This window comes from Calothrix sp. UHCC 0171 (assembly GCF_034931845.1).
In the GTDB taxonomy this organism is placed as follows: Bacteria; Cyanobacteriota; Cyanobacteriia; order Cyanobacteriales; family Nostocaceae; genus Brunnivagina.
The window spans coordinates 59,850-103,115 of the sequence record NZ_JAYGHN010000023.1 but is presented as its reverse complement, the minus strand read 5'-3'; the positions used below and the strand labels follow the sequence as shown (position 1 = coordinate 103,115).

At 40.9% G+C, this 43,266-nt stretch carries 33 protein-coding genes and 1 pseudogene; 10 read left to right on the top strand and 24 right to left on the bottom strand.

From position 1 onward, the window contains the following. A partial coding sequence (locus tag VB733_RS17640) for a gluconokinase, GntK/IdnK-type (RefSeq protein ID WP_323341364.1) occupies nt 1–378 on the top strand: 378 nt, incomplete at its 5' end. Nucleotides 379–496: 118 nt separating this feature from the next. Here VB733_RS17640 and VB733_RS17635 read toward each other — a convergent pair. Then, nucleotides 497–1,474, bottom strand: coding sequence for a carbohydrate kinase (locus VB733_RS17635; protein ID WP_323341363.1), 978 nt, complete (start codon nt 1,472–1,474; stop codon nt 497–499). A 406-nt stretch (nt 1,475–1,880) separates the two neighbouring features. Here VB733_RS17635 and VB733_RS17630 point away from each other — a divergent pair, with 406 nt between their 5' ends. Then, on the top strand, nt 1,881–2,147 hold the full coding sequence (locus VB733_RS17630; RefSeq protein ID WP_323341362.1) for a helix-turn-helix transcriptional regulator: 267 nt from the start codon (nt 1,881–1,883) through the stop codon (nt 2,145–2,147). Beyond that, nucleotides 2,144–2,311 carry a hypothetical protein gene (locus VB733_RS17625; RefSeq protein ID WP_323341361.1) on the top strand — a complete coding sequence of 56 codons (168 nt, stop codon included), beginning with the start codon at nt 2,144–2,146 and terminating at the stop codon, nt 2,309–2,311. The genes VB733_RS17630 and VB733_RS17625 overlap by 4 nt, the downstream gene beginning before the upstream one ends. 223 nt (nt 2,312–2,534) lie before the next feature. Here the strand turns inward: VB733_RS17625 and VB733_RS17620 are convergent, their stop codons facing one another. Next, nucleotides 2,535–3,020, bottom strand: a complete 486-nt coding sequence (locus VB733_RS17620; RefSeq protein ID WP_323341360.1) for a hypothetical protein — start codon at nt 3,018–3,020, stop codon at nt 2,535–2,537. A gap of 172 nt (nt 3,021–3,192) precedes the next feature. On the opposite strand from VB733_RS17620, the gene VB733_RS17615 reads away from it, so the two are divergent. Continuing rightward, the gene (locus VB733_RS17615) at nt 3,193–5,235 is read left to right on the top strand and encodes a serine/threonine protein kinase (protein WP_323341359.1); all 2,043 of its coding nucleotides are present in this window, start codon (nt 3,193–3,195) and stop codon (nt 5,233–5,235) included. Nucleotides 5,236–5,343: 108 nt separating this feature from the next. Here the strand turns inward: VB733_RS17615 and VB733_RS17610 are convergent, their stop codons facing one another. The 10 genes from VB733_RS17610 to ndhL all read right to left on the bottom strand — a co-directional run bounded on the left by VB733_RS17610 (nt 5,344) and on the right by ndhL (nt 21,112). After that, complete coding sequence (locus tag VB733_RS17610; protein ID WP_323341358.1) at nt 5,344–5,937, bottom strand: hypothetical protein; 594 nt, start codon at nt 5,935–5,937, stop codon at nt 5,344–5,346. A gap of 161 nt (nt 5,938–6,098) precedes the next feature. Then, nucleotides 6,099–7,733, bottom strand: a complete 1,635-nt coding sequence (locus tag VB733_RS17605; RefSeq protein WP_323341357.1) for an SdrD B-like domain-containing protein — start codon at nt 7,731–7,733, stop codon at nt 6,099–6,101. Nucleotides 7,734–7,940: 207 nt separating this feature from the next. Further along, nucleotides 7,941–9,590, bottom strand: coding sequence for an SdrD B-like domain-containing protein (locus tag VB733_RS17600; RefSeq protein WP_323341356.1), 1,650 nt, complete (start codon nt 9,588–9,590; stop codon nt 7,941–7,943). 105 nt (nt 9,591–9,695) lie between these two features. Continuing rightward, entirely contained in the window at nt 9,696–12,086 is a 2,391-nt protein-coding gene (locus VB733_RS17595; protein WP_323341355.1) for an OmpA family protein, read from the bottom strand. Then, entirely contained in the window at nt 12,086–16,339 is a 4,254-nt protein-coding gene (locus VB733_RS17590; RefSeq protein WP_323341354.1) for an Ig-like domain-containing protein, read from the bottom strand. The genes VB733_RS17595 and VB733_RS17590 overlap by 1 nt, the downstream gene beginning before the upstream one ends. Next, nucleotides 16,336–17,271: a hypothetical protein gene (locus VB733_RS17585; RefSeq protein ID WP_323341353.1), complete on the bottom strand. Its 936-nt coding sequence runs from the start codon at nt 17,269–17,271 to the stop codon at nt 16,336–16,338. The genes VB733_RS17590 and VB733_RS17585 overlap by 4 nt, the downstream gene beginning before the upstream one ends. A 1,381-nt stretch (nt 17,272–18,652) precedes the next feature. Then, nucleotides 18,653–19,315 (bottom strand): heterocyst differentiation related protein, encoded by a 663-nt coding sequence (locus VB733_RS17580; RefSeq protein ID WP_323341352.1) that lies wholly within the window; start codon nt 19,313–19,315, stop codon nt 18,653–18,655. Nucleotides 19,316–19,636: 321 nt separating this feature from the next. Then, nucleotides 19,637–20,431 carry a tryptophan synthase subunit alpha gene (trpA, locus tag VB733_RS17575; protein ID WP_323341351.1) on the bottom strand — a complete coding sequence of 265 codons (795 nt, stop codon included), beginning with the start codon at nt 20,429–20,431 and terminating at the stop codon, nt 19,637–19,639. A 109-nt stretch (nt 20,432–20,540) separates the two neighbouring features. Then, nucleotides 20,541–20,855 carry a DUF3007 family protein gene (locus VB733_RS17570; RefSeq protein ID WP_323341350.1) on the bottom strand — a complete coding sequence of 105 codons (315 nt, stop codon included), beginning with the start codon at nt 20,853–20,855 and terminating at the stop codon, nt 20,541–20,543. 32 nt (nt 20,856–20,887) lie between these two features. Beyond that, nucleotides 20,888–21,112, bottom strand: a complete 225-nt coding sequence (ndhL, locus tag VB733_RS17565; RefSeq protein ID WP_323341349.1) for an NAD(P)H-quinone oxidoreductase subunit L — start codon at nt 21,110–21,112, stop codon at nt 20,888–20,890. Between the two features lie 925 nt (nt 21,113–22,037). On the opposite strand from ndhL, the gene VB733_RS17560 reads away from it, so the two are divergent. Then, nucleotides 22,038–23,378, top strand: coding sequence for a hypothetical protein (locus tag VB733_RS17560; RefSeq protein ID WP_323341348.1), 1,341 nt, complete (start codon nt 22,038–22,040; stop codon nt 23,376–23,378). A 44-nt stretch (nt 23,379–23,422) separates the two neighbouring features. Here the strand turns inward: VB733_RS17560 and VB733_RS17555 are convergent, their stop codons facing one another. Further along, nucleotides 23,423–24,370, bottom strand: coding sequence for a YbhN family protein (locus tag VB733_RS17555; RefSeq protein WP_323341347.1), 948 nt, complete (start codon nt 24,368–24,370; stop codon nt 23,423–23,425). A 287-nt stretch (nt 24,371–24,657) separates the two neighbouring features. Next, nucleotides 24,658–25,296: a tRNA (guanosine(46)-N7)-methyltransferase TrmB gene (trmB, locus tag VB733_RS17550; protein ID WP_323341346.1), complete on the bottom strand. Its 639-nt coding sequence runs from the start codon at nt 25,294–25,296 to the stop codon at nt 24,658–24,660. Between the two features lie 201 nt (nt 25,297–25,497). Between trmB and VB733_RS17545 the strand changes: the two genes are divergently transcribed. Beyond that, nucleotides 25,498–26,601: a metallophosphoesterase gene (locus VB733_RS17545; RefSeq protein WP_323341345.1), complete on the top strand. Its 1,104-nt coding sequence runs from the start codon at nt 25,498–25,500 to the stop codon at nt 26,599–26,601. Between the two features lie 93 nt (nt 26,602–26,694). Here the strand turns inward: VB733_RS17545 and VB733_RS17540 are convergent, their stop codons facing one another. Further along, complete coding sequence (locus VB733_RS17540; RefSeq protein WP_323341344.1) at nt 26,695–27,402, bottom strand: ROK family protein; 708 nt, start codon at nt 27,400–27,402, stop codon at nt 26,695–26,697. A gap of 70 nt (nt 27,403–27,472) precedes the next feature. Here VB733_RS17540 and VB733_RS17535 point away from each other — a divergent pair, with 70 nt between their 5' ends. Further along, a complete protein-coding gene (locus tag VB733_RS17535; RefSeq protein ID WP_323341343.1) occupies nt 27,473–28,294 on the top strand; it encodes a creatininase family protein in 822 nt (273 codons plus the stop codon). Nucleotides 28,295–28,684: 390 nt separating this feature from the next. On the opposite strand, the gene petJ is transcribed toward VB733_RS17535, so the two are convergent. The 3 genes from petJ to VB733_RS17520 form a co-directional block, all read right to left on the bottom strand. Next, a complete protein-coding gene (petJ, locus tag VB733_RS17530) occupies nt 28,685–29,023 on the bottom strand; it encodes a cytochrome c6 PetJ (protein WP_323341342.1) in 339 nt (112 codons plus the stop codon). A gap of 330 nt (nt 29,024–29,353) precedes the next feature. Then, nucleotides 29,354–29,857 (bottom strand): GNAT family N-acetyltransferase, encoded by a 504-nt coding sequence (locus tag VB733_RS17525; RefSeq protein ID WP_323341341.1) that lies wholly within the window; start codon nt 29,855–29,857, stop codon nt 29,354–29,356. 151 nt (nt 29,858–30,008) lie between these two features. Next, nucleotides 30,009–31,136: an RpoD/SigA family RNA polymerase sigma factor gene (locus VB733_RS17520; RefSeq protein ID WP_096612473.1), complete on the bottom strand. Its 1,128-nt coding sequence runs from the start codon at nt 31,134–31,136 to the stop codon at nt 30,009–30,011. A 1,293-nt stretch (nt 31,137–32,429) separates the two neighbouring features. On the opposite strand from VB733_RS17520, the gene priA reads away from it, so the two are divergent. Next, the gene (gene priA / locus VB733_RS17515; protein WP_323341340.1) at nt 32,430–35,009 is read left to right on the top strand and encodes a primosomal protein N'; all 2,580 of its coding nucleotides are present in this window, start codon (nt 32,430–32,432) and stop codon (nt 35,007–35,009) included. Nucleotides 35,010–35,046: 37 nt separating this feature from the next. Here the strand turns inward: priA and VB733_RS17510 are convergent, their stop codons facing one another. The 3 genes from VB733_RS17510 to VB733_RS17500 form a co-directional block, all read right to left on the bottom strand. Further along, nucleotides 35,047–35,292 carry an HNH endonuclease gene (locus VB733_RS17510; RefSeq protein ID WP_323341339.1) on the bottom strand — a complete coding sequence of 82 codons (246 nt, stop codon included), beginning with the start codon at nt 35,290–35,292 and terminating at the stop codon, nt 35,047–35,049. Then, nucleotides 35,270–35,743 carry a KGK domain-containing protein gene (locus VB733_RS17505; RefSeq protein WP_323341338.1) on the bottom strand — a complete coding sequence of 158 codons (474 nt, stop codon included), beginning with the start codon at nt 35,741–35,743 and terminating at the stop codon, nt 35,270–35,272. Before VB733_RS17505 ends, VB733_RS17510 begins: the two co-directional genes overlap by 23 nt. 229 nt (nt 35,744–35,972) lie before the next feature. Further along, nucleotides 35,973–36,476 (bottom strand): DM13 domain-containing protein, encoded by a 504-nt coding sequence (locus tag VB733_RS17500; RefSeq protein WP_323341337.1) that lies wholly within the window; start codon nt 36,474–36,476, stop codon nt 35,973–35,975. A gap of 319 nt (nt 36,477–36,795) precedes the next feature. On the opposite strand from VB733_RS17500, the gene VB733_RS17495 reads away from it, so the two are divergent. After that, nucleotides 36,796–38,094: an ATP-binding protein gene (locus VB733_RS17495; RefSeq protein WP_323341336.1), complete on the top strand. Its 1,299-nt coding sequence runs from the start codon at nt 36,796–36,798 to the stop codon at nt 38,092–38,094. Here VB733_RS17495 and VB733_RS17490 read toward each other — a convergent pair. After that, nucleotides 38,068–38,520, bottom strand: a complete 453-nt coding sequence (locus tag VB733_RS17490; protein WP_323341335.1) for an MgtC/SapB family protein — start codon at nt 38,518–38,520, stop codon at nt 38,068–38,070. The genes VB733_RS17495 and VB733_RS17490 overlap by 27 nt on opposite strands. A 246-nt stretch (nt 38,521–38,766) precedes the next feature. Between VB733_RS17490 and VB733_RS17485 the strand changes: the two genes are divergently transcribed. Beyond that, the gene (locus tag VB733_RS17485; protein WP_323341334.1) at nt 38,767–41,292 is read left to right on the top strand and encodes a putative PEP-binding protein; all 2,526 of its coding nucleotides are present in this window, start codon (nt 38,767–38,769) and stop codon (nt 41,290–41,292) included. 190 nt (nt 41,293–41,482) lie between these two features. Here VB733_RS17485 and VB733_RS17480 read toward each other — a convergent pair whose 3' ends face one another. Together VB733_RS17480 and VB733_RS17475 are read right to left on the bottom strand one after the other, a co-directional pair. Continuing rightward, on the bottom strand, nt 41,483–42,322 hold the full coding sequence (locus VB733_RS17480; RefSeq protein ID WP_323341333.1) for a DUF1361 domain-containing protein: 840 nt from the start codon (nt 42,320–42,322) through the stop codon (nt 41,483–41,485). 580 nt (nt 42,323–42,902) lie between these two features. After that, nucleotides 42,903–43,266: pseudogene (locus VB733_RS17475) on the bottom strand (hypothetical protein); the annotation flags it as partial.

Genomic DNA, 43,266 nt, shown 5'->3' with positions numbered 1-43,266 from the left:
GAGAATATCAATAAAATGCGTCAAGGCATTCCCTTAACTGATGTGGAGAGAATTCCTTGGTTAGAAACTTTGCAATTAGCAATTAAAAAATGGTTGCAGGAAAACAAAAATGTTGTTCTTGCATGTTCGGCACTTAAAGCAAAATATCGAGAATTTTTAGTAGTAGATCAGCAATTAGTTAAACTCGTGTATTTGCAAGGGAGCTTTGCTATCATTTGCGAACGTCTCCATCAAAGGCAAAACCACTTTATGTCGGCGCAACTTTTGCAAAGTCAATTTGACATAGTTGAGGAACCAATTGATGCCATTAAAGTTGATATTGCAGGTTCACAAGCAGAGATTTTAGCGAAAATTTTGCAGCAATTAACAGTTTTATAAACGCTACATATGGAAGTGTAAACAACAGTAAAGACCCCGATTCTTCAAAATAAAGTAAGAAACCGGGTTTCTCCCTGCACGACTATCCTGAATATTTACTTTATGAATGGTCGTTCATTTACTGTTGATGTTGTTGGAGAAATATCTCGACTTCTTCTGGGGTTGGTTGAGATGCGATCGCACCTGCTTTTAATGTAGTTAAAGCCCCAACTGCACTAGCATAAGTGATAATTTTTTTTGCTGTTGCCGCATCACTAAGACTCTGAGTTCCATGAGTCACAATTTGAGCAATAAACCCAGCTAAAAAACTATCTCCCGCACCCGTCGTATCCAATACAGGAACAGCAAAGGCTGGTAGTTTACCCTCATTTTCATCCAAACAATAGGCACAACCATGTTCCCCATCAGTAACTAACACACCATCAACCGAGTCTAGACGGTACTTAATTGCCCCAGCATCGCTAGTATCAAACAACCACTCCGCTTCTTCTTTGGCAAGCTTGACAAAATCAACTTGCTTCAAAATTTCCTTAATTATCCCTGGTGCAATATCGGGATTCTGCCAAAAAACAGGTCGCCAGTTAACATCCAAGATAATCTTCATGTCAAACTTTTCTGCCAGATTTAAAGCATGACGAACCGCCTGAGCGCTTTCTGGGTAGGCTAATTCCAGCGTTCCCAAAACCAGAAAATCTGCGCTTTCAAATAGCGATTGTGGTAATTTTTTCGCCTCCAGATGTGTATCGGCAAACTCGCTAGTATCATATTTACCAAAACCAGCAAAATTGCGATCGCCATCCAAATTTCTGACAACATACACTTGTCGGGTTGGGGCAGTCGCGTGACGCTGGACTCCCTGAGTATCAACCCCAATCTCATTTAAAAGCTGCAAAAGTGAATTTCCGGCTGCATCTTCACCCACACAACCCACAAAACCCGCAGGTATACCCAACTTCACCAAAGCACAGGCAACATTTGCAGGTGCGCCACCAGGATAAGGAGTCCAGGACTCAACCTCTTCCAGCTTTCGCCCCAATTGGTCAGCTAAACAGTCAAACAAAACTTCGCCTAAACACAAAACACGGGGATTATTCATCTCAATTTTTAATTTTCAATTAATTGTGCGATTAATTTTCGATTTTGGAGAAGACTGTTACAGCTTAAAATCTACAATAAATTGTCCCGACATGTCGGCAATTGTTTGCACAAATCAATAGCATTACTTTTTCACCAAACTAAAAAGGCAAAAGTAAATAAAAGTTATTTAAAATTAACATTCAACGCCTGATTTTACATATATAATCCCTTAGTTTCACATTTTGACTAAAAACTACGTATTTTTCAAAAATCAATAGTAAAAACAATTACCATTCAAAAATTAGTTATAAAGAATTAGCCAGAATCGTATTACCACTAACACTTGAAACACCGACCAGCTAAAGAATCTTCTAAAATGAGAAAGAGCAGATAAGTACATATACCAAGGGAGGGATAAATAACTCATGGCTGGTGGCGAGTCACAGACCCCTGTTAATCTGTCAGACAGAGAACTGCAAATCATCGACTTAGTAGCCGCTGGCTTAACTAACCAAGAGATTGCAGGTAAACTGGAAATCAGCAAACGTACAGTTGATAACCATATCAGCAACATTCTCACCAAAACGGGAACCGATAATCGAGTTGCCCTTGTTCGTTGGGCGCTGCATTGGGGCAAAGTTTGCTTAAACGATGTCAATTGCTGTTCTTTACCAACGAAACCAGAAGATTGAAGGCAACAGATGCGATTGTTTACCTGTGCGACTGGTTGATATTTCTTCTCCTCACGCCGCAGTTTGAATATCAACCCGAAGCGCGTCAGGCGACACAGACAAATCTCATATTGCCAACTCAGGAAGCTAGCCCAGGAAAGCGACTTCTTGCTACTATCTGGTAGATGCCTTGAGCATCAAGCCGCCCCAGAAAGAAAGCACAACAAACCAAAATCCTGACGGTTAGGAGAACCGCCCATCCACAACTTTGTGGAAATCGTTTCACCATATACCAGCTTTTGCTCCTCAGTAACCTATCCCGTTGGTTAGAATTTCGCCAAATATTACCTCACAGACCGAAGTTGTAAAGCTTCGGTCTCATTTTTTCGGCATTAACAATTTCAGTTCCTATGCCGGTAACTTCGCAAACATCCTCTCAACTAAGTCCCTGACTTTATTCTCTAAACAATTCCAATCCACATCACCACATTCATCGATTAAACTAGTATCAACAGCAACTGCCTCATACCCAGATACATAGTCCCGAAAACAAACTTCATAACATAACTCCCACAAATCAACGTTTATCTGCTGGTCTTGACGCTGCAAACACAGATGATATCCTGGATGGGGCATTGGTAGTTTCGCGAGCGATCGCCGAATTTCATCTGCTTGTTCTGGTGTCGCAGTTTCGAGTTCCTCTACTAACCTTGTCACTGTTGCCTTGGTTTCGTCAGTAGTACCAGGAGACCAAATCAACACGTCTTGGTAAGTTCCTTTCCAGGGTGATACGTCAAGCTGTTTGCGGATATTATCAATGACGCGGATAAATGCTGGTTGCATCAGCATTTCAGCTTGATGCCATAGGTTCGAGTCCGTGATTTTCGGTGGCATGGGTGATTTTATGTGAATTTTGAAATAAATTTACAAAAAATTACAAAGTATCTTGATAAAAGACTGGGTTTTTGCCTAAATCTTTTATCAAAATAGCGGATTTTGCTGTGGAAAATTTGGAGATATTTATTACCACCTGCTCGAATTGGGTGTTAACACGCTTGGAGGATATATGATTGGCAAGCTACTAGACTATCGTTATCAAGTTATCAGAGTTCTTGCCACGGGCGGTTTTGGTGAAACCTACATCGCGGAGGACACCAAACGTCCTGGCAACCCCATTTGTGTAGTTAAGCATCTCAAGCCTGCTAGTAGCGATTCTAAAATATTTGATACTGCCAAGCGATTGTTCCAAAGCGAGGCAGAAACGCTAGAACGTTTGGGTAATCATGACCAAATACCTCGACTTTTAGCTTATTTTGACGATAGTCTCGAATTTTATTTAGTCCAAGAATTTATTGAAGGGCATACATTAAGCGAAGAATTGGTTGCTGGTGAAACTTGGACGGAAGCGCAAGTAATTCAACTTTTAGATGAAATTCTGAATATTCTCGATTTTGTTCATCAGCAAGGGGTGATTCACCGAGATATTAAGCCGGATAATATTATTCGTCGCCGCAGCGATCATAAACTTGTATTAGTAGACTTTGGCGCGGTGAAGCAACTGCGTGCAGGGGCATATCCTAGCCGTAATATCGCAATTCAGCATTCGGCAACTGTGGCAATTGGCACTCCCGGTTATATGCCTACTGAACAAGGTCAAGGGAAACCGCGTCCAAATAGTGACATATATGCGTTAGGAATCATTGCTATTCAGGCTTTGACTGGTGTTGCCCCAATGGATTTGCAAGAAGACCAAAATACTGGTGAAATTCTTTGGCAACATTTAGCACCAGTAAATCAACAGTTAGCGACTGTATTAAACAAAATGATTCGGTATCATTTTAAAGATAGATACCAAAATGCCACAGAGGCACTACAGGCATTGCGGACTTTTATGCCAGCGCGGGTGTCGGCAGTACAGGAATATCCGAAAGTTTCCAGTCATGCGATCGCCCGAATCCCATCTCCCCAATCACGACAAAAAACAATTGCAGTTGCACCGAGAAACAGTGAGCCGCAAGCAGTTGCCGCCACAGCGAGTGCCAAAATTGTTCGTCGTGATGCTAATGGTCCTGATTTGCTACAAATATTGATTTTGATTTTACTTGCAGGTGGCGCAGCTTATTTTGCACCTGTGGTTGTGAAGAATGTACAGGGTTTGGCAACAAATTGGACGAAGGGTAATAGTTTGGCTACGCAAACCTGTATGGCTGTGACTAAGGAAACAGCGAATATTCGTTCGGAACCGAGTGCGATTTCCACCGAGACAATTTTGCAAACCGCCAGCGAGAAAACTGGGTTTGAGGTGACGGGAACGCGGACAAAGAAAGGTTGGATACAAGTAAGATTAGATACTGGTAAAGTGGCGTGGGTGCATTCGGATGTGGTGGGTAATAACGAAGAATGGGTTACTTGCCTGCGCGATCGAGGGATAGCGATGCGAACGATTAATGATACTAGTATGATTGCTAACCGTCCTGCACTTAAGCCCAAGCCCAAAAATGTGATTGACTTATTTCCTTTTTCGGGTGACAACAGTGAAAATACTGGGTTGGACAAGGCAAGCAAAGTGGAACCGAAACCAATTGTTTCTGCGAAGCCGAATCTGGGTAATTCTCAAGTAGAGGATAGTAAGGTAATTGCCAAAGCAAAAGAGAAGTACGAGTCAGGTGACTTGCAAGGAGCCATAAATTTATTAAAATCTGTACCTACAAGAATTGAGGAAACTAGTAAGATGGTTTCTCAATGGCAGCAAGATTGGGCAAAGGCTGAGGCTTTATTTAAGGATATTGATGAAGCTGTGGCACAGGGAAATTGGGATAAGGTAAAGTCCTATCAAAATCGTCCTGACAAGCTACCGAATATTAAATATTGGCAAGATAAGATGAATCCTCTGGTTCAACAAGCTGCGGATAATATCTCTAAGCAGGCTGAAAATTTAACCAAACAGCAGCAAGTTTGGCAAATTGATAAATCTCCAGTTGATAAGTCTGAAAACATTGAGAAAAAAGAAAACCCCAAGCCAGATAATTTCTTCAATCCTGAAAGTTTACTGAATTTTGGTAATCCAGAACCAACTGAAAGTAATCAGGGAGAAAGAAATGGGGAATAGGAGAATTTCTTTGTCCCCCAAAGTTGGCTGGAAGAATTAATCTCCCAGCTACTCCCCTTTGCGTCTTGACATTCCCATGCTCAGAAGTTATTTCAATTGCTGTTATGATTATTTTGACTGAGGAGTGGGGCGAACTAAACCAGCATCAAAGAAGTAAACGCGATCGCAATATTGTCTACCACTGGAACAAACTGCTTCAATTGATACATTGCTAACACTGCTGACATCTAACGATAGAGTTGTTGGTTGCGAGGGGGAAATTTTACGTGTTTCTGCTGGATTCCCATCTAAATAGACTCTCACTTCGACAGCAGGACTGCGGTTATCATTGTCACGGATTCCGAATCCCAAATTCAAGGTTTGAAAAATTGGCTGTTGGCTATTATCAGGTTTAATTTTACAAGTCATGGCTGCCGAACGATAGCCGGGACCAAGATAAAACTTGCTCGAATAGACAGCCCTACCAATGGCAACATCCATATTTTCTTCGCGAACGTTACCTAGTCCACTATTAACGCATTTAGCTTTTAATAAACTTGTGCTGCGGGGAGGACGTTGGGCTTGGGTAATATTTTCACCCGTAACTGTTCCCAAAATACCCACAGTAGAAAAGGCGACACCACCAGCAATTAGAGAAGTAATCAAGCGAATATTCCGCATAGGACTCAAAGTAATATTTAAGACAATAAGTGAAAACAACATAATAATACGCGATCGCCACTATATTTTCTGAATCAGAGTGCGGATTAGGGTTTATTTGTATTCTTAGTCCATAAATTATCACGGTTATTACGACAGGCTGGGGTTTCTCGTGAGGAATGGTTGGGAGATTAGTTTCATCTCCCCATTGCCATCCCCAAACCCTAATTTATTGAGACACGGAAACGCACAAAGCCAAATTGTCCGGCGGGAATAGTGCCCAAATTGACAACTACCGCACCATTATTGTTACTGCCATTGCAAATATTGCTGTACTCCTGTAGAGGTGCTAGTGGACTCAAGAACCTACCATTATCGGCTCCACTACCTGCATTATTGACGGCAATGCTGTTATTCACATAAGTAGTATCGTTGGGTATCAAGTCGCACAAGCGGATGTTACGGATATTTTCATTACCTTCCGTCAGAAAATAAACTGTATACTCCACAGTATCACCCGATTGTAGGGGTGTTTCCAGGTTGGGAACACCGAGAAAGCGCTCCGGTTGCAGAAGTGTATCGTCGTTGTTATTGTTGGGATCGGGAACAAAGGTATTAAAGTTAACAGGAATTGCTTGACCGTTTCTAGTTGCCCCTGTAATTCGTTTAATTAAGCGAATATTGGGAGTATCGGCAGCACCTAAACGGGTAGAACGGAAACCAAAGTCAATATTGAGTAATTCTTGGTTTGCTTGTGTCAAATTTGCGGTGAGTGTCGTGTTTGTCGTTGGGTTAAACTCATCACCAGGTCGCAGGGCTTCAACAGTGTAAGTACCTAGCGGTAAATTGGGAAAACCATAAATACCATCGCCGTTAGTAGTTGTTCTCCTAATCTCTTGACCGTTAGCATCTCGCAGAATTAGGGTGGCATTGGGGATGCCAGATTCCCCTTCATCTTGAACACCGTTGGCATTGCGATCATTAAATACGGTGTCACCAATTGTTCCAAAAGCTGGGGCACAAAGACGAATTTGAGCGATACCAATGGTTTCATCTTGCCGAGGTTGTCCAAATTCCGTGCCTGGTTCGTAAAGAATTTGAATGCGAGTGACTGCACCAGCAGGTGTGATGGCAACGTTGCCATCGGGGCGACTTGGTAAAGAGTTCTCATTTATACCCACAACTACGTTCCCGGTGACGCGAGTTGTATTTCCAAGTGAATTCAGTGTCACACCGACGGCTGTATCACCATTGAATGCATTAACTGTCACCCGATCTTGGAATGTGAATCCGAAATCACGCTCACCATCACGATCAACATCAAGAAGAGTTAAAGGAGATGCAAGAGTGATGGGGCGATCGAAAGTAATAGTCAGGGTAGCGCTTCCAGGCGCAGGATTTTTACCAATCCCAATGTGAAACCGAAGATTGGGTCCAGGTAGACCACCATAGACATCATTATCAATTCTGGTTCCGTATACTTCATTCCCAAATTGAACCAAATTGGATTCAATAACTTGTCCGGGAATACTCTCGGCAAAACTGAATCTGACTCCCACCCCTCCAGCGTTTATATTTTGAGCCGTAATTGCTTCTACACCCGTTGCTGGTTGCCAATTGACATTTGTGGGTATAGTTCCCACCGGACAGGTGCTTTGAGTCTGGGCAACTGCTTTTTGATGAGAAATACTTGTAAATAAGGCTAGATGCGTTACCGCTAAAGTTGATGTAAGAAAGCAAGATTGTAGAGGTTTAAATTTTTTTCCCCAGATGCGATGATTTACTGGGAAACTTTGTCGCCGTAAGTAATGTAGATTTCGATGCAATATTTTTTGTATTGGTATAAATAAAGAGTTCATTTTTTCATCCCAACAGATAGATCAACTAGTTGTGAAGGTTGTTAATTGTTAATGCTTAATGGTTAACTGAATAATAGGGAAAACTAGAATTTTGACTCTTGTAATCAAGAGAATTTTAAATACTTAACTCGAAAATCAGAGATGACAATTCCCAAGTGTGGCAGTCAAATCCACACTCGGTACTTAATACTTTCGGCTCAGGACTATTTAGTTGACTGTGACGCGGAAGCGGACAAATCCGAAGTTCCCACTAGGAACATTACCTAGATTTGCAACTACAGCACCGTTACTATTAGTACCTGGACAAATGTTGGTGAATGAATCTAAAGGCGCAAGGGGTGTTAAATATCTACCACCACTAGCCCCATTACCAGCACCACTAATCCCAATACTGTTATTAGTAAAAGTTGTTCCACTGGGTACTAAGTCACAGAACTGAAGATTATTAATGTTTTCATTCCCTTCTGTCAGAAAATAAACTGTGTATTCGATTTCATCGCGCGATCGCACGGGCTGTTCGAGGTCAACAATTCCCGAAAAACGTTCCGCTTGAGGTAGATTATCATCGTTACTATTGTTGGGGTCAGGAACAAAGGCACTAAAGTTAGTACCACTAATGGTTTGACCATCACGTCTAGCATTGGTAATCCGTTTAATCAGGCGGATATTTGGCGCTCCCGAATCACCTAAAGCAGTTGTCCGGAAACCAAAGTCCACATTCAGTAGTTCTTGGTTTGGTTCGGTGAGATTCGCGGCTAAAGTGGTGTTTGTGGTTGGGTTAAAGTCGTCGTTTGGTCGAAGTACCTCAACTGTATAGTTACCTAATGGCAAAGTCGAGAAGCGGTAAGTCCCATTACTACTTGTGGTAGTTCTAGCAACCTCCTGACCAGTCGAGTTACGTAAAATTAAGGTGGCATTGGGAATACCTGGTTCACCCTGTTCTTGAGTTCCATTCCCATTGCGGTCATTAAATACGGTGTCCCCGATTGATGCACCTGGTGGTGGTGGTGTGCAGATACTTAATCTAGCTAAACCAACGGTTTCATCTTGTAGGGGTGTACCATATTCTTGACCTGGCTCATACAGAATTTGAATCCGATTGAGTTGAGCCGCAGGTGTGACGGAAACGTTACCATCGGGTCTGTCGGGAAAAGAATTTTCGTTGATCCCCACAGCAACATTACCTTCCACACGAGTTGTAGTGCCGAGCGATCGCAGGGTGACACCCACGGGAACATCCCCATTGAAGGCATTAACGGTGACTCTATCCTGGTAAATAAATCCGAAGTCACGTTCTCCATTGCGATCAATATCTAGGATAGTTAGGGGAGATGCAAGAATTACAGGTCTCGAAAAGTTGATGTTTAAAGTGGCGTTTCCAGGTGCAGGAGTTTTTTCCAAACCGATATTAAAGCGGAGGTTTGGTCCAGGTAAGCCACCATAGACATCATTATCAATTCTTGTTTCTAGGTTATCGATCACTTGTCCGGGAAGACTTTCACTAAAATTGAAATTGACCCCGACTCCACCGACATTGAGGTTTTGGTTTTGAGTTGTAATTGCCGCCGCACCTACTGCTGGTCTCCAATCGATAGTTGTTGGGGTAGTACCGACTGGACAAAGTCCTTGGGTCTGAGCAACTACTTTCTGTTTTGGCATGACTGTTAATAACCCGATTTGAGTTCCTGCCAGTATTATTGCCAGAACATAATATCGCAGAGATTTGCAGATTTTTCGCCATCGGCGATGGTGCTGGTTACTTCCAGCAGGAGTATCTCTTGCTGTGGGAGGTTGGCGCGATAAACTACGCAAGCCTCTATTCAGCATGACTTGTATTTGTTTAAATAAAGTTTTCATTTCAACCTCCCAAGATACCTCCACTGACAACTTCCGGTAGTGGTGGATTATTTACCGATGGACATTTGCGAGAACACACTGGTTAGTTTTCAGCTATGTAGCTTTTTACCTTCTCCGAGGACGCACAGGACTTGGTTGAGCCTGGTTGCGTCTTTGTTCGATTTGTAAATCGTCTTCTTGCTCTTCGATTTGAATATCGACACCGCGAATATCCTTAAAGATGATTTCCGCCCGGCGATCGCGTGCATAATCGACAATATCTGTACTACCTGGAACTTTACGCTGCGACTCCCCTAAGGAACGAATTGTCATCCGCTCCGGTGCAACGCCTTTACGTAACAAGTAATTTCTCGTTGATAATGCTCGTCTTCTACCTAATGCTAAGTTATATTCGTCACTTGCCCTTGGGTCAGTATGCCCGACAATCTCAATCACAATTACGGGATATTGCTGTAACACCTCCGCTATACGGTCTAATACCTGGGCGCTAGCTGGACTAATAAACGATTTATCCAAGGCAAAGTGAATATTGCGGGGGACGCTAATCTGCAACGGTGGTGGCGGTGGTGGTGGTTCTGGTGGTGGCGGTGGTTCTGGTGGTTTGGGTCGGGAAGTACACTGCGGTGGGACTATGGGTTGCGGGCGCGAGTTGGGTGTGAGGTTGGGGAAAGTTCCCGGTTCGCCAATAACCGCAGCTACCGCCGGCTCTGAGGTGCCGTATTTGGGGTCGGTTGCGATCGCGCTAATTGCATCCCCTTGTTGCAGATTACTCAGATTGGCATTAAAGTTACCATCTTTGTCAGTGGATACCGTGGTCAGTGGCTGATTCAACGCCCCATAACCTAAGTCATAGACGGAATCTTTGCCACGCTGGTAGTCACTCAATTTATAAATTGTTACCTGGGAGTTGGGGTCAGCTTTCCCTTGGACGGTGACTCCCGTAGCTGATGGTGGAAATGCCCTGGTTGTAAATTCAGGTGCATTAATGGCGGCATTCCCTGTTTCCAGACGACGGTTGCGGGAATCCCGTTGCGGGTTAGCACCATCTCCTTTTTGAAAGTCGCTCACATCAAGGTTACGCTGGTTAATGAGGTCGATGCTCAACCCTTCTAACACCGCAAATTTGTTGTCGCGAATTATATTTTTGACTGCGGGGCTATTGCTACCGATATCGTTGCGGGGAAAGGCAGTAACGCTGACACCTGGACCAGTTTGGTTATCGATTTCATTACCAATTACTTGATGGTTACTACCCATCAAATACACTGCTGCTCGCCGCAGCCTTCTACCGTTGTAGGTAATTTTGTTGTTTTGCAGGGTGACATTACCATCGGGTTTAAATAGATACACTCCTGCCCCGTCGTTAGCACAAATTAAATTACCTGTAATTTGCGAGTTAGTAACAATACCCTCAAACCGTAAGGCATCTGGCATTCCCGCCAACCCATTACCAACGATAATATTTTCCGTGACTAGCGTATTTTCACCACGGACGGAAGTAATAATTGCACTACCATCGTGATAATAAATGCGGTTGCGGCGAATTGTTGTCCCTTGGGAGTTGAATACATATACCCCAAAAGCCGAAGTTTCTGTAGGTATTTTTTCATCAACCGTTAACCCTAACCAATTGTCCTCAATAGTGACATTCTTGGGGGGAATATCCCGTTTGGAAAATGGAAAGTTACTACTGGGTGGTTTTTGGCGGCTAATATCGGGTGGCGGCAATTTATGAGCAACGACTATATCCCCAGGTGGGGTAGTTAAAGTTACGGGTTTAGGAACACCATCATAAATTAAGAGGTTGCCCAATTGTTGTTTGACGGGACTGGCATTAAAACCATAAATGCTCAACCCGCGTACCGCAATTCCATCGGCAACAATTGTCAAACCGCGAAATATTTCCGTATTCGCTGCTGGAGTGATTGCCACCACGGGAATGGGAATGGCAATTTCAGCCGTTGCCGACTTTGTCGCATCATATCCCGGTTGGGTTGTCCCATCAATCGTTAAATTGGGACTTACTAAGTCGGGCAATATTTTTTGTAGTTGAATTGTGGTTGCACTTGCGGGCAAATTAAATTCAATTCGTGAGCCTCCCGTCACTGGTTGCACTTGGGCTTGTTCGACAGGGCTAAGTTGTTCGAGTTTGAGGGTACCATTTACCAGTTCCACTGCTTCCCGCAGAGTTAGCTGGTTATCTGCCTGCACATCACCATCTTGGTTGCTGTTTACCACTACCCGCAAAGCTGGGGTGGGAACTGGTGCAGCAGTTGGTTGCTGTGCGACTTTGCCAATATTGGTTTTGTGAATATTGGCTTGATTAATATTGACTTTTACCTCCGATACCTGACTAACTGCAACACTAGCAGGCAACAGGTAAAACCCACAGGCTAACAAACTCAGGGTAATAGGGGAAGCAAAAATTGGCATTAGCAGCAACTTTTCCCCTGCTATTTTTCTCCTCGTACACCATAAATTAATCAATCTGGACATCAATCCTCACTCCTCTCCACTACACCTTGAACGTTTGCCTGGGGTTTGGCATGTTGCTGTTTTAAAAGATTGATGAGTTGCTGCCGTTGCGACTGTTGTGGCTGGATTTCCAACTGTTTATTTCCCAGTTGGTTATTTTCGGGGGAAATATTGGGTGCAACAGTATTACTTAAATTCAGTTCAGGTTTAATTCCCCGCAACCTATTGAGAAGATTTTGCCGTGGCTGTGCCGGAACTGCCAAAGGTAGAGTTGGGTTTTGTGGCACAGTCTCTTGAGCCTCCTGATTACCTAGTTGTCTTGATTGAATATCAGTTGGCGGTGATTGCTGCAACTGCATCCCTTGACTGCTGGATTCAATAGCTTGATTTTGCTCAGGTTGAGTTTGCGTTTGCGGTGATTGTTGCTGTAACTGTTGTGGGAACTCAATACTAGGAGTTTCAGTTTGCCCCGGTTGAGTTGGTTGTGACTCGCTACTGGGATTCGTGGGCAAAGGATTTTCTGGTGGTGTCTGGGGTACTAATCCAGAAACTGGTTGAACTTCTGACTCCTGCTGTTGTTTGGGAACCGGTTTCTGTAATCCGAAACCACCGAAAAGTTCGTTCAGCTTCAAACTGATGTTCAAATAGAAACCACCATCGGAGCGATACCCAGAGAAATCGCGATCGCCATTCACATCCACGCTACCAAAGCTGTAACCTGCTGCTACACGTAAATCTGGAGTCAAATAATAACCGCTTTCGACTGCCAGTCCATACTCCGTATAGCCATTACCAATGTTGGAATTTTGACCAATCCACCGACCTTCTACGGCGAGGTCATTTCGATATCCTAAGCGATAGGTTGCCCGCACTTGAGCGAGTTTTGCCGTGCCATCAAATCTGTCACCGTCAGAAAAGGTGACACCATTACGGAGGGCAAATTTACCAAAGAATTCCCACCGCCAATTGGGAGCATAAATACCCTCAGCCGAGAATGTATGACCTGTTACTGTCGAACCAATTAATTGTGATTCCGGGATGGAGTCAAAATTCTGCCGCCATTCATATTTGAGTAACCCGTTAAATTTATCGTTTGTCGGGTCGCGATATGCCAAACCAATTTTCAGATTTGAGGTATCACCCAGTTCTTGGAAGCGAATACCAGAGACATTACCAATACTCGATGCAGTCGGTAAAAATACGTTAGCTTCACCGGCTTGTTGATAGCGAACCAATGCTGTCAAAGCCGGACTAATTTTTCCTGCTGCTGATGCCGAGATGACTAAGTTGTTATTTTCACTACCATCACGGTATTCAAAGCGAGTGCTAGCTTGGAAATTGGGGTTATCAGTGTATTCAAGCCCCATGCTGTAAACGGAGCCGGAGAATAATCCCAGGGAAGAAGCAGTTTGTCCGACAGCGTAATATTGCTCGAATTGGGGTCCGGCGGCGGTGGCGTTGAACATGTTTTTAAAGACATATTCGTAACCAAGACTAAGACGTAATCCCGGTGCGATCGCCCAGCGATTATTCAGTCCGACTGCACCTTGTCCTTGGAGTCCGTTGTATGCCGAAAGTACCGAATATCGCCCGGTAATTGCAGTATTTTCCGAGAATTTATGGTCTAGGAGTGTATCAAATGTGGTAATGGAGTTACCCCTAATTAATTCACTGCTATCAAAGAATTGATGTGCAAGTCGGAAAGTCACCCCTGGATATGCTTTCCAATCCAATCCTAATGTCGTTCTATTGGGATACAGGGGGTCACTGTCGCCGAGATTCAATTCATTTTGGGCTTGGAATAACAAAGACTCACCCAAGGGCACCTTCAGCCGCGAAACGAACTGTTGAGCATCACCATCAAAGCGATCGCTCACCCGGTCTTCACGGGAACGGTTCACATATTCGGCGCTGACTTCTGGACTCAAGCGACTCCTTCCTAAACGCTGCAACAGTCCCACACGAAAAGTCTGTAATTCATTACTGACTCGTTCTCCCGGACGTGCTAAAGGTTGGGGATTGAACAAGTCAAAGAAGTCAACAACTCTTCCTGGTGCTGTGCCGTAATTCTCTTCAAAGTCATAAGCTGCCCGGAAGGTAGTGGTTTCCGTTAATCTGGCGAGTAGGGATGCTCCATAACGGGTTTGTCCAGGTGAAAAACTGGAAGTGGCATTATTGACAAAATTCGGCTCTACCCCTCTGTAGTAAGCCTCAGCCCCAATGCGATCGCCAAAATTCCCACTCGCTTCAATTCGGTAAGCATTGCCATCAACACTAGTTCCCGTGAGTAAGTCGCTGTTGGAACGGGCAAATTCCCCGACAATTTTGCCAGAACTACCCAAGGAAACCAAAAAATCAGCCCCATATAGCTGAAAATCGTTATCTCCTTGGTCTTCCCGCAAGTAACTTCCCCCAAAAAATGATTTTTGATCGATGTCATTGGAGAAGTTGTACTGCAATCGTCCAGCATATAGACTGGAATCCCTACCGCCCTCATTTTGATAGGAGACAACAACACGCCGCACCAAGGTTGCCCCAAATGGATTCAAATCAGTTGCTAAAATTGGACGACGGAATAATAACGTGCCTCTGTCGTAATCAATCTCATAATCCTGTCCCCGGTACAAGGGTTGACGCTCCACTACTGTACCCGGACGGTTAATTTCCTCCGCTTCCACGTAAACAGTTTCACTTCCCGGAACTAGTAAACGCTGTGACAAAAAGTAATTTCCACTCGTCCCATTCGGTACAAATGTATCGCGCTGAAAACCTTCGATGTTGTTTGCATACATCCCCGTAATTTGCAACTGCCCAAAGTTATAATTCAACTTCAAACCATGCAACTGCCGCGTAGTTGCTGTATACAACTGGGAACTTCGAGAAAATTCTTCGGTATTGTAATCCCCCCACATCAAATAATCGGGTTCTGCACCAGGTATCGATGGAGTTCGCTCAAACCGGGCATAAACACTATCAATGGAGGGTGTAGTCGGTGTCATTGTCGAACTATCACCGTAGACAGGATACTGCTGTTCGCAAAACTGAATGCTGCCAAACAAACGGTTTCTGCCTTCACAATCCTGGTTAATCGGTCGGTAGCTATTAAAAGCCCCCGTAAATAACCACTCCCCGACTTTTCCTGTCGCAAATACCGAAGCCTTGAAATCTACACCCGTACCATCATTAATACTGCGCGGATTGAGAAAATCGCCAAAACTGCCCCAATAATCGGTTCCTTTTTGACCAATTCGCAAGTTAATAATCCCCGTCGCCAGCGAAGGGCGTAAAAACGTGACAAATTCAACTTGGGTATAGGCTTCCAACGGCGTATCCGTCAACCTCTCCAGAATCGAATTATCTGTTTGCTGAGGAAATGGCTCATCTGCACGGGGACCAACTATTCTAGAGTCGAGTTGAGTTACATTTGGTGAAAAAGAATTAGACCTTCTTGCCCGAATTTTGTCAACTGCTGCCCGCACGCGCACCTGTTGAGGCTTAATATCAGCTTGTAAAGTGGCAATAAATTCCCCATCACGGGCGATGACTTGAAACCCTTGCTGGTCGCGACTTTGGTCTGTACCGACAAACTTACCCGCACTGGTTGTCAAGGTGACGATGACATCCCCAAGAATTGGTTGACCCTTTTCGTCAGTTAATGTCCCCCGTAACTTAACCGTCGATCGCCCATCTGCTTGTGCCCTGGGGTCTCCGGCTGGGACAATATCTAATTTGATTTTTTTGCCTTCATTTTCAGAAGGCAGGTTTGAAGGCGAAGATGGCGCTGGTACTGTCCCCTGCTCAACTTGGGGTGTGGGAGAAATTGGAGAATTAGTTGGAGAATTACTCGGAAAATTCAGAAAATTTTCCGGGTTCTTGATAGGTGGTGAAGAAGAAGGAATTATTGGCAATGTACCACTATTACCACCTACACCACTCGGCGATGCTGGCGTTATTCCTTCTCCTGCTTCGGCAACTAAAAATGGAGACCAAGACAAATTGGACTTGTCTTGGGGAAAACTGGCTTCATGGGCGACTGATAGCGTTACCGCCCGTGCCGCAGAGGGAAACAATATTTTTGCACCAAACATTGACGGAAGTGCAACCGCAAGAAATGTCGAAAACACTCTGGCATTACTCTTCACTAACATCTTCATGCACAAAATTGCAGATAATTCTTTTTCCCCTATGACAGTGTGTGGGGTGTCCCCCCTTTGACATTTGTCGATGTCTGACCGCAATTTATAAATACTGACTCCTAGCTTTTTTGTTTTCATCGCTTACCCTCTGAAAACGCAGGCGTGACCGCAAAATTTACCCTTGCCATGCTCCCAGGTGCTAACCGCACCATCCGAGATTGGCTGTTTCGTTCGATGAAATATTTATTTGGCGCTAATGCATAACCCGGCAAACTGGTCAAATCTAGTGCTGCCGAACGATAACCGGAAACAACATTCGCTAGGGAAAAAAGTCCATTAGCATCAGTGACAATGCGGTTGCCATCGTCCATATAAATGACTGCATTCGGTACTCCCGGCTCATTTGGCTGCTGTTCGCCATCAAAGTTCTTGTCTATGAATACACGCCCAATTAAAGTCCCGCAATCTGACACAATCCCAGGACGAATCCTTAGGGAGTGGCTAGCCTGGTTACTTGTGAGATTTCCGGCTCTTGCTTGTGCTAAGTTTCTACCCGTACCTCGAACGGCATCGGGCGTTACTTCTACAGCGTAGGAAACATTTAAAGTCTGGTTGGGTTGTAATTCTTCGGGCGTAGTGATGGTCACTATACGGTTATCACTACTGCTGAGGGAGAGTTGGATTGTGCGATCGCCAATATTACCGCGAATTGAGCGCCGGGCAAACAACAATCCCAGAGGTAGCCTATCGGTTACAGTCACATTCCTAGCAGCCACTCTCCCGGTATTTCTAATCGCCAATCGATAGATTACCGTATCGCCCGGTTCTGCGGCTCCTCTGTCACCAGTTTTGATGATTTCCAGTGCCGCCTGCCCAGCTCTCAAGGTGACAGGATTGGAATCAACAACCCTTCCTCCCGATGTTTCTGGAATATTCTCCGCACCCACACGCGCGGTATTGCGGATTTCAGTTTGAGCAGTACCTGGCAATACTTTATAAGTAAAAATACCTAAGGCGAAAATAGCAAAAAAGAGGCTTCCGCGCCTCAGCCATGATTGTATAGATGTCATTGGTAGGCATCAATGTAATAGCAAAGGTTTCCTTAATAATCAGGTTTTAAATTTTAAGAACCTAATTCCGAATTTGATTTTTGCTGACTCCTAAATCAGCGAAAGGCGGGTCATCATGAAAAACATGCAGTTTCGAGTGATAAATTTGCATCCTTCTCACGTTGGTTTATAAATTTTTTTTGTGATTAGAGCATGTTATCAAAAGAATATCAATCCTCACAATACGGGTTAGTTTGCCGTGACAAATTTTTGCCCTATTTGAATATCTTTGCAATCTCTCTTTAGAGAGATGACTTTGCGATTAATGCTATGGATAGCAGAATCAAAAATTATTAATTTTTGCTCAACTAAGCTGGAGAATTTTAAGTCGATTAACTAAATTAATTGATCGCTTCGCAAGAGATGGTTTATTAACCTCAATGTGGGAACTTAACGCCAAGGCTTAGCTATGGTATTCGCGTGAGGACTATAGAACTCTAACTGAGTGATTGCCTGGAAAGCAGACTGATTTTTAGGTTTTTATGTTCCCAGAAGAAAATCAAAAACTTACCGATGCTGCGATCGCAAATGTTTACTATTCCTGACAATCTCAGTAATCTTTCTGCGAATAATCTGAATCAACAATCTCGAAGATGTTTTTGCCGAATCTTGGGCTGTTTAGAGAGCACTTCAGTAATATTACCCAGAAATTACTGATAAGTAATCAGGGATTCAAAAAAATCTTCAGTATTTTTTCTTGTCTTAAAATGTAGGGGTTTATCAGTATCCGATTTTTTCCGCACGTACAAAAACAAATGTTGTATTTTTTACTTAATTTTGTTTTCGTTTATCTGATTAATTACTAATTAGAATATAGATAGTGAGATATTTAAGATTATCAAATTATACTCTTTTTACAATCTCTAGGGGCTTATATACAAATAATTGGATTGATGATTTAGTAATTAATTTTGACTAATCACTGATGATATAAAATTATTTTATTAGTACATTAAAAGTAACTTTAGTTACATTTTTTGTAATTGATTTGCAAAAAAAATAGGTTTTATGGGAATAGTAGGAGTAAAACAATTAATACAAAGTTTTCTGATAGTGGTATTTTCAGAGCTTTGATAATGATCAGAATATTTGATGAAAACTGAGCTTGTGATTATCAAATCCAACACTACAGAGATCAACTATGTAGAAAGGTTACATTGAACCTCTCTACAAAAGTTTGGAGGTAGTAATTTCTTTAACCTGGCGACTATTACTGGTTGTTCAGTTATTGATTGAGACTCACATCAGATTCCAAATTATAAAGCCATGACAAAAAGGCGATCGCATTTAACTAAGGCAATCGCTATGAGTAGTGATACTGTTGAGTAACTACTGCATCTAGTTAATACGCATCGTCATATTCGTGGGATTCAACTCGTCTAGAATCCGTGCTGCGAGGAGGTAAAAACTCCGCACGACGAGTGGTATTAGCCAGTGGAGGAGTGGGACCAGTGTAAGGATGAATCACTTGAACTGTACGTACTGGACGTTGTTTTTGGGTGAACAAAGCCGATATGCCAGCAAAGACAATACCACCACCAACAGTTAAAGCAATGCCCCCAACTGCCCAAACAATACCCGATGACCACCAAGGGGTTTGAGACTGTTGTAACTGGCTACGTTGATTGTTTTGGTTTTGTAATGCTTGAGCTTGAAACTGATTGTTAAGATTTACCAACTGGTTTTGAAACTCTTGATTTTGTTTTCGCAATCCTTCGTTTTCCCGTTGGAGATTCTCTAATTGCATTTTCCCACGTTCGAGGTCTAAACGTAGCTGATCATTAGGAGCATTTGGCACAGGATTTGGTAGCACTGGCTGTCCGGGGTAGCCGCCATATATTTGACCTGGTTGTGGCATCATTTGTGGTGCAACAACAGGTGCTTGGATTTGCGGAGCAACCGTTGTGAAGCCGGGTTGGGTTGGGTTAACTGTTCCTTTTAGTAAAACAAGAGCTGCGAGTCCGGCGACTGCAACTCCGCCAATAAATGCCATACTTTCACTCATCGCTTTCGCCCCTACCTTGCGATGTAACTATATTCATTAACAGTTGAAACACTCTCACACTCATATACTTATACCTTAATTGACTTCACATAACACCCAAATCCTAATACACGGTGTCGGTAATTGACGAGCCGCCTCATACACGCTTTATATATTCAAGACGATATCTGTTAAATTGTCTACCAAAGAGGATAAGAAATTGTCACTCTTAACACTTTCTCTGAATTCCTTTCCGGCAATATTTGCGGTGAGTTATTTAAATTTTTTATCAAAGCATGGGATTCTCGTTCAGTCTAGGTGACTTGATTTGAGATTTCCGCTCTAAGATAGCGCTAAATTCAGGCTTTGGCAAAATTCTTCAATGGCATTCAAACCTTGTTGGGGGGTTCCTGTCGCTAACCGTTTGACGATCGCACTACCGACAATAATGGCATCTGCGCCCCAATCTTTGATTTGTTTGGCTTGTTCGGCTTGGGAAATTCCGAAGCCAACACCGATAGGTTTATCAGTAACTGCACGTATTTGTTTGAGTAAATCAGACACTCGTGTTTCTATTTGCGATCGCACTCCTGTGACACCCGTGACACTCACCAAATAAATAAAGCCTTGGGAAGCACGAGCAATAGCTTCGATGCGTTCGGGAGAGCTTGTCGGTGCAACCAACAAAATTAAATCAATACCGATTGCTGCTGCTGGTTCCAGTAAATTAGCAGATTCTTCAAGCGGTAAGTCGGGTACTACTAAGCCAGCAACCCCCGCCTGTTTAATTGCCAGGAGAAAATTATCAATCCCGCGATTTAAAATTGGGTTGTAGTAAGTAAAGAGAATAATCGGCGCTTGTAAATGAGGAGTCGTCGCCGTCAACATTTCGAGAATAGCTTCCAAATTTGTCCCCTGAAGCAAAGCACGGGTGGCTGCGGCTTGAATTACGGGACCATCAGCCAAAGGGTCAGAGTAGGGCACACCCAACTCGATCATACTAGCACCACTTTTATCCAATACCCGTAACGCTTCAGCAGTGGTATGCAAATCGGGGTCACCAGCAGTAATAAAGGGGATAAAGGCACATTTTTGATTCTGTGCCAAATTTTGAAAGCGATCGGAAATTGCAGTCATTGTTTTGATGATGTGGTTATTAGCTATTTGGTTATTGGTTATTGGCTATTGGTTATCCAAAATTGGGAATTTTGGAATTGACAAACAACTAATAACTAACGACAGATAACTAATTTACCTGAGATTGCTGCTCCTGCTCAATCTCGGCTTGAAGTCGTTCTAATTCTTCCGGTGTCAATTCTTCCAATCGCTTTGTCAAATAAGCATCTTCATACCCTTGGCGTTGCTTGTGGTAGGTCATTTGATTATTGACTGCCCGAAAAAGATATGTCAGCAACCAACCAATCAAACCTATGACGAGCAGAGCTTGAGTCCAGATACCAGCAGATTGGCTATCGACACCGAATTGCTGAAATATGATGTAAACCAAGCCACCTGCAATAAAAACGCCTAAAACTATACCCAGAGCGTCAATACGTCGCATCTTAACTTATGACCTACCACTAACTAAAAAATTTAAGCCTCAATAGTTCTTCGCCGGGGTCGGAAATTGAGTACGGGCGACAGAACCAACAAACCAGGGAAAAAGAAAAATACCAAAAAGTACATCAGCAAGCGTTCTATGGAGCTAGCAGTATACCAGCGCCACTTCAAGTAAAACACAACTATCACTGGCATCACGAGGAGATAAGCTCCAGCCAAAATTAGATAAAGCAGGGGTACAATCAGGTCTACAGTCATAGTTCTGTTGCTATGTTGAAGATATTAATCGCATTTTCACCATCATAGGCTGAATTACCGACTTCAGGAAAGCCATGCGATCGCTGCTTTCATGGTAGCTCGTGATGGGGTAGAAGGGAAACAGGAGAGGGAGTTAAGCCAGAGATAACAAGAAAAATAAGCCATACAAATACCATCACAATTTTTTTTTCAAAAAATGTTGGACAAAATACATAATTGATGGTTAAGTATATAAGGCGGTGTTTGATGCCTCCAACAAACAAGTGACTCCCAAAGTCAAAACGGGGGTGTGGCGGAATGGTAGACGCTACGGACTTAGAAAACTGAGCCTTGTTAGAGAAATCTTTCAAGTGGAAGCTCTCAAATTCAGGGAAACCTAAAGTCTGAGTATTTAGAATCTAAGTAATTCAGATATGGCAATCCTGAGCCAAGCCGATTTAAAAGTAATAAGTTTTGAGTAACTTTTAACTTTTCGGAAGGTGCAGAGACTCGACGGGAGCTACCCTACGTTAAGTCGAGGGTAAAGGGAGAGTCCAATCCTTAAAACCTTCAGTAATTTTTCTAAGGCAGTAGTGAAAGCTACAAAAGGATGAAAATCCGTTGACCTTAAACGGTCGTGAGGGTTCAAGTCCCTCCACCCCCATCACAAAAAATATCTTCATTTTTAATGTATGGTTAGCAAGAGATGCTAACCTTTATTTTTGGTTTATTGTAGTTTTGATTTTTAATTTTTAATTTTATTTCGCTTTCTCAATTCGGTAATTTCTCTGAAAAGTTCAACAAACTTACATGGAAAATTGCTGAATTATCAATTTTATGTGAAAAGAATACTTATTTTTGAAAGAGAAGATTGATACTCTTGCCTGCCAAGGTTAAGCTGTTACATACAAGGTAAACAGCTAAATGATTGGTCTTGAGAACCGCAATGACCGCTAACAGCTTATTGAATAGTCAGGGCGATCGACATCTTTTAAAATCGAAAGATAAACGCCTAAAATTACAATATACGCAAGAAAGAATGTACAGTTTTTTACTGAAAATTGTAAAAAATTGGCAACCAGATGACGTTTTGCGTGTATTCAAGCGTTCTTTTATTGATTGCTTAAATGCAGATACTAGTAAATATTCGCTGGGAATATATATTGTCTTGCTAGAGCATGGCGAGGATGAATTTCGCCATACCATTAAACGCTGCTGCTACATATTAATTAATAATTGGGAAAGCACCAGAAGACACAAATATATTCAGGAATTAGTTGAATTATTCACTAATTTAAAATTCAGTTTGAATCCCAATGCTTCTGGTAAGTTAAAACAAGCAAGAACTTGGATAGATAATTTTGTTAAAAGCGAAGATTATCAAGAATTACAATTATTTGCATATCGGAACGAAGATGTCAAAGGACATTGGACAAATCGTTATAGTTCCTACTTACTATTGGCTCAATCTCTGAATGATAATAATTCTAAGGAGCAAAAAGAAGCCGCACGAAAATTGTCAAGAAATTTAAAAGATAAGTTTAAGTTTGAATTAGCGATGTATATTGCGCGATCGCAATTACAGGTTAATAATTCTGTTAATGTTCATCGCTATCGCAATCCTAGTAGTTTAGGAGATAATGCTATCAGGCTGATTAAGGCAATAGTTGTGAAGAAAGGAAATTTTAGTTATGACAATATTGCCAATATATTTTTAAAACAAACTCGAAATGATATATTTCATGATTTTAAACAGAGTTTATTAAAATATTTAATATTTTCAGTACAACAACAGGAGTTTACCGATACTTTACAGAAGCAGTTAGCAGAAAAATTAAATTCATGGAAGGTAGAATATGACGATTCTCCAGTTAACAAAGATTTATTATTGAGAATTTGTAATCGCACAATTGACCTTTTAACCACAGAGAACGGTCGCGAACCATCGAGTTTGTTTGTAATGCTACTATCACAGGGACATCCATTAACTTTGGTGATTGTACTATTAAAAATAGTTTTAATTTCTACTCATTCTCGTAGCCATTTAGAAATGCGAATTGCTAATTTAATTAGATATTATGATAAATATCTAGAAAGTGAGTGTATGTGGTTTATTCATTTTATTGAGATTTTTAATATCACTTTTGCGATTTATGCAGAAAATATTGAATATAACTTAATTAAAATGAAAGAAGATGAGATAGAATCACCCATGAATTATGTAGATAAGTCATGTTTGGATGATTATCGGGTTTTCTCGCAGTTAAAGACTATTAGAGAGGGTTAGTTGTTGAGTGGTGAGGGCAGAAGTCATTAGTCAAGTAACATTATCTATTCCTGACTTTTGAATTCTTCTTCACAACGCTGTTCCAGCCAAGCAATTCCCGCACCAAAAGTTTCAGCGAGAATACTAACTAAGCGGTATAACACTGTGCCACCAATTGCTAATGCAGGTGGGAAATGACCTTGAAGTAATGCGATTGTAGTGGCTTCAAATACTCCTAAACCACCAGGAGCGCCTGGAATTACAAAACCCAGCAACCAAGCAAAGCTAAAAGCCCCCAGTAGCAAAGGAATTTGTTCTGGCTGTAATGGGACTAGTGCAAATAAAGTGAGAATAAAACCCATACCACGTAAAATTAAAAAAGCTAGTTCACCAAATAGTGGTATCAGGGGATAACGTTCCAATTTTAAATAGTTATTAGTCGAATTATTTGAATTATTTTCTTCAGCTTTTTTAAACTTTAATTTTTGAACAGAATTGAGTATCGGATTGAGAAAGCGCGGATAAAAAGCACAAAGAATTGCGATTAAAGCCAGTGCTTGTAAAATTCGCAAATTCATATCATTTTTGAGTGAAGTAAATTGACTACCCAGCAACACAATAATAATTAAAGCCGCAGTCGCCATTAATAAAGGCTCAAGTAAAATACTGACAGTTGCCGTCACTGTAGGAATCTTTGCTTCTTTAGCTGCCAGAATGCGTCCATAGTGGTGCCAAACATTTCCCGGTAAGTATTTAGCAACATTGGTTTTGAGATAAACTTGGATGAAATGAGAGACGGGTACAGGTTGATTTAATTCCTTGAGTACCCAAGTCCACACCCAACCAGCCCAGATGTGCGCCAGTAATGTGATGCCAGTAGCGATCGCTAGAATTGCCCATCCAGCGCTATCAATGCGGATTGCTGCTACTTCTAACCAGTTATCTTTTAATGTTTTAGCGACAAAAAATAGCGTTCCCCCTAAAATTAACCAGCGTAGTATTCGCTTGAACATAATAATATTTTACATTGATAGTTTTTCGAGAAAATTCAAATATTTACTTCTAAATCCTGCTTTTTAGTCAAGTAAAAAGTATTTTTTACGTATTTTAATTGAGGTTTGCATTTACTCAAATTTTTATGAATATATTAATTATAATATTAATATATAGGAATTGTACTTGAATCTTGCCAAGTATACTGAGAAACAAAGCTTTGTAGGGCAAGTTTCTAGATAATTTAGATTTTCAGAAATCAAATGTGAGTCCTATATTCATTTCCAGATATTATGAGTTTATCAGTCTATAATAATTTTTCAAAAATCACTCGATATACAGGTTCACCTTTGTTTTGTGTGGCTATTTCCCGTTCTGTTGGTACTTTAAATGGGTTTTCTGACAACCATTCACCACTCCCTTGAATTTTAAATCTGGGATTTTCTAAAAAACGCGATCGCATTTCATCCGCCACAAACTCAATATCAGATTGCAAAAAAACAATCCCTTCTGGTGCCAGATATTCTGCTAATTCGGCAACCAATTCTGGTTGAACAACACGTCTTTTTGCATGACGATTTTTAAACCAAGGGTCAGGAAATTGGATTGATACTCGCTGTAAAATTCCTGTAGGGATTCCCGATAAGATTGGTTTCAATGAATTATTAGCATTGCAATATAAATAATGTAAATTCGTCAGTCCTTGTTCATCACGTAATTTATTCGCATCAACTACCAAAGGTTGACGAATTTCTAAACCTAAAAAATTCCAATTTGATTCTAACTCTGCCATTTGCAGTACAAATCTCCCCCTCGCACAACCAATATCTAAATGTAACGGTTGATTTAGTTTTGTATAGATTTTTCCCCAGTCAACTGGAGTGACAGGAGTTTGATATTTCTGCGCTAGGGGATTAACATGCTGACGAACTCGAACGCGAACCATATTATTAATTGCTTAGTGGTTAATGGTTAAGAGATATTGAATGATGTCATAATTCATGAGCGATCGCCCATGAAATTCGTTATTGGTGCAGGTTTTATCCTGGGTTCCTCAGAATTCTCCGATCCCCACTTGGAAACAGAAGCGGTATACTTTGTGCAAAGGCTTTAATTACACCCCAATTATAAAATTAACTTTTGTTCAATGACTCCAAACTTTCGATTTGCCGTAGTCAGCGACTTGCATATCGCGCTTCCTCACACCATTTGGAATCATCCTAGCCGTTTTCATCTGGTTGAAGTTAGCATTCCTGCATTTGAAAGCGTACTCGAACATTTAACACAACTTGATTTAGATTTTCTTTTACTTCCAGGTGATTTAACTCAACATGGGGAACCTGAAAATCATACTTGGTTACAACAACGTTTAGCAAAGTTGCCGTTTCCCACTTATGTAATTCCTGGCAATCACGATGTGCCCGTCATCGCAGCCGATAGCCAATCCATTGGATTCCAAGATTTTCCCCATTACTATCGCAAGTTTGGCTACGAAAATACCGAAAAACTCTATTACACCTGCGAATTATTACCTGGAGTCAGATTAGTGGCTCTTAATTCTAATAGCTTCGACGCAGAAGGGAACCAAATTGGTCGTTTAGATGAAGAACAATTGCAGTGGTTGGAAACCATACTGGAATCGGCGAAAGATGAATTAGTCTTAGCAACAATTCATCACAATGTTGCCGAACATTTACCGAATCAATCCCATCATCCGATGGCAAGTAGATATATGCTGGAAAATGCATCTACATTAATCGAAATATTACAGTGTTTTGGCGTTAAGCTAGTATTTACAGGACATTTACATATTCAAGATATTGCCAATAATCAGGGTATATATGATATTACAACTGGTTCTTTAGTCAGTTATCCGCATCCCTATCGTATATTTGAATATCACCAAAATAAACACGGAAATAGTCACTTACAAGTGTTATCCTACCGCGTTGAATCGGTGTCCGAATATCCTAGTTTACAAAAATATTCGCGTCAATGGATGGGCGATCGCAGTTTTCCCTTTCTTGTCAAGTTGTTGACATTACCACCTTTGAATTTATCAATAGCCAAAGCTGAAGAATTAGCACCTAATTTAAGGGATTTTTGGGCAAATATTGCGGATGGGGACACCTTGTTTGCTCATAATCCTCACTTCCCGGAAGAGGTTAGCAGTTACTTTCAAACATATGCTGCAATATCATCATGTGGAAGCCCAGCATTAGTCGATAATAATATTTCACTTTTTTTGTAGGGTAAGGGTTGAGGGCTGAATCTCAAGCTTTGGCTAGTGACAGACTCTCGACGCTCACCCTTGTCGGGTAGAGCGGGGTGCTGCTGCAAAAGCTCACATTCTCCACAAAGCAATACCGCCCAACAAACCATTCAAATTGGAAACAACTTTGACATTGGCTGGTAATTGAATATTGACTAACTTTGCCTCACCACCACCAATGTAGAGAAAATCATAATTAAATAAATATTGTAATGATGAAATTGCCTTCCCCAATCTTTGATTCCATTTTTGTTCACCAATTTTTTCTAAGGTAAAACGTCCAAGTTGTTGTTCATAACTTTCACCTTTACGAAATCGATGATGTCCCATTTCCAAATTAGGTACTAATCTGCCATCAATAAATAGAGCCGAACCAAATCCCGTCCCCAACGTAATAACTAACTCTACACCTTTTCCGGCGATCGTTCCCAAACCCTGCATATCTGCATCGTTAATTACTCGCACGGGTTTTTGTAATTGTTTTGATAACTCACCTGCCAAATTAAACCCAATCCAATCGGGATGTAAATTCACTGCGGTTTCTGTCACCCCATTGCGGACAACTCCAGGAAAACCAACCGAAACCCGCTCAAATTCACCAGCACTCAAGGCTAATTGATTAACTGCATTCAAAATGCTACCAGGAATCGGGGGTTGTGGGGTATTAATCCGCAATCTCTCGCTTAAAGGGTTGCCAGTGGTATCAAGAATCATTACTTTTACCCCGCTTCCCCCAATATCCACCGATAGAGTACGGGTAGATGCATCTGCTTCAATCATGAGTTTTGATTCTCCTGGGATGATTTTCTTGCATAATTTATCTTGAATCCTGTATTTTTACTTCTTCTTCATGCATAACTTTATTCCTCCATCGCGCTTTTTCCCTTACCTCACCTGGACTGATATTGCAGCCATTCCAGATAAGGAAAATGTTGTGATTATCCAACCTGTCGGAGCTATAGAACAACATGGTCCACATTTACCAATTATTGTAGACTCTGCAATTGGGATGGGAGTATTGGGGAAAGCCTTGGAAAAACTAGATGCGACTGTTCCGGCGTTTGCCATGCCATCGCTTTACTATGGGAAGTCTAACGAACATTGGCATTTCCCTGGAACCATTACATTAAGTACGGAGACACTTTCAGCAATCTTAATGGAGGTAGGTGATAGTCTATACCGGGCTGGATTTAGAAAATTGGTATTGATGAATTCCCACGGTGGACAACCACAAGTGATGCAAATGGTGGCACGGGATTTACATATTAAACATAGTGATTTTATGGTGTTTCCTTTATTTACATGGCGTGTGCCCCATATTACCAAAGAATTGTTAACACCGAAAGAAGCGCAATTAGGAATGCACGCTGGAGATGCTGAAACTAGTATTCTTTTAGCACTTTTGCCAGAACAGGTGAAAATGGAAAGAGCGATCGCAGAGTATCCCCCGGAACAGCCAGAGGGGAGTTTACTGACACCGGAAGGGAAGTTACCTTTTGCTTGGGCAACTAGAGATTTGAGTAAAAGTGGTGTTATTGGTGATGCGACGACAGCGACGAGGGAAAAGGGTTTGCAGATTTTGGAATCGGTTGCTGATGGTTGGGTAATGGCTATCAAAGATATTTATGCTTTTCGTCAGCCTCAACCTAGTAGTCTGTCAATTTTGTTCTGAGAGATTTTTGGTAGCGTCTCGCTCACGCGGGCAAGATGCCCGCACTACAGTCCCTCATTTCAAGCCTGACAGACTACTAGTAATTAATGAATTATCCCTTCTGGGGTAAATTTCTCAGTAGTTAAATTTGTGTGGAGTAATTCAATATACTGAAGAATAAGCGATCGCCTGGCTCTGAATTTCATCCCCGAAAATTATCAAGGACATGTGCAGATAGCAGTCGCAGAGATAGCCACAGCCGAAATTTATATCGAGTTCGGCTAAATCAGTTGCCCAAATATTATAAAACTAAAACTTATAAATTTAGGGGCACGACATTGCCGCGCCCCTGGGTTAGTATTTCAGAAATGAATCAGAAATGAATTCAGAACTGAAGCTATGTTTCGGTTCTCAATTCCAACCATTCTCAGCTTGTAAAAGTACGTAAGCTGCTACATCTGCTTTTTGTGCGTCATTCAAACGTCCGGTAAAAGCAGGCATCGCGTTTTTACCCTTACTAACTTGGGCAATAATCGCTTCTTCTGAGTACATGCCGTACTTTTCTAAAGCGTCTTTCTGCAAAGTCTTATTGGCTTGAACCAGGTTTTTACCGCCAGCATGACATGAAGCACAGTTAGCGCTGAAGATTTTGGCTCCACTCGCTGGATCACCAGCAGCAAAAGCAGGACGACTAAATGCAAAAGTGAAAATTGCCACGCCTAATAGCAGTGCTGAAACAATTCTTTTCATTACGTGTTCCCTCTGTAACAAAAGCTGAGTAAGTGTTATCTTCCCTTAAATATTCTCTTGTTCGAGCAATAGATAGTCAAACGACAGGCTGTCATACTTCGTCAAAACGCTTTCGTAATATCAAGATTAATTAATTTTTGTTGCGTTTATGTTCCAACGTGACTTCCATCGGTTAACCCCAAGCAAACAAAAGCAATAAAGTATTCAATTATACTCGTAGATAAAATTTTGTCACAGAGGCGATCGCATTTCAGGAGTTATACTAATTCTCCACAAGAAAGTAAAAGATGGTGAGGTGGGGACGCGGAGATTTAATTTCTGACTTTTCGTTTACTCTTGCCCTAACTTGCTCAGAGCAGCACCAGTGACGCGACAAATGCGCCATTCATCTAAAATATCTGCACCCATGCGGCGATAGAATGCTTGTGCGGGTTCGTTCCAATCTAAAACGCTCCATTCTAAGCGTCCACAGTTACGTTCTAAGGCTATTTGTGCAACTTGAATCAAAAGTTGTTTGCCGATACCTTGGCGGCGATATTGGGGAAGAACAAAAATATCTTCGAGATAAATACCTGGTTTGGTTAAAAATGTCGAATAATTATGGAAGAATAGGGCAAAACCAACAGCCTGCCCTTCAGATTCAGCAATTATTGCTTCTGCATATCTCTGAGAATTTATCTGAGAACCAAAAAGATGCTCCTTGAGGGTAGAAGCATCTCCGGTTACAGCGTCTTCTAGTTTTTCGTATTCTGCCAAAGCTTGAATTAAATTAAAAATTGCACCGCAATCTTCAGGTTGAGCAGAACGTACAATTACATTGCTTGGCGCAGTCATATGAGTTCAAGTTTATCGGTTAACGGTCATTGGTGATTGGCTAATGGTTGTGAGTGATTTTCCCAAAATCTAAATTATTAGCCACAATACCAAAATTTGGATTTAGATGACAAATACTCAAGTTCCAATTCCCAATTCCCAATTCCCAAAATTAAATTAACCAACCTTTCAATCTTTTGGCAATATGAGGACGGCGGAGTTTTCGCATCGCTTTACTTTGAATTTGCCGAACTCGCTCGCGAGAAAGATTGAACATATTGCCTACTTCTTCTAGGGTGCAAGGCTCACTTGTTGTCAAACCGTAGCGCAATGAAATTACATCTTTTTCGCGTGGTGTTAATACATCACCCAAAACTTCCCATATCTCCTGACGCATCATGCTTTCATTCATTTTTGCTTCAGGGGATTGGTTATCTTCGTCTTCTAACAAATCCATTAATTCCGTATCTTCTTCTTTACCAACACGATGGTTCAAAGAAAGTGCTTGACGACGGAGTTGCTGAAGCTGACGCAGTTGCGGTGCGGGGATTTCCAGAATTTCTGCAAGTTCGACTTCGCTAGGATTGCGTCCGAGTTGTTGTTTGAGTTCACGCTGGGCTTTTTTGAGTTTGTTAAGTTTCTCAACTATATGAATCGGTAGACGAATTGTTCGTGCATCATTGGCGATCGCACGGGTAATTGCTTGACGAATCCACCAATAAGCATAGGTAGAGAATTTGTATCCTTTGTCGGGATCAAATTTTTCGGTAGCGCGGTTTAAACCCATTGCTCCTTCTTGGATTAAATCCAGAAAGGGTACGCCGCGATTGAGATAACGTTTGGCAATTGATACAACCAAGCGCAAATTCGAGCGAATCATTTTGCGTTTGGCGACTCTACCCTGGTATAAGCGACTTTCTAATTGTCGTTCTGTTATTTCTAAATGCGCTGCAACCATTGCTTTTGTGGCTGGTTGCTCCAAATCTTTTTGTAATGAAGTTTGTAATTCTCGAACTTCTTCTAAAAATCTGACTCTTTTGGCTAATTCAACTTCTTCATCCGGCTTGAGCAATGGATAACGAGCCATTTCTTTAAAAAATGCCCCGACAGCATCATCATGCTCGGTTTTATTATAGCCAGAAGGACGCGCCGCGCCCATTTGGTCGCCATCACGCTCGTCATTATCCGTAATTAAGGCTTCTTCATCGGCTACTGCCTCTAAAATCTCCAAAGATGGTTCTTCGATATCAACAGTAGGGGTTTCGATGATTTCGATAGTTCCCAATTCAGCAATATTCATAAGCATTTGTGAGGAATTGTTGCTTTTGTTGGTACATAATTCACTGGTGGTTGCACTTATGCAGTTTTTAGCTTGGAATCATGGGCGCTAAGAACTGAATTAATGCTCTAGTTTATAGAGAACTGAGAATACAGAATTGGGAATGCAGAATTCCTCTTCTGAATAAGTTTCAGCTACACTTTACTAGTTTCAGGGTAAAACTAACTTTTTTGCTCAAAAATGTAGTCCTATCCCTTATTTACAGGAGTATTTGCATTTAACCGAAAGACTCGACATTTTGACGACGCTAATTTCTTGCTATTTCCTAATTTAGTTATTTTCTTGCGTCGCCCATGGTGACAAAATTTAATAATCTGAGTTTTGGGTCAAAGTTCTGGAGTTATTGTTGCTTGATTATTCCAAAATAATAGGTATATTAGCTTGATAACAATCTTTATTCTTTTTCTGAGTTAGAAAATATGTCAAACCCTCCTCAATCAAAATTACTTAAACTTAACAAAGATAAAAACAATTCATCCCACATTTCTCACTACTGAATCCTAAAGCTTAAAAAAATCTATATTTTTTCAAGTTACAGTATTTTTCATGCTTTAGCTCACAACATCAAATCTGTAGTAATGTTTAGTAGTGGAAGACGGATGTTAATTTTCTTTCTCGATAGTTATTTGCTGAATAGTTTAAACTATGACAAATAATGGAGACAGATAATTAAGTCTATTTACTAACACAAAATTTAACTGCTATAAAAGCATCTCATATCCTTAAATACTTGAGTATCTATCAATAGGTGGAAAAGGGACTATATATGATTTAATGCCTGGAGATAAATATACTAGGCAATGCGCTGGAAGTAAGAATTTATCCTAATTGCAGTCAAATAAGTGTTCTCTTGAGACATTTCAAATAGTTTTTTTGTGAGTAGAACACTATTAGAGGAAACTTATCAATTATTATATCAGATAAAAGTATTGCTAATTACAATTTATGGTGGTTAATAGTTATTGGTTAGTGGCTGTTGGTTAATAATGGCTAAATTCGTGCTTAGGAATCATGTAAAAATAAGTAGTGCAAGCGTCTCGCTTGCTATTTCCCAAAGGTGGGCTTTCCGTCCCCGGAGTTTTCCGTGAAGAACATCTCCCCGGAAACTCCTCTCCACACTACTTGTTCAATTTAGTTTTACACGAATACTTAGAGATGGGTAATTGATGCTTCTGAACTAAATATCTAAATGCCCTATTGACCTATTCCCTCATTTCCAAGAAAAACTAAGACTTTCGCTATAATCTAAAGATTATGTACATAGATAATGTGAATTTAGCTCCGTTGCAGGTTGCAGAACTTGGGCAAGGATACAAACATAGCGAAATCAGAGCACGATGGGTAGAAGTTTTAGTAGATTGTCCAGGTGCAACGGGACTGTTTACATACCGATTGCCAGAACAGTTAGAGGTAAAGCCAGGGGATATTTTAAGCGTACCATTTGGCGCTCAAGTAGTGGGTGGGATCGCGATTCGATTACTACAAGAACCACCAGTTGATATTGCCATTGATAAAATTCGCAATGTCGAAGATGTCGTCAGTGCAGGTTTTTTCCCTGCTGCTTACTGGGATTTATTAGATAAAGTAGCAAATTACTATTATACTCCTTTGATTCAAGTGGTGCGAGTTGCATTACCACCTGGTTTGTTGGGGCGATCGCAACGGCGCATTCGACTGGTAGGATATAGAGAGACGGCGACAAGGGGACAGAAAAATTCTCCTCCTCTACCTACCTCTTCCCTGCCAAATTTCCTCTCTCCAACTGCGCGACAAATATTAGATTTACTGCAAAATCAGCCGGAAGGCGACTATAGCTATAACTACCTCCAACGTCAAGTCAAAGCTGCATATAGAGGTGTGCGCGAACTCACTCGCTACGGTTTAATCGAAAGCTACCTCGAAGCCCCTCGACTCACGCGCCCAAAATTACAGAAATCCGTCACCCTGACAAACTTTCCCCTCGCGCGGGATATCACCAACCGCCAACACGAAATCTTAGAAGTGTTGCGACGACATGCTGGCGAAATGTGGCAAAGCGAACTCCTCCAAGCCTCCAGCGCTAGTTCATCGACTTTGAAAACCCTAGTCGAAAAAGGTTATATAGTCATTGAAGAACGGGAAGTGCTGCGCCGAGAACATTCCGCAAATTCCGGTGAATTAACGGGAGAACAGGCAAAAACCCTTACACCCCAGCAAACACAAGTCCTACAATCTATCCAACAAATTACCCAACATGCCACAATCCTCCTCCACGGTGTCACGGGTTCCGGCAAAACCGAAATTTATCTGCAAGCAATATCCCCTCTCCTCAACCAAGGAAAATCAGCCCTCGTTCTCGTTCCCGAAATTGGACTGACACCTCAACTTACGGATAGATTTCGCGATCGCTTTGGTAACAAAGTTAGCGTCTACCACAGTGCCCTTTCGGATGGCGAACGCTACGACACTTGGCGACAAATGCTAACGGGGGAACCTCAAGTTGTCATTGGTACTCGCAGCGCTGTCTTTGCTCCTCTGCCCAATCTGGGTTTAATTATCCTCGACGAAGAACATGACTCCTCGTTTAAACAAGATTCCCCCATCCCCACATACCATGCTCGTACCATCGCTCAATGGCGCGCCGAATTAGAAAATTGTCCACTTTTATTAGGTTCTGCCACACCTTCATTGGAAAGTTGGATTGCCGCCCAAGGTGATAGGGTAGTGGCAACATCGGGACAGGAGGAAATGGGAACTTCTGCTCACCTTTTCCGTTACTTCTCCCTGCCGGAACGCATCAATTCCCGTCCTCTGCCCCCAGTGGAAATTATTGATATGCGACAGGAGTTGCAACAAGGTAATAAATCCATTTTTAGTCGGGCATTACAAGATGCATTGATACAACTTCAAGAAAAGCGGCAGCAAGGTATTTTATTTATCCATCGTCGCGGGCATAGCACCTTCGTATCTTGCCGTAGTTGTGGTTATGTGATGGAATGTCCACACTGTGATGTCTCACTTTCATACCATCAAACTGAAGCGAACGCACCGCAATTATTACGCTGTCATTATTGTAACTATACTATTCCCCATCCCCGTAATTGTCCTGAATGTGGTTCGCCATATTTTAAATTTTTTGGTAGCGGTACACAAAAAGTCGCCCAAGAATTAGCAAGGGAACTTCCAGAATTGCGGGTGATTCGCTTTGATAGTGATACTACCCGCACCAAGGGAGCGCATCGAAATCTGTTGACGCAGTTTGTGAATGGGGAAGCAGATATCTTGCTGGGTACGCAAATGCTCACCAAAGGTTTAGATTTGCCGCAGGTGACATTAGTTGGGGTGATTGCGGCTGACGGATTGCTACATTTATCAGATTATCGTGCCAGCGAACGGTCTTTTCAGACATTAACACAGGTTGCAGGACGTGCAGGACGGGGAGAAGACCCCGGTAGGGTGATTTTGCAGACATATACCCCCGAACACCCAGTAATTGAGTCAGTCCGATCGCACGATTATACAACTTTTACTACCAATGAATTAGAGCAAAGGCGATCGCTTAATTATCCTCCCTACGGGAGATTGATTTTATTACGATTAAGTAGTATGGATGCAATTGAAGTGGCGAATGCGGCGGAGATGATAGGAGTATTTTTACGCAATGGGGAAGGATATGAGATACTTGGACCAGCGCCAGCTAGTATTATGCGGGTTGCCAATAGATTTCGCTGGCAGATTTTGTTGAAGTTTGCTCCCGATGCTTTGCCGACACTGCCGAATTGGGAAGATATCAGGGAAATTTGCCCGGATTCGGTGAGTTTGACGATTGATGTTGACCCGTTGAATATTATGTAATGAGAGGATTTTGAGTTAAATTTGCCTCTATTTGCATTTACAAATCAAAATATCGGCGAAAGCGAGGATCGATTTTATTACTTTTGCGTTGATTGCAGTTGAGGCACAAAGTATGTAAATTGCTCATATCATTACTTCCTCCCAGTGCTAGAGGAGTAATATGGTCAATAGAAAGCTGAGTTTCTGGTTCTATTTTCCCACAGCTTTGGCATTGATAGCGATCGCGTTTAAATATATATTCCCGGACTGCCTTAGGAATATTAATTCGCGGTGTTTTCTTCATTATTAATTATGCGGCGAAGTTCATCTAAGGGGGATTCGGAAACAGGATGATGATATTGCGGTTCATCAGGGCAAAATTCTAACGTAAATTCTATATTACCATGCTTACTTTGCTGGCGATCGGCTATGGGCATCTGGATAAAAGCGTTTAGTCTCAATTTCCCTTTTTGCCATTTCTCTGAACCAAGCCTGAGAATTTCACAGGGTTCACCATTTCTGTTTGAAGAGAGATTCAGGCTAATCTGACAATCACCAAAAGAGGTGGGAGATAAATTCCGAAATCTTTCTATAATACTGTGATTACAACCATGATCTTGGGAAAAGAATGATTGCATTTTCTTTAATAACATTTGACTGATATCATTTTTAAAATCACCAAATTTAGATAATAAATTATCGAAGGAAATCACATCTTCGTCATGACATTCGAGTAATTCAAATTTATCTGCCATAAATATAAATATAGCTTTATTCGCTTGCTTCAATTATGTAGACGTAATGTAGATAAAATCACTTTTCCTATCTAGCAATTAATTTCATTTTTGTCAAGTTTGAATTGTAATTACTAATCAAATGGTGGAAATTTTTTTGGAACTAAGGGTTTTGTTTGCCATATTCCCTTAGCCCCTGGTTATTTTCCCGGCTGTTTGGTTGTTGTGAGATTTGTGTTTACTTCTGTTTTTAACTATTGCTCAATTTAGCAGCCCCAAAAGTAGCATTGAATTTACGACACCAAATAGCCGCAGATTTATAGTCTGCTAAATTAATATTGTTAGGAATAGCATATGTTTGAGAACCACTAAATTTTTGTAAGCGCCCAAGAACAATGTAATCTCCCTTCTTTAAGGAATAAGATGGTGGTTTAGTAGAACCAATGACATTACCTGAACGATGTAAAATTACGACTAAATCGGGTCCAGAATTAGAAGTTTTAAATGATTTGTCCAATTCTAGGAAGGATTTACCACTTTTTTTTGTAATGATGGCAATACCTTGAGTTTTATGTTCTCCAGAGACAAAATTACCAACCTTTATCGTATTTGGCTGTGGAGATTTAGCTAACTGAACTACAGGATTTTCTTGAGGTTTGACAGCAATATTCCTTTCCGTGGAATGAACTTCTTTAGCACAACTGACTATCACCAGAGAGGTGAGACTCAACATTAACAAACTTTTTAATTTCATGACTTTATATTCCTCAATACAAATTGAATCAGTGATATGCAATTTTTGGATATCTCTAATTAGCTTGATTATTGCTTGAGTAATTAGTTTCAATCTTATTAGAGTCTAAAAATTTCATCTAAAAAATCTGAGATTTAACCTCATGTCGTCCTCATAACTTTCTCAGCAAATTCTCAACTTTTAAATTGAACTAGGTATCAAATAATATTTCATTATGTGAATTTTTAATTGTTAAATCTATACAAATACATTTTTTATCTAGTAGAATTTTCGTAGAAAATCGTTAGGAATAAATTTCCTATAAAAGTAATAGCTAACTATGAGCAAAGCCAGTCATGATGAAATGCCGTTGCAAAAGCAGCCCTGGGAGCGAGAGCTTCGGGCAATGGCACTTTTATCCACTTTGAACTATCGAACTGGTGAATTAAGTAGCTATTTACACAATATTTCTGCTGGAGTCAGTGAACTTGTCGGGGTAGATTGGTCAGTGGTAACGCTTTGTCAGCAAGGATTTGAGAAAGTTCTAGCGAGTAGCATTGACATGGGTGAGGGTGAGCATATTTATGCACTACATGGTCAACTTACTGGTACTGTAATTAATATTGGTTGTTCATTAGCAGTAGAAGATGCAAAACAACACCCAGAGTATGGCGAAGCACCAGAAGGTTATTGTTCGTATTTAGGTATACCGTTGCGAACTGCTCAAGGTGAGGTGATTGGTACTATTTGTTGCTTTCATCAGCAACCGCGCAAATTTAGCAAAGAAGAAATACAAATTGTTGAATTATTTGCGGAACGTGCTGCTACAGCTATTGATCATTTCCATCTCTACCAACAGCAGCGTGAATTTAACCATATTCTGGAAATTGAGGTACAAAAACGCACCGCAGAACTACGAGCAGCGCAAGCCAAGCTTGTGGAACAGGAAAGATTAGCTGCTATTGGTGAATTTGCGGCGATAATTATCCATGAAATTCGCAATCCCTTAACAACAATTATGATGGGATTGAAGTATTTTCAGAAAACTATTCTCACTGAAGCCGCTCAAGAAAGGTTATTTTTAGCAATTGACGAAGGTAGTCGTTTGCAACGTTTGCTGAGTGAGATTTTGCTCTATGCAAAACCCCAGGTTTTACAACTTTGCGAATTTGATATCAATGAATTCATTTGTGATTTGTTGGTGCCAATTCGGGAAATGCCGGAAGCATTGGAAAAGAAAATCGAATTTATACCAGTGTTGCCTAATGTTAGACTTTTGGGGGACAAAGATAAGTTAAAACAAGTATTGATTAACATCATTCGTAATGCCTGTGAAGCTGTCTCAGTAGGAGATGTAATTAAAGTGATAGTTAATCTTTTGTCCACAGATAAAATCTGTATTTATGTGCAGAATCAGGGAGAACCGATTCCATCTGAAGTCATATCTCAGCTCACTCAACCATTTTTCTCGACAAAATCTGGTGGTACTGGGTTGGGGCTAGCGATAACGAAACGCATAGTCAATGCTCATGGTGGGGAATTGTCGATTCAGTCGGATGCTGTCACAGGTACTATCGTTAGTGTGCAGTTACCTGTAGGAGTTTCCCAGGCATCATTCAAACCGCTTCACAATAGATAGGACAACAACACATAAAACAGCACCTATCAAAGTCAACTGCCATAATCCACATCCGGCTGCACTCCCCAAGGAAGCCGAAACCCAGATTGCGGCGGCTGATGTGAGTCCCCGAATAGGTATGTGTTGAGAATCTTCTGAAGATGCCCGTAAAATTTCTCCCGCACCCAAAAAACCAACTCCTGCCGTGATTCCCTGAACAATGCGACTCAAAACATCGCCATCCACACCAGAATTTCTCTGCGATATTAGTAAAGGTATCAGCGTAAACAGGGCAGAACCAAGACTAACTAGCATGTGGGTTCGTAATCCTGCTGGTTTGTGCTGAACTTGACGTTCCCAGCCTATAATTGCGCCAGCTATCAGGGCAATGGAAAGCCGAACAAAAATATGCCAGCAGTCGGATAATGTTAATTGGTAGGTGGTCATTTAGTAATGAATCATGGGGAAATGAGTATTTATTCCTCACTCCTAACTTCTAATTCCATGATTTCTGGGGAACTTTTACATTTCTTCATATTACGAACTTTGTTCGAGATGGCATAATTACGCTTAAAATTAAATTTAAATAATATAAACAATAATTTATTCAAATATTTGTATTTTATAGTCAAAGCTGTATTTTCAAGCCTAGCCCCTGATTTCCCAGATAATCTACAACCAAGTAATATTTGAGTGGATAAACTCTATTGGCTTAATCAAGTTCAGCCACAAGACTGTGCCAAAGTTGGCAATAAAGCGTTTAATTTAAGTAAAACAATGCAGCGTGGTTATCCCGTATTGCCAGGGTTTGTGGTGTCTGCGGAATTTACACGGGAATTTCTGAGAACTTTGAGTAGTTCAGAGCATACAACGGAAGTGTTAGTTGCGGATTTGCCAGATTCATCTTTGCATTTAGATGTGGGGAATTGGCGACAATTACAACAAGTGTCTAGTCGTTTACGCCAAGAAATTAGTGCTGCGACTGTACCCACAGAATGGGTAGAAACAATCTTTGAAGCAGCAAGTCAATGGGAGACAAGTTGTTTAATTTTTCGTCCCACTGTCATAGTACCTGCGAGTAGCAGTAAAAATGTTGCTAATAGTGAAAATGTGAACTTATCAGGCTTATTAGAGTCACAAATTTGTAATTGCGATCGCCACAATATTACTTTAGCTCTCAAACGCACTTGGAGCCAATTATTTCGTGCCCGCAGCTTGCTATACTGGCAACGAAGTGGTATTGATCTCCGAAAGATAAATTTTGCGGTCTTGGTACAACCAGTGTGGGATGCTGTTGCAAGCGGGATAATTATCGGTAGTTCCTCATTTATAGAAATACAAGCAACTAAGGGATTAGGGTTGGCTATGACTCAAGGTGAAGTCATACCAGATTATTACAAAATTAAACGTGAAAATAACGCGATTATTGAAGAAAAATTGGGTAATAAAATAGTCGGCTATCGGCTTGATAATACTACCTGTGTTGTCCCCAAAATTACTCCCAGCAGTTTGTGTCTAAGTGAATATAATTGCTTAATCACTTATTTAATTGATGAAATCGAACAACAACAATTTGCACTTCCCCAAGATTTTTTGCAAGAAATTATCAACCTCAGTAATCGACTTACTAGGGAGTTTGGGACTAATTTTAGTTGCGAGTGGACTATTAGTAAACAAAATACAAATGAAACACTTTATCTCACACAAGTGAGTCTTCCGCAAACACTAGCATCAGATTATCGCTTACTAACTCAAGGACTTAGTGCTGCTGGAGGACGAGCAATGGCAACTGCCTATGTTGCCAAAGATTATCAAAATATACCTACACAATTACCTAATAACACTATTGTAGTTGCCCCCAATATTACTGTTGATTGGTTATCTTTATTGTGTAATGCCAGTGGTATTATCACTGAGCAAGGTGGCATGACTAGCCATGCTGCAATCTTAGCCCGTGAGTTAGGTATACCCTCTATTGTGAATGTAAATAGGGCAACAGAACTAATTGAAAATGGTGAACAATTACTTGTTGATGGTGATACAGGGGAAATATATAGAGTTAATTTTAGTACATCAGATGCTCCCACTCATAGTCACTTGAATCCTAGAGAAGATAAACTTTTATCATTTTCTTCCCCCTCATTTCCCCCATTTATTACCACGACATCTGGACAAGAAAATAGACACCACATTAGGGAAGTTTATTCCGAAAAATTACATAAAAATTCCGATGAAATCAGAAAATTTGGAGATAGTATCAGAACACCGGAATTGAAGAATAGCCCAGATATTAATTCCAGATTACGCGAGGAATGGTCTAATCAAATTATTGCCACCCAATTACTTGTGAATTTAAGTCAAACTAACTCTATTGAACAAGTACAGGATTTACCAGTCGATGGTTTGGGGTTGCTACGTTCCGAAATGATGGCAATTTCAATTTTAGATGGACAAGAACTCCATGTTTGGTTGCAAGAAAAAAAACAAATATTGTGCGATCGCTGGTATGAACATATCTTACTATTTGCTCAAGCTTTTGCACCAAGACCTATTTTTTACCGTTCCTTAGATTTGCAGATATTGTTTCCAAATGGCGAGGGACAAGCAACTCAGCCTTCCAGATTGGGAGAACGGGGAACATTTGCATATTTGCAAAACTCCACCATGTTTGAACTTGAACTGGCTGCCTTAGCACAGGTACAAAAAGCTGGATATTCTAACATACGTCTAATTTTACCTTTTGTTCGCAGCATTGAAGAGTTTATTTTTTGCCGTCGCCAAGTCGAACAAGCCGGACTCAATCAAGTACCCGAATTTCAGCTATGGATAATGGCGGAAGTACCGAGTGTATTATTTTTACTACCGGAATACGTGAAAGCAGGAGTCCAAGGAATTGCGATCGGTACAAATGACTTGACGCAATTATTACTGGGTGTAGGTCGAGAACAAGGTATATTTACGCAAGTATGGAACCAAAAAAATCCAGCTGTTATGGCTGCAATCCGTCAGTTGATTGAAACTGCCAGGGAAAATAAAATACCTTGTTCCATCTGTGGACAAGCGCCAACATTATACCCAGAGATAATTGAAGAATTAGTGCAATGGGGAATTACATCAATATCAGTTGAACCCGAAGCCGTGCAAAGGACTTATAATGCGATCGCACGTGCCGAAAAACGGATTATTCTTGAAGCTGCACGAAGAAAAGTGAAGGAATAATATTTTTTGTAATCTTCTCACTTTCCCAACCCCTAGATTAATATCTCGTAAATATTAACTAAGTAGGTGGGTTGAATTAAATATAAAATGACATAGCACTACATAATCCTTATTTCACGGGCTTTTAAGAGGATTAATCATTTTACAAATAATTACGCCTTTCTACTTATTAACTATTAAATATTAAATATTAAATATTAATGCTACCTCTTACATTCATTCTGTCATTTGCTTGTCTAGAAAAACCTAATGTAACTCGCTTCATTAACCAATATAAACCAGCCAAAATGGCGAAAGTAATTGCCATAATCACTACAGGTTGTTTACCCAGAAGTTCTTCAACACCACGAGTTAGCAGATAATCGGGTTGTGTGATCAAATCCCAAGTGTTGAAGCGCAAAAATCTTCCCCAATAAACACCCACTGCACACAGTACATGAGTAAATAATTCAACTCCTAAAATCCACTGACTTTTACCAACGCGATGTAAATAGGAACCTAAATTAATTAAAGAGATAACATAAGCTTCAAATCCTGCCAAAATCACAAATATATATACAGGAAATAAAACTAAAGTAATAACCCATATTGATTGAATTGTACGAATATCATCAACTAAATGGATAATGTCAGTCAATAAATACGGTGCATTTGGTAGAAATGCATAAAAAATAATAAAACCTAACCACCAAAAGACTGAATGTCCATATCGACTACGAAATAACCAAATACTCAGTGGTATCAGTCCTAAAATCAAAAATAACCCTAATTGCAGTGTGGGAATATTTGTGACGTAAGAAATAAGAAAATTAAATGCAGATTGGAAATAATTTCGATTAGGCGGTACAAAAGCGAATAATGCCAAAAATCCTAATCCCCAAACTCCAAGACTATTACGTCTACTACGAAACAGCCAAATACTCAGAACTAAAGGGATAAATGCCAGAAAAAGATTCCAAATCATCCAATTACTGTTAATTTGTAAAACCTGCATTAATTTGGCTATCAATTCACTTAGTTCTGTTTTCATATAAATTATCCTTATTAATGTACCCTTGGGTTGAGATTCCTTAATTTACTAATATAACGACTATATTATTCGTGGTAATGTGACTTTAGTATGTATTTTTTATGTGATTTGCTAGATTAGTGCAGAAATAGCTTGATTTTCCCGATTTTTTGATTTTTTTATCAACACCATCTTTAAACTACATTCGCATTTGCTTTGATTACAGAAGTCATATCATATTTGCCTAACGATAAAACTGACGCGGAGATGGAGAGATAGAGGGACACGGAGATGGGGAGATGGGGAAATGCACAGAAAAACTAATAATAACTAGCTTAGGAATGTGGATTAAATAAAGTACAAAAGTAGGGTGTTGTTAGCGGAGCGTAACGCACCATTCCAAATCAAATCGAAAGTTGCTCAATACCATATCAGGTTCACCTAAATACTTATGAATCATATAAAAATAAGTAGTGCAAGCGCTCACTTGCTATTTACCAAAGGTGGGCTTTCCGACTCCGGAGTTTTCCGTGAAGAACATCTCCCCGGAAACTCCTCTTCACACTACTTATTTAATTTATTTTGACACGAATACTAAGGACTAGCGTGTTAATACACGACTACGAGGACCAATTTTTTTCAATACATTGCCTTTGGGACGACAATCTACTGAATTTTGGGAACAAATAGACGACTGTTCCCCATTATTGATATTTGTGTCACCTGGATTCAAGGCAAATTTATTTTGGTTATTTGAAGCCACTTGACGAATTACATTTTCGGAATTGACAGAGGAAATCTGTCCACTGCTAAATTCAACATTTGCTTGAGTTGTTGGTGATGTGGGGTTAGAGCTAATATTTGTAGTCGAAGGAGTGGAAATAGGGGTAGTTGGAGTCGCGGAGATACCGCCTCCGGTAGTGCCGCCAGTAGTTCCACCTCCGGTAGTGCCTCCAGTAGTTCCG

Coding starts and splice junctions, on each gene's coding strand:
- VB733_RS17635 (WP_323341363.1), bottom strand. CDS start 1,474: ATGAATAATCCCCGTGTTTTGTGTTTAGGCGAAGTTTTGTTTGACTGT.
- VB733_RS17630 (WP_323341362.1), top strand. CDS start 1,881: ATGGCTGGTGGCGAGTCACAGACCCCTGTTAATCTGTCAGACAGAGAA.
- VB733_RS17620 (WP_323341360.1), bottom strand. CDS start 3,020: ATGCCACCGAAAATCACGGACTCGAACCTATGGCATCAAGCTGAAATG.
- VB733_RS17615 (WP_323341359.1), top strand. CDS start 3,193: ATGATTGGCAAGCTACTAGACTATCGTTATCAAGTTATCAGAGTTCTT.
- VB733_RS17610 (WP_323341358.1), bottom strand. CDS start 5,937: ATGTTGTTTTCACTTATTGTCTTAAATATTACTTTGAGTCCTATGCGG.
- VB733_RS17605 (WP_323341357.1), bottom strand. CDS start 7,733: ATGAACTCTTTATTTATACCAATACAAAAAATATTGCATCGAAATCTA.
- VB733_RS17600 (WP_323341356.1), bottom strand. CDS start 9,590: ATGAAAACTTTATTTAAACAAATACAAGTCATGCTGAATAGAGGCTTG.
- VB733_RS17595 (WP_323341355.1), bottom strand. CDS start 12,086: ATGTCCAGATTGATTAATTTATGGTGTACGAGGAGAAAAATAGCAGGG.
- VB733_RS17590 (WP_323341354.1), bottom strand. CDS start 16,339: ATGAAAACAAAAAAGCTAGGAGTCAGTATTTATAAATTGCGGTCAGAC.
- VB733_RS17585 (WP_323341353.1), bottom strand. CDS start 17,271: ATGACATCTATACAATCATGGCTGAGGCGCGGAAGCCTCTTTTTTGCT.
- VB733_RS17580 (WP_323341352.1), bottom strand. CDS start 19,315: ATGAGTGAAAGTATGGCATTTATTGGCGGAGTTGCAGTCGCCGGACTC.
- trpA (WP_323341351.1), bottom strand. CDS start 20,431: ATGACTGCAATTTCCGATCGCTTTCAAAATTTGGCACAGAATCAAAAA.
- VB733_RS17570 (WP_323341350.1), bottom strand. CDS start 20,855: ATGCGACGTATTGACGCTCTGGGTATAGTTTTAGGCGTTTTTATTGCA.
- ndhL (WP_323341349.1), bottom strand. CDS start 21,112: ATGACTGTAGACCTGATTGTACCCCTGCTTTATCTAATTTTGGCTGGA.
- VB733_RS17560 (WP_323341348.1), top strand. CDS start 22,038: ATGACCGCTAACAGCTTATTGAATAGTCAGGGCGATCGACATCTTTTA.
- VB733_RS17555 (WP_323341347.1), bottom strand. CDS start 24,370: ATGTTCAAGCGAATACTACGCTGGTTAATTTTAGGGGGAACGCTATTT.
- trmB (WP_323341346.1), bottom strand. CDS start 25,296: ATGGTTCGCGTTCGAGTTCGTCAGCATGTTAATCCCCTAGCGCAGAAA.
- VB733_RS17545 (WP_323341345.1), top strand. CDS start 25,498: ATGACTCCAAACTTTCGATTTGCCGTAGTCAGCGACTTGCATATCGCG.
- VB733_RS17540 (WP_323341344.1), bottom strand. CDS start 27,402: ATGATTGAAGCAGATGCATCTACCCGTACTCTATCGGTGGATATTGGG.
- VB733_RS17535 (WP_323341343.1), top strand. CDS start 27,473: ATGCATAACTTTATTCCTCCATCGCGCTTTTTCCCTTACCTCACCTGG.
- petJ (WP_323341342.1), bottom strand. CDS start 29,023: ATGAAAAGAATTGTTTCAGCACTGCTATTAGGCGTGGCAATTTTCACT.
- VB733_RS17525 (WP_323341341.1), bottom strand. CDS start 29,857: ATGACTGCGCCAAGCAATGTAATTGTACGTTCTGCTCAACCTGAAGAT.
- VB733_RS17520 (WP_096612473.1), bottom strand. CDS start 31,136: ATGAATATTGCTGAATTGGGAACTATCGAAATCATCGAAACCCCTACT.
- priA (WP_323341340.1), top strand. CDS start 32,430: ATGTACATAGATAATGTGAATTTAGCTCCGTTGCAGGTTGCAGAACTT.
- VB733_RS17510 (WP_323341339.1), bottom strand. CDS start 35,292: ATGAAGAAAACACCGCGAATTAATATTCCTAAGGCAGTCCGGGAATAT.
- VB733_RS17505 (WP_323341338.1), bottom strand. CDS start 35,743: ATGGCAGATAAATTTGAATTACTCGAATGTCATGACGAAGATGTGATT.
- VB733_RS17500 (WP_323341337.1), bottom strand. CDS start 36,476: ATGAAATTAAAAAGTTTGTTAATGTTGAGTCTCACCTCTCTGGTGATA.
- VB733_RS17495 (WP_323341336.1), top strand. CDS start 36,796: ATGAGCAAAGCCAGTCATGATGAAATGCCGTTGCAAAAGCAGCCCTGG.
- VB733_RS17490 (WP_323341335.1), bottom strand. CDS start 38,520: ATGACCACCTACCAATTAACATTATCCGACTGCTGGCATATTTTTGTT.
- VB733_RS17480 (WP_323341333.1), bottom strand. CDS start 42,322: ATGAAAACAGAACTAAGTGAATTGATAGCCAAATTAATGCAGGTTTTA.